The following is a 57671-nucleotide window of genomic DNA, read 5'->3' on the forward strand; positions in this document are numbered from 1 at the left end:
CCATTCTGTTTTATAGATTTTTACCTCAAGATTACGCACAGATTTTGGTCTTCCGTTTTCATCCACAGTGACAATATCAAATCGGTTTTGCTTACGAGTTTCGAGCATTCCGTATTTGGTAGGTTCTGGCGATTTTACTCCCACATAAGTATTATATGGAGAATAAGTTGTCGAGATAACATCGGTACTAAAATCTCCTCCCTCTTCATACACTTTGGTAATAAAAGCTGCTTTTAGCATTCCCGGTGCCTGACCTTGTAATTTAGGTTCAATATTTACAGATGCTCTCCCGTTAGCATCTAGTTTACCCGAAAAGATATTAATTTCTTCGGTACTGAATTGTCGTACCAAATCATCAAAAACATATTTCTCATAACCTTTAAAAGTGGTACTTTGTTGCGAGAATTTTGCCTGCATTTCTACATTCAAATTTTTAGCAATCGCACCATGAAGCCATGTAACTTCTAGGTTACTTGTATTTGGGTATGATGAAGATAATATCGCTCTTCTGAAAGTATTTTTAATTTTTAAACGATTTGGTTTAATCGTCTCGATTTTTATGCTCTTATAATATTTAGCACCTCCCACACTTACCATTGCTTCCCAATTTCCTGTAGGCGCTTCTTGATCTGTAGGAACTATAAACGCATAATGGTTTAAGTCATTCGATTTCTGAACGGTTTGATACGTAACTTTTCCGTTAGGATCTGTCAATCTAAATTTTATAGGATGTGCTTTTGGTAATTTATTTGCTGCATCGTTTAAGATAAATGATAAATACAAATTATCTCCCGGACGCCAAACACCACGCTCTCCGTAAATGAATCCTTTTAATCCTTTTTGCAAGGTTTCGCCAGCAACATCAAAATTACTTACTGACAATGAATTTCCGTCGTCTAGTTTTACATAAGTCGATTGTGTTCCTAAGGTAACTATGGCAAAATACGCAAACTTGTCTAACTGAAAAGATGCAATTCCTTCGCTGCTTGTTGTTCCTGTTGCTAGTTTTTGTTGTTGAAAACTGTATAAATCAACTCTTGCATTCGAAACTGGTTCTGTTGTGATTATATTATTTACTACAAATAAATAAGATTTATTTTCTCCTCGTTTGGCAATTACTCCCAAATCTGAAGCTAGAATATTTGTTCCTATTTTGGCATTATAATAATATGAACCCGTACAAGGGTCTTGACTTTCTCTCCAGTCATAATCATCATAGTAATAATCGTCGTACGAGTTACCACTGTAGTTTACATCATTTTCGTCTACATCTTCTTCCTCTTCTGTTTGATCTGAATCTTGATCGGTAGTTTCACATTTGTATAAAGAATACGCCCTTTTATACGAGAACTCTACTCTATAAATTGCTCCTGGTTCTGGCGTTATAATTTTGGATAAATCCAAAGCATAAGTATTCCATTTAGTCGGATTAATTAAGGTATTCTCTTTAAGATTAAGCCTTGTTTTTGCAACTGGTTGTGCTACACGTTTTAAGTTCTGAGCTCCGTTTAACTCATTGTTTTGAAGAAACTGTAATATATTATTTTTATAAATTTTGTACACTTTTACATCTACTGCACTAAGATTTACCGCTTCAAAATTCAGTTTTAAATTATTAGAACTTGGCAAAATTGTTCCGTTTTTTATAAAACGAATATTTGGTTTTATTTGGTCAAAAGAAATCTTCTCCGAATAATTTTCTGCCATTTTTCGACCGTACTGACTTTCTATTCCCTGAAAAACTTCTAACAATAATTCTCCTGTTACTGTTTCATCAGACACGGGTTCTGCCTCTGTTTCTTCTGCAACTTCTTGCACAGCTACCGCAGCACTATCTACCGCAACGCTTGCTGAATCTACAGCTACACTTGCCGAATCTACAACGGCAACAGCAACTTCATGTACAACTTCTTTAGCTGGTTTTTCGTTACTAAAATAAACTTTTAGCGTATTTCCTTGCGTAGAGAATTTTAAATTATTTGTGTTTTGTATCGCCACCAATCCTTTAAAATCTTGTCCTTTCTCTAATGGCTCTGAGAAATTAATAGATACGGATTGATTGTTTTCATCTGGAATCTCGACTTTAATAATTTTAAACTCGTTTATAGATGTAACTGGGAAATCCATTTTTCCCTTTTGGTCAATATCAAAATCATTTCCATCATAAGAAATTTCAAGATTACTTGCATCAGGTAAACGCTGGATACTATCTATGATAAACTTAAATTCTTTCCCAGAACTTGCCGCTTTATCAAATTTTATTTTTAGGTCTTTTCCGTTATGACTTGCTGAAACCAGTTTTTTTGCCGTTTCTAAATCAATAATGTCAGCCGTTTTTAATACACAATTCAGGTATTGATATTCTTTACTATACGATTGAACATCTAGCGTGTTTACAATAAAATCTTGTTTAACTGTTTTAACTGTAAAATTGAATTTAGACAAATCTTTATCATCGTCTCCTTTTTTAGGAAGCGTAATTAGTTTATCTAAATTTAGGGTTACCTGATATTCGGTTCCGGCTTTTAGTTTTTTTTCGGGGATAAAAGCAATCGTATTGCTAGAAAGCGCCACAACTTTACCATCGACACTTGGAGAAATATCGAATAAATCATTATCTAAAACCTCATTTATTTTCCATTCTTTTTTCTCAAAAGCCAAAACAACGCGTATATCCGATTGAGATGAAACGATCCCACCCGTAAAACTCGTTATATATTCTTTGAACAATGAAAAATCAGAATTGAAATCGGAAGCAGATTTCCTGCCACAACCCTGAAAAATAAAAAACACAAACAACGCGTAAACTAATCCTCTTGCTTTCAATTGAGTATATAATTAATGGTTACAAAATAATATAGTATATAAAGATCGTAGCATTTCACAATCAAAACCCTGATTCCTTAATTGCTCATTATATGTAATAAAAGTACTGTAAATTTTAATTACTTTCAAGAGGGAAGTAAGCATAAAAATGTATAAAAGAAAGCAACATCTGTTTTACACAATGATAACCAATAGTTTACATTTTTTGCACTAAAAATAAAAAATCTCAATATATTGTTTATTAGACTTATTTAGGCTAAAAATATCTTTTAAACTGTAATTTAAACATCTAATTTCCAATTGTTTTTAAGAATAATCCACTCCAATAATGATAATTAAATTTTATTTAAGGCTATGAAAAACCAATTATTAAATGTAGTATATTTCGCTTATTTTAATAATATTAAAAAACATCAAATAGCTTGAATAACTACTCCACAGAAAATGAATTTATTATAAAAAATAAATCAGTTATCGTATACCTCCTGATGGTAGTAACTTTTATTATTTTGTTGTGTTTTGCAGATTATTATGTTCTACCAGCCTCAAAAACAACAGATGTAATAACACACTATGCCGTGAGGACTACAGGAGGAGGAAATGGATCTAAACCACAAAAAGTTTCTGTTCATTATTATACGCAGAAGGGTTTTACTTTTTCGACTATCAGAGATGATATTGAGGAGAATGATATCGAACTTGAGTATTCTTTGTTATTTAAATCTGTAACTAAAGTAAGATCTAATAAGAATGATTACACCGATCTTCTTTGTAATGATTTAAGTAGTAACGGAATTCAGTTTTACTTTTGTGGCGTACTACTTATTTCTATAGCTATAAGTTTGAGAATACTTCTTTCTAAAAAGGGCTTTTCTGAAAACACATTTTACAACATAATTTGTTTTAATTCATTTATGATATTCGTATGTGTTTACATGACTTATCTGTATTAAACTCAGTATACGTTATCTTCGCTTTTTAGCAAAGAAACGTTTCATTAAATCCGAAGCTTCATTTGCCATAACACCACGAACAACAACAGTTTTAGGATGTAGTTGTGTTCCCATTTTTTCGTAACCACGATGTTCATCGCTTGCTCCAAAAACAATTTTAGAAATCTGACTCCAATATAAAGCTCCAGCACACATCTGGCAAGGTTCCAGCGTTACGAAAAGTGTACAGTCTTTTAAATATTTTCCACCTAAAAAATTAGCTGCAGCAGTTATTGCCTGCATTTCGGCATGAGCCGTAACATCATTTAGTAATTCGGTTAAATTATGACTTCTTGCAATGACTTTATTATCAATTACAATAATGGCTCCAACAGGAATTTCATCTTTATCAAATGCCATTTCTGCTTCTTGCAAAGCCTTTTTCATAAAATACTCGTCGGTAAAAATTTCTATCATAAAACAAAAATACATTTTTAAGAAGTAATTTTTATTACATTTATTTTTTGATTTATAAAATATGCCAACAAAACATAAAATAAGTATTCCTGAGCCTTGCCACGAAAACTGGGATAAAATGACACCTAAAGACAACGGTCGGTTTTGTCTTAGTTGTTCTAAAACCGTTGTTGATTTCACAAAGATGTTACCTGATGAAGTACAGCATTTCTTTATGGCAAATCAGAACAAAAGTGTTTGTGGCAGATTCAAAAACTCTCAATTAGAAAACATAATAATTCAAATTCCAACTGAAGTTTTATACAAGCAGACTCAATATCATAAAATGTTTTTATTAGCATTGTTTATTGCTATGGGAACTACATTGTTTAGTTGCCAAGATAAAAACGGAGACAAACAAAAAATTGACAAAATAGAAATTGTTAAGGATTCCTCAACTGGAGAAAACACTATAGCTGAAAATAAATCATCTTATCCACCTCCTCCAAAAACTAACTATGAAGAATCAAATTCAGAAAAACCGGTTATAATGATTACAAAAGGAATGGTAATTCCTGAGAGCATACCTTTTGAGTATAATATTGTTTATAATTCAGGTGATTTAGATATTTTACCAGTACCAAAAAATGGAATGAAAGAGTTTTATAAGTTTATAAATAAAAGCTATATCGCTTCAAATCAGGAAAAAATATCTATTTTGTTTGTAATAGAAAAAGATGGTAGTTTGAGTAATTTCAACATAATTAAAAACAACTCTAAAGGAAATGGAGAAGAAATTATTAAAATTTTAAAAACCGCTCCAAAATGGATTCCAGGAAAATTAAACAATCGTATTGTTCGATCTACCTACACTTTACCCATATAATTTATGAATATGCCAACAAAACATAAAATAAGTATTCCTGAGCCTTGCCACGAAAACTGGAATGAAATGACACCTAAAGATAATGGTCAGTTTTGTCTTAGTTGTTCTAAAACTGTTGTTGATTTCACAAAGATGCTACCTGATGAAATACAGCATTTTTTCATGGTAAATCAGAATAAGAGTGTTTGTGGCAGATTTAAAAACTCTCAACTAGAAAATATAATAGTTCAAATTCCGACTGAAGTTTTATACAAGCAGACTCAATATCATAAAATGTTTTTATTAGCATTGTTTATCGCTATGGGTACAACATTGTTTAGTTGCCAAGATAAAAATGGAGACAAGCAAAAAATTGACAAAATAGAAATTGTTAAGGATTCCTCAACTGATCAAAGAGTTAGAGTTGGAGATATTAAAGTTAGCGGAAATGAATCAACACAGATTCCGCCTCCACCGCCTCCAAAAACTAATCAGGTTAAATTTGTAAAACCAGATCCCATAAATTGCGCTAAAACCACTAAAGATAAACCACAAGCATCAAAGCAAAATAAAGAAGATGATTCTGTATTTACTACAGGTGCGGTAATGCATATAAATGCAGAATTCCCTGGAGGTATTGATCCATTTTATACCTTTTTTGCTAATGAATTTAAAGCACCCGAAAATACAGACACCAAAAATCTCAAAATTAGAATCTCCTTTGCAGTAGAAAAAAACGGAACTTTATCCTATCTTGAATCAGCACCTCCTATTGATAAAGCAATAGAGAACGAAATTATTAGAGTTTTAAGTTTATCACCAAAATGGGAACCCGGAGAATCTAGTGGAAAAAAAATAAGGATGCAATATTCCCTACCAATTGTATTGGAATGATATCTCGGATAAAATTTAAATTTAAAACCGTAAATTTGCTTTTTACCTTACAATGAAAAGCAATTTACTCTCCAACATATACAATCCTGCCGATTTACGCTTACTTCCCGAAGCGCAACTTCCTCAAGTGGCTCAGGAATTACGTGATTTTATTATTGATATTGTTTCTGTAAAAGAAGGTCATTTGGGCGCAAGCCTAGGTGTTACCGAACTTACTATTGCCTTGCATTACGTGTTTAACACGCCCGACGATTTATTGGTTTGGGATGTAGGTCATCAAGCTTACGGACATAAAATCCTGACCGAAAGAAGAGAAATTTTTCATACCAATCGCCAACTTAACGGAATTTCTGGTTTCCCAAAAAGAGCCGAAAGCAACTACGATACCTTTGGCGTAGGCCACTCTTCTACTTCTATTTCGGCAGCATTAGGAATGGCAATTGCATCTAATCTAAAAGGAGATTTCGATAAACATCATATTGCTGTAATTGGCGATGCTTCGATTGCATCGGGAATGGCTTTTGAAGGTTTAAATCATGCTGGTGTAACAGATGCTAATTTATTGGTAATCTTAAACGATAATGCCATCGGGATTGACCCTAGTGTAGGTGCGCTCAAGAAATATCTCACTGCGGTAAAAGAAGGAAAAAATCCGAAGAAGAATAACATGATCAAATCATTAAATTTTGATTATTCGGGTCCTATCGATGGGCATGATATTTTTGCTTTGATAAAAGAATTAAAACGTTTAAAAGACATAAAAGGTCCTAAATTCCTGCATATTGTTACGACCAAAGGAAAGGGATTACAACAAGCCGAAGAAAATCAGGTTCAATATCACGCTCCTGGAAAATTTAATGCTTCGACTGGAGAAATCATTCCTAAAATCGAAGATAATCTTCCGCCAAAATACCAAGATGTTTTTGGGTTAACCATTTTAGATTTAGCTCAAAAGAATGAAAAAATTGTTGGTATTACTCCTGCAATGCCATCAGGGAGTTCACTTAAATTTATGATGGATGCTTTTCCTAAACGCGCCTTTGATGTAGGTATTGCCGAACAACATGCTGTAACGCTTGCTGCCGGAATGGCAACTCAGGGCATGATCGTTTTTTGCAACATTTACTCAACTTTTTTGCAGCGTGCTTACGATCAGGTAATACACGATGTCGCTTTACAGGATTTGCCTGTTATCTTTTGTCTAGACAGAGCTGGTCTGGTTGGAGAAGATGGCGCAACACATCATGGCGTTTTTGATATTGCTTATTTACGCTGTATTCCTAACCTCATAATTTATGCTCCGTTAAACGAGATAGGATTACAAAACATTTTATATACGGCACAACTAGGATTAGATCATCCTATCGCGATTAGATATCCTAGAGGTCGCGGCGTTATTACAGATTGGCAAAAGAATTATTTTAAGAATTATGCTACAATCGAAATTGGAGCAGCATCTTGCCTAAAAGACGGAACTGAAACTGCAGTTTTATCTACTGGAACTATTGGAAACAACGTAATAACTGCACTAGCAAATATTGGTAACCCAAATACTATTGCGCATTACGACTTTCCATTCATTAAACCACTAGACAACAAACTATTACAAGCTATTTTTAGTAAATACCCAACTATAATTACTATAGAAGATGGTGCTATAAATGGTGGTTTTGGAACTGCAATTTTAGAATTTTCGGCATTACATAATTACAATACTAAAATACAAATACTAGGAATTCCTGACACTTTTATTGAGCATGGAACTGTTACCGAATTGCAACAATTATGCAATATTGACGTTAAAAGTTTAGAAAATCTTTTTTCTGTTGGTTAAAAATAATTATTTTGCGGACCCAAACAAAAAATGCCATAATGAAATTATTCCGTTTATCTATTTTAGTACTTCTTATATTTTGTTCTTCTAAAAATTTCGCTCAGAATTATAAAATTCAGACGCAATTGGTACCAGATATTCAAACTCAATTACAAGATACTACCTCTAATTGGACAAAAAAGAATAAATTAGGATTTGATCTTACTCAAATTGCATTTGTTAACTGGAGTGCCGGGGGTACTAGTTCTATCTCTGGGCTTTTTAAAGGAGAATTTTCAAGAGTATATACGCTTGGTAATCACAAATGGGCAAATGAGCTTCTTGTAAAATATGGTTTAAACAAACAAGACGGAATTGAATTACGAAAAACCGATGATGCTTTCCTGTTTAACTCTACTTATGGTTTCAGAAAAGATAGTCTCTCGAATTGGTATTATTCGGCAAAATTTAATTTAAATTCACAATTTACCAATGGATATTCTTACCCAAATACGGATAATCCTATTTCGAAACTTTTTGCTCCAGCTTATGTGTTCTTAGGAGCAGGAGCCGAAAACGCAAACAAAGCAAAGAATAGAACTTTTTATTTCTCTCCTGTTACGTTAAAGACCACTTTGGTATTAGATCAGACTTTAGCAAATCAAGGAGCCTTTGGTGTTAAAAAAGCAGTTTACGCACCAGATCCTCTAGATCCTAATACTCAAATTCTGATTGAAGAAGGACAGAAAATAAAAGCTGAATTTGGTATTTTATTAACCGCTTACACAAAAAACGAAATCTTCAAAAATATGTTTTTTGAAAACCGTCTTAGCCTTTATACCGATTACCTGAACCGATTTGGAAATATCGATGTTGATTATGCGACTCGTTTAGACTTAGTTGTAAACGAATATGTAAAAGCAAATGTTGGTGTACATTTCGTTTATGACGACGACATCAAATCTAAAAAGGAAGTTAATGGCGAGCAAATTACAGAAGGTCCAAAGGCACAACTAAAACAAGTCCTGGGAGTTGGTGTAGTATATGCCTTTTAGATAACTAAACTGTTAAGTTGTTTTTCTTCCGTTTATAGTATCATATAATTCCAATGCATTTCCATCGGTTAATAATGATACATAATGACAAATGTGTAACAATCTTTCATACAATCCTTCTTTTTCTAAATGGTGCTTTTCTGGCAACATTTTTAAAATCAAAGCATCATAGTTAGACGCTTTTCCGTCGTATTTATTATTAAAAGCTGTTATAAATTTATCTAATAATGTTTGGATAATCTGATATCCTACTATTTCTTTTTCGATTACTTCACGACTCTGATAGATATTCTGAACACTAAGATTTATAATATCATCCATTTGTGCTTTGTACTGGCTTTTATCCATTAATGCAAACGGAAATTTACCTGCAAGAATAGCTTCTTCATTATCAATAAAAACCTTAACGGCATCGTTTATCAAACTTCCTATTGCTAATGCACGCAAATAACTAATACGATCTTCTTTGGTAGTAAGCGTTTTATATTTGGCTACGCCAATATTATCTTTTACAAGTTTAATCAGATATTCCAGAGCATAATCTTCAGAAACAAGTCCAAGATTTATTCCGTCTTCAAAGTCGATAATTGTATAACAAATATCATCTGCCGCTTCAACTAAATAAGCCAGTGGATGTCTTTCGTAACCAATATCATTTCCTGATTTGTTTGGTAACATTCCCATATCTGTAGCAACTTTATTAAAAAAGTCTTTATCAGTCTGGAAGAAACCATATTTTTTGTCGGCTATATTCTTGGTTGGTTTTTTAGGCAAACTCTCTTTCGGATATTTCATAAAAGCTCCTAATGTAGCGTACGAAATACGAAGTCCTCCTTCTATTCCCGGACGACTTGCTGTAAGAACCGAAAATCCATTGGCATTACCTTCAAAATCGATTAAATCCTGCCATTCTTTATCCGATAAATGTTCTTTGTATTGTTGACCGTTTCCTATCGAGAAATATTCTCCAATAGCTTTTTCTCCTGAATGTCCAAATGGTGGATTCCCGATATCGTGCGCCAAAGATGCTGCTGCAACAATAGCCCCAAAATCGTTCATGTGGTATCCGTGAACTTCTTTTAAATAAGGATATTTTTCGATGATTTTTTTTCCTACCAAACGTCCTAACGAACGTCCTACTACCGAAACTTCTAAACTATGCGTTAATCGGGTATGAACAAAATCTGTTTTAGAAAGCGGAATTACCTGTGTTTTATCTTGTAAACTTCTAAAAGCCGCTGAAAATATAATTCGGTCATAATCTACTTCAAATCCTAATCGCGTATCATCTTGTTCTACACGTAATCTTTTGCTCGTATCGCCTTGGCGTTTTAGTGATAAAAGTTGTTCCCAGTTCATTTTAATTGTTGATTTCTGATTTTAGATTTTAGATTGGCATCTAAAACGCCAAAATTACATTTTATTTTAGGATAATGTTGAATAAAAACATACCACAGATTAATTTGATTTAAAAGATTAAATCTTTTGTTTGCCACGAATTTTACAAATTTTCACAAATTAATTTAAGCCCAATGATTTGTGTTAATTAGAGAAATTGCTTCGTCTGTTCGTTATTGCTCGGGTTGTGGCAAAAAATCTAAGCATTACTCTTAAACTAAGCTTATTTTTTGGGCGTGACCACAAGGGTCAGGCTTTCGGCTATATCTTTTATTCCGTTCCTCTTCATAAAAGGATGCCGCCTCTATCCCTCACGCAAAGTCGCCAAGCCGCCAAGCTTACGTCTAAAATCTTTGCGCTTTTGCATCTTTGCGAGAAAACAATTAACCATAATTAGCTCAAAAAGACCTAACTTAATGACATTGAGCTAAAGCAGGAGGCAATTCAGATTATCGATTTAATAAAAAAATCATTCTAATCTATGTAATCTGTGGCAAAAAAATATTAAAACTCCAGCGCTGTACTATGTTTAATTTCGCCCATTACAAAAATACTATTTGTATTCCCTATGTTTTCGATGGTAGATAATTTATTCATTACAAAATCCTGATAACTCGTCATATCCTGAACAAGGATTTTTAGCATAAAATCATAATCGCCAGCAATGTTATAACACTCTATAATTTCGGGAAGCGCAACAATATCTTTTACAAAATTGCTTCCTACGTTTTTTGCATGTTCTTTTAATCGAACGTTACAAAAAACGGTCATACCACAATTCATCTTTTTCTTGTCTAGCAAAGCAACATATTTGGTAATATATCCGTCTCGTTCTAATCTTTTTATACGCTCATAAACAGGCGTAACAGTCAGGAATAATTTGCTTGCCAGGTCTTTTGTATTGATATTTGAGTTTTCCTGAAGGTGTCTTAAGATCTCTAAATCGGTTTTATCTAAATTTTCCATAGTAATTTTTACGGCTAGAGTTCACTTAAGAAGATTAAATCAGTATTATAATCTTCAAAAATGAACTAATTAAAGTTTATTTACTCAAATAAAAGCCAAATATAAGTTTTAAAATCCAATGCAATAAATTTGTTCAGTAAAAAATACTGAAACAAAATGAAAACAAATAATTTAGGTTATCCACGAATTGGCAGCAACAGGGAGTTAAAAAAAGCTAGTGAATTATACTGGGCTGGACAACTTTCGGCAGAAGACCTTCTGGCTGTCGGAAAGAACATCCGTAAAGAAAACTGGCAATTACAAGCCGAATCTGGTATCGATTTAATTCCGTCGAATGATTTCTCATTTTACGATCAGGTTCTGGATTTAACATTGACTTTGGGAGCAATTCCTGAGCGTTACAATGATTTTGCAAGAACTAACTCTTCTATCGATTTGTATTTTGCAATGGCAAGAGGTTCGCAAAAAAACGGACAAGATGTTGTGGCAATGGAAATGACTAAATGGTTTGATACTAATTACCATTACATTGTTCCTGAATTTACAAAAAACCAAAAATTTACTCTGTTTTCAGAAAAGGTAATCAATGAGTTCAAAGAAGCAAATGATTTAGGTATTGCTACAAAACCTGTACTTATTGGACCAATCTCTTACTTACTTTTAGGAAAGGAAAAAGAAGAAGGTTTTCACCGAATTGACCTTATCGAAGCTTTACTTCCTGTATATTTTGAAATTTTTGAAAAGCTAGAAGCCGAAAAAGCAACTTATATTCAATTAGACGAACCTTTCCTGGCTTTGAATCTAACGGATAAGGAAAGAAACGTTTTCACGAAAGTGTATACCGAAATCAACAACCGTTTCCCGAATATTAAAATCATTCTTGCTAATTACTTTGATTGCTTTGGCGAAAACTTAGCTACAGCATTGGCTTTGCCAGTCGATACTTTACATTTAGATTTAGTTCGTTGTCCGTTACAATTAGATGATATTTTAGAATCTAATCAGTTATCACCAAACGTAAACCTTTCTCTAGGTTTAGTAGATGGAAGAAATATCTGGAAAAATGACTTTAAAAATTCATTGGCAATTATCGAAAAAGCAACTAAGGCTCTTGGCGAAAGTAGAATTTTAATCGCTCCTTCTTGTTCTTTAATTCATAGTCCTTGCGATTTAGAATTAGAAACGAACAACCAAACGCTTACTCCAGAAATTAAACAATGGTTGGCTTTTGCTAAACAAAAAATTCAAGAAGTTGTTTTATTAAAACAGTTTGCATCAAAAGAAATAGATACAGAAACCTCTATTCGCTTTGCAGAAAATGCTTTGGCTAACGAAAACAGAAAAACATCAAAATTAATCCATAACGAATCGGTTAAAAATCGTGTAGCGAGCATTACTTCTGGCGATGATCAGCGTAAAAACACTTTTGCTATCCGACGCAAAAAACAAATCGAGGCTTTAAATCTTCCTTTGTTCCCAACAACAACAATTGGCTCTTTCCCACAAACTCCCGAAGTAAGAAGCTGGAGAGCTAAGTTTAAAAAAGGTGAATTAACGCAACAACAATACGACGATTTAATTAAGAAAGAAACAGAAGATACGATTCGTTTTCAGGAAGAAACTGGTATCGATGTTCTTGTTCATGGAGAATTTGAGCGTAATGATATGGTGGAATATTTTGGCGAACAATTAGCTGGTTTTACTTTTACAAAAAATGGTTGGGTACAAAGTTATGGTAGCCGTTGTGTAAAGCCTCCTGTAATTTATGGTGATGTTTCGAGACCTAAACCTATGACTGTAAAATGGTCTGAATATGCGCAATCGCTAACTCCTAAATGGGTAAAAGGAATGCTAACTGGTCCTGTAACTATTTTGCAATGGTCATTTGTGCGTAACGATCAGCCACGTTCACAAACCTGTACTCAAATTGCATTGGCAATACGAGATGAGGTGGTAGATTTAGAAAATGCAGGAATTAAAATTATCCAAATTGATGAGCCTGCTATTCGCGAAGGATTACCATTGCGCAAAGAAGAATGGGCAACTTATCTTGATTGGGCTGTAAAAGCATTCCGTATTTCGGCAAGTGGCGTAAAAGATGATACTCAAATTCATACCCATATGTGCTATAGTGAGTTTAACGATATTATCCAGAATATTGCCGATATGGATGCCGACGTTATTACGATTGAATGTTCGCGTTCGCAAATGGAATTACTAGATGCTTTTGCCGATTTTAAATATCCTAACGAAATAGGACCTGGAGTTTATGATATTCACTCTCCTCGTGTTCCTTCTAGCCAGGAAATGGTTAAACTATTAGAAAAAGCTTCGGCTGTAATTCCTGTAGATCAGTTATGGGTAAATCCTGATTGTGGTTTAAAAACACGCCATTGGGATGAAACGAAAAAAGCTCTTATCGAAATGGTTGCCGCAGCTCAGGAAATGAGAGCGGCTGTAGAAAATCCCGTGAGTTAATAATTTTTATTTTAAATCTATTTTTTGTTATGTATGTCAACTAGTGGAGTCGAAATTCTTGTAGTTATGATTGTTTTCGATTTCACTTTAGTTGATGTTAAAATTGATTTATTTTAATTTTATATAGGTTTCAAAAACAAAAAACCATCCCGTTTAGGCGGGATGGTTTTTTAACTTTATAAAAACAATAATTAATACACTACTTTCTTAATCTCGACTTTGTTATTGTCTAAAACCACTTTTACAACCAAAACCTGATTACTAGATCTTAAGTTATTGATAACTAAATTAGGATTTGAGACTGCATCTTTATTATAGATTAAATTTCCTGATATATCATAAACCAATACCTGATTGATATTTCTATCCGAAGAATCTATATTCAATACCTTATTTATGCTATTTACGGAAACATTATTTTCTGCCGATTCTAAATTTGCTGTATCTGCTTGAATACCATTTTGAGAAAAAGATTCTTTTGAACTTGCTACTTGACGAGAAGTACACTCATTAGTAATTACAATTGACACAAGATCAAATCCCTCACAAGAAGGATCCCCAACAAGACGTATTTCCCCTCTATAAGTTCCTGCTGGAACATTTGCTGGTATTTCAATTGTCTCTATAAAACCACCAGTTCCTGTAAACACATAAGAGGTAATGCCTTGATCTGCTAATCCTGCAGTATTTGCTGCGGCATTCCAATTAATGTAATACCCTGTAGGGCTACCTGTCATTCCAGAATATTCTAATGTTGTATTTTGAGAATTAGAACTTGAACAAACTGATGTAATAGTAGTAACATCAATTGTAGGAGCTAAAGTTACAATCATAGTAAAAGTTGTACCAGAACTTACATTGCCACCTGCATCTTTTACGGTGACTGTTGCTGTGTAAGTTCCAGCAGCAATATTGAAAGGAACATCAATAAATATTTCATCTAATTGGTTATCGACTACATTATCAAAAATGCTTGAAGAAAAAGAATCCCAAACAATACTATACGTAGTAGGATTACCAGTAGTAGTATAACCCAATTCTATTATTTCGTCAATATTGGTATTAAAACAATAATTTGCCACGTTATTTTTTAATGTTATCGTTGGAGCCGTATTTACTGTAATAGTTATTGGTTCAGAATTGACTACATCACAGAAAGGTCCATTCTGAACAACTACTCTAAATTTAGTAGTCTGTGTTAAATTACCTGTATTATAGGTTGTATTTGCATTAGCAATATCTGTCCATGTAGTAAACGGACTTATTGCAGATTGCCATTTAAAAACTGAGCCCGTCTGTCCTGATAAATCTAAAGAAGCACTTGGGAAGCCCAGAATTTGTATGCTAGTTATTGTTCCTCCCACTGTTGCCGCAAATACAGTTACTGTAGCGGTATTATTTGCTGAAATAATAGACGAACAAGCCTCTGAAGTAAGTTTAGTAATGGTGATAGTACTAGAGCCTACAGTAGTAAGCCCTGTTGCAAAAAAATATCCTGTACCTGCTGTACTAACAGTTAAATTTGCTGTTAATCCTGTTGCGCTAGGACTGCTTCTGTTGTAAGTCACAACATAATTACCAACAGGCAAAGATGAAGTACTACCATTTACATATACTGTGGCTGTTGATCCGTAAGAAGAACAAATACCAGTAGTTGCAGCGCTTGATAAACTATAAGTAGGACAAGAGTAAGAAATAATCACTTGTCCAGCTGCACCAGCTCCGCCAATTTGTGGAGTTCCTAATGCAGAATTTATAGCACCACTACCACCACCTCCGGGAGATGAACCTGCGTTTCCGGGTGCATTACCCAAAATTAAACTTGAGAGACCTGCTCCGCCAGCACCACCAAAATTTGCTCCGGTACCACCAGCACCAGAAGATAGTAATAAGGATAAAAGTGCCGCTGAATTCCCGATAATTCCAGGAAAACCATCTAAACGAACAACTCCTGCAGAAGCAGCTGCACTACCGCCTGCTCCTCCTGCAGGTGTGCCTCCTGCATTATTTGCAGCTCCGCCTGAACCGCCTGCTGCCAGAATAGAAGTTTCATATCCTACTATGGTAGAATTCCCTCCCGCTGTGCCATTAGCCCCACCAGTTCCTAATGTCTGACCTGCAACAACAATATTTAGAGCTGCACTAGGCGCAACCGAAATAGTATTACTTGCATAAGCGCCACCCCCGCCGCCGGCACCCCCTCTACCAAAAAGTAATCCGGCACCACTGGCGCCACCACCAGATCCGCCGCCGCCCCAAGCTTGAACCGAAAGACTTGTAACACCTGCAGGAACAAAAAAGAGGTTACTACTATTAAATGTTTGGGTCGTAGATTGCGACCAAGAGTAAACGCTAATAAATCCGAACAAAAAAGATAATTTTAGTTTCATAATAATTAATTTAAAGATGAAAAAATCAGTTAACTCTTAAAAAAATATTGCACTAAAAAATATAGAAAGGAGAATAGTAAAACTAGATCAGCAGATAATTTCACTTAAGAAACAAAAAAAACAACTTACTGATTAACAGGTTTTTACGTGGTTGTAAATAAAATTAACAAATAAAAACTTAAAAACTATTATCATTAATACATATAATCATGTAGTATGACGAATAAAAAATCATTCTCATCAAGTATTTAACACATTATATACCAATAGCTTACATTTAAGACTTTCGCCAAAACAGAAATAATTGATTATCAGTTATTTAAATGAAAAATATTTATAAAATTCACCTATAATAGAAAAGATTCGTGTAATTTTATAGAAGCGAATCATAAGATGCTCCCTTCCTAATATCTAATCATCAGATATTTAAATACCACACATTTTACCTTTTACAATATTTTCATATTGAACTATTAATCAAGCTTAAGAAATGAGGGAAATACTCTCAAATCTATAAACGTATAACTCTATAAAAAATGAAAGAATTATTATTATTAAAAATAAATGAAGTGTTGACTGGAAAAAACCTACCTATTGTAACAAGTATTAATCATGATACAACATTGCGTGATGGTTTAGGATTAGATTCTATTGATTTAGCTGAGTTAACAGTACGTATTGAAGAAGAAACCGATATTGATATATTCTCAAATGGCATTATTACTACTGTAGGAGAAATTTTGGATGTACTCGAGAATAAATAAACCCAAATTGCTATGTTTTATATTAACGAAAAAGAGGCAATATTCTTTAGTTATGAGGATCTTGTCAGTCATTTAAACGAATTCAAAAGTGTTGTTACAAATCCTTACAAAACAACTACTTTGGATTTATTCCTGAATTTAATCAAAGCCTTGATTCATAACAAAGATGTAACCTTGCTGGATCAGGACTTTACAGATTCTGAGATAGTCTCACTTGTTGGTGAAAAATATACTGAGAATATCGCCCATGTAGAAGGCTTGGGACTAGATTATTTTAACTCCTATTTGAAGTTAATAACGGAATCGAAAAGTCTAATTACTATTTATACTTCTGGTACAACGGGGCTTCCTAAAAAAGTAGTCCATACTGTAAGTTCACTAAGTAGAGAAATTAAAACTGGGACAAAGTTCGACGCATCAATCTGGGGTTTGACTTTTAATCCTAGTCATATGGCAGGTTTACAAGTTTTTTTTCAGGCATTATTTAACGGCAACACTTTGGTTGACTTATCTAATATGAATAGCGCAACCATTAATCAATTGATTTTAAAACATGAAATATCTCATATTTCTGCAACACCTACATTTTATAGATTATTAAACAGCAAAGACATTGTTTTTAATAATGTAAAGTCTGTTACTTTAGGAGGCGAAAAATCGGATGATACGCTATATAACATCGTTAAAAGAATGTTTCCTTTTGCGAAAATTAAAAACATTTACGCTTCAACCGAAGCAGGAGCATTATTAAGTTCTGAAGATGATTTTTTTTATATTCCAGAGCGATTGAAAAGTAAAATTGTTGTTATCGAAAATGTACTCTACATTCATGAATCTTTATTAGGCCAAATGCCAAATCGCCTGATAGAAAATGGCTGGTATTGCAGTGGCGATGTTATTGAATGGAAATCTGATTCAGATTATTATTTTAAATTGATTGGTAAATCTAATGAAATGATAAATGTTGGTGGATACAAAGTAAATCCACACGAAGTAGAATCTGAACTAAGAAGTATCGACGGGATTGATAATGTTTTTGTGTTTGGGAAAGCTAATTCTGTAATAGGAAATCTTATCTGTGCAGAGATTGTTTTAGAAAAAGGTGCTGAAATAGAGGAAACAAAGATTAAAGATATTTTAAGGATGAAACTACAACAATTTAAAATTCCGCGTAGAATCTTTTTTGTCGATAAATTAAATTTAAACAGAACAGGAAAAATAAGCCGAGTAAATGCTACAAGATAAAAACGTTTTAATTACAGGATGTTCCAGAGGTCTTGGCTTAGAAATATCCAAAGAACTTCTGCTTTGTGGCGCAAATGTATATGGAGTTAGCAGAACCCTTACACCAGAGTTTAATGTGCTTCTGGAAGAATATAAGAGCAGCGCTTTTTTTAACCAATTTGACTTACATAATACGAATGAGGTAGAAGTTAAAATTTTTAAAGAATGGCTTAATAATAAAATTACCATTCATGGTTTTGTAAATAATGCCGCTGTTGCTTATGATGACATTATTACAAACATGAATGCAGATGCATTAGAATCGATGTATAAAGTAAATGTGTTCAGTCCACTATTGGCAGTTAAATGTGTATTGCGTAACATGATCTTTAATCGTACAAAAGGTAGTATTATTCATATTTCCTCTATAAGTGTTCATACCGGATATAAAGGTTTGTCGATGTATGCTAGTTCTAAAGGAGCTTTAGAAGCTTTTTCTAAAAACACAGCAAGAGAATGGGGCGAAAAGCAAATAAGAAGTAATTGTGTCGTAGCTGGATTTATGGAAACTGAAATGAGTAGTACGCTTTCTGACCAACAAAAAGATAGAATTTTTAAGAGAACGTCTTTAAAAATCCCGACTACCTTAAATTCAGTTGCTAAGACAGTCAGTTTTTTATTGTCTGATGGAGCCGAATCTATTACTGGGCAAAATATACATGTTGATTCTGGAACAATTTAAATTACAAACATTGCCAACGGTTTCAACCGTTGGAGCGCAATGCCTTTTCATAATTTGTACCGCACGGTTGAAACCGTGAGCTATGGTCTAAATAGGATAGTCTACAAAAAAAAAGCATCAGCTATGACTGATGCTTTTAAATTTTTAATCTATTTATGACTAGAAGTTTTTAGAAATTCCAATGTTAACTGTTTTACCAAAATTAAAGTAGAATTTACGAACATCGGTATCACTAGTATCAAAATTTAATGTTTCATAGCCTAAACCTCCGATACTAAAATTTAAACCAAAACCTTTTTTCATATTGATAAAAAGAGCTGGAGTTATTCCTGCATACATACCGTCTGCTTTACTTTTTGAAATAAGTGATCCATTTTCAGAATTTTCACTTTTTTGATTTTGAAGTCCTACTCCTAAATCAGCAAATACAGAAAAAGTCTCATTTAAAGGAACTGAGTAACGTACAAAAGCACCATAAGAATAAGCATTACGTTTATTTTCTACTCCTGCCCCATCTTGTTTTGAAGTCGACACCATAAATTCAGCTCCTACTGTCCAATTATCATGAAATTGATAACCTACTTTAGGAGAAAATCCGAATTCGTTTGTCTTTGTTTTGGCTAATGGATGATCGTAAGTCGTAGAATTGTACTCGATGTTTCCTCCAACTAAGATTGTTCCCTTTTGGGCATTTGCAAAGCTAAACGCAGCTAATGCAAGAATAAGTAGCATTTTTTTCATATTAATGTTTATTAAGTTATTACAACTACTCAACAACAAAAATACCATCATTTAACTCCAACCGTTTTATTAACTGTTTGTTAAAGAAACACATTAAACAAGGCTTCTGAAATCATATTTTGATAACATAAAAAGCGAAAACCTTACTTCTGAGCATAAAAAAAAGCATCAGCCGCAGCTGATGCTTTTATAAATTTTAATCTATTTAAGACTAGAAGTTTTTAGAAATTCCAATACCAACTTCTTTACCGAAATTAAAGAAGAATTTACTGTAATCAGCACCGTTGTTATCAAAACTTAATGTTTCATAACCTAAACCACCAATATTGAAGTTTAAACCAAAACCGTTTTTCATGTTAATGAAAAGAGCTGGAGTTACACCTACGTACATACCATCTGCTTTAGATTTTGAGTAAGCATTTCCAGGACCGTATTCTTTGTTTTTAACATTTTGAAAACCTGCACCCATATCAGCAAAAACAGAAAAAGTTTGGTTTAATGGCACAGAATAACGTACAAATGCTCCGATTTTGAAAGCATTGTTTTTTACTTCTTCAATTCCATTATCTTGATTAGATGATGCTACTGTTAATTCACCCCCAACTGTCCAGTTGTCGTTAAATTGGTAACCTACTTTTGGAGAAAAGCTAAAAGTATTTGTTTTTTCTTCACCAAATTTGAATTCTGATTTTTCAGAAGTGTAAGAGATGTTTCCACCAACTAAGATTGTTCCTTTTTGAGCATTTGCAAAGCTAACTACAGCTAATGCAATAACAACTAACATTTTTTTCATTTTGTAATATTTTAAATTTAATACTCCTTTAACAATAACAGTGCCGCTACTGCTGGTATTTAAGTTTTTTTTATGATTTCTTTAAAGAACAAAAATTTAGCAATCGAGCAGATTTCTGTTTACTTTTGCATCAAATAAAAAAGTCATGTCGATAGAAGTAAACAGCATATCAAAAAGTTACGGTACTCAAAAAGCATTAGATAAAATTTCATTTTCGATTGAAAAAGGTGAAATCGTTGGATTTCTTGGTCCAAACGGAGCAGGAAAATCTACTTTGATGAAAATCCTAACTACTTATTTGCTAGCCGATTCGGGCTCAGCCCTTGTAAACAGTCATGATGTCATGACTAATGCCAAGGCAGTACAGCTATCCATCGGGTATTTGCCAGAGCATAATCCGTTATATTTAGATTTGTACGTTCGTGAATATCTGGCTTTTAACGCTGATGTTTATAAGGTAGCAAAATCAAGAATTGAAGAGGTTATTAAACTGACAGGTCTGTCAGCCGAAAGTCATAAAAAAATAGGACAATTATCTAAAGGATATCGTCAGCGTGTAGGTTTGGCAAATGCATTATTACACAATCCTGATGTTTTAATTCTTGATGAACCAACAACTGGTCTGGATCCTAACCAGTTAATAGAAATCAGAAACGTAATTAAGAATGTAGGTAAAAATAAAACTGTTTTTTTATCGACACATATTATGCAAGAAGTGGAGGCAATTTGTGACAGAGTCATTATTATTAACAACGGAAAAATTGTAACTGACAAAAAACTTGACAAATTAATTGCCGAAAATAAAGAGCAAGTTATCGAGGTAGAATTTGATTATAGAATTGAAGAACAATTAATTGCAAAATTAGAAAACATTTCTTCGTATGTAAATACTCATGACATGACATGGGAACTGACATTTGTCACTGAAAAAGATATGCGCCCAGCTATTTTTGACTTTGCAACTGCCAACGGTTTAAAAACATTACAACTGAATCAAAAAAATAAAAATCTGGAAGCTGTGTTTAGAGAGATTACTAAATAAGTATTCAGTTCATTTATATAAAATCCAATTCATTCTATTTCATTATAGTTTGAATTGGATTTTTTTATGGAACATCATTACTATTCAACACCAAGTAAAATCAACACTTTCTTGCATATTTTGTCTTTTATAAATTTTAAATGTTTAGCCCTATAAACAAGTCATATCTTACATTCTAAATTTGTCTCATATCTCGTTAATAACTAACAACCAAGCAATTATCATTTTGATTTAAATTTAAAATTATTTTTATTTAGACTTGTTATAAATAGTTATATATTTGAGGTTTAAAAACTTCAAATAACATATAATCATGTTTTTATTTTACCCCACAAAAACGCTGTACTCCACGCTTATAAACAGTATATTTTATCTCCCACAAAAACATCCAAATAAATTGATTGTTTCACCTATTAAAGATTCAATCTAATTATTTAAAAGTCTATTTCTTAAAAATAAATTCTCATAGATAAACTATACCCTTAAGGCTTGATTAATTTATAAGCCGCTTTATTATTCTTCAAAAATTAAAACAAGTAATATGAAAAATATTATAACATCAATTATGCTTGTATTTTCTGTTTATGCCTATTCGCAAACTGAAAAAGAGAAAGACAGCATTATCGAAACATCCATAAATGCATTAGATGAAATTATTATCGTAAAAAAGAAAGTGCTATATACTCAAAAATCAGATAGAATGGTTTTTAATGTAGAAAATAGCATTGTATCTGAAGGCGGAACTGCACTAGACGTTTTAATGCGTGCTCCGGGCGTTGTAGTTTCTCAGGACGGGGAATTATCTATTAGAGGACAACAAGGTGTTGGCGTTATGATTAATGGCAAATTAACACAGCTTTCGCAAAAAGAACTTGCTAATTATTTAAAATCAACAACCTCATCTAATATCAAACAAATAGAGGTTATAACAAATCCTTCTTCTAAATATGATGCAACTGGTAAAGCCGGAATGATTAATATTATTTTAAAAAAACCAAGTAGTGCCGGAATAAAAGGAACTGTATTTTCTAGTTACGGAAGAGGTAGAAAAAACAGAACCAATACGGGAATGAATTTAAGTTACAACAAAGATAAGTTTGGCATTTTTGGTAATTACAGCTACACTTTTAGGGGTGAAGAGGAACGCAAGAATTTCGAGCAAATTCAATATACGGATATTACAAGACAAGAAATTGCTACAAAAAATTATCAAAACTCTACAACTAGTGAGCCACTTACATCTAACAACTTTAAAATAGGAACATCTTATGAGGTTTCTTCTAAAACAAATTTAGAGGTCTCGCTTGACGCAAAAATTGGTCGTTACGAAAATATTGCTAATGGAGGAAATACGCTATATAATAATTTGAATGTATTACAATTTGACGCTTTGACTTACAATGACAGTAAAGAAAAGTGGTATGATTATACGTATGCTTTTTCTGGCGTTCATAAATTTAATACTGAAGGAAAAAATATGTCTTTTGATTTTGAATATGAAACTTCAAAATTTAGATCTAATCAGTTTCAAAGTGCGCAAAACCAAATTCCTGGCACAACAATTAATGACAGAAGAGGTTATATTCCATCACAATTAAGAGTATTTACTGGAAAAGTTGATTTTACGAATCCGATTAAAGAGAAACAAACTCTAGAATGGGGTTTTAAAGGAAGCATCAAAAACAATGATAATCCATCGGTGTATGAATACAATGATAACAATCAGTGGATTGTTGATCTTAATTCTACCAATCATTTTGAATATGATGAACAAATTTATGCTGCTTATGCTAATTACAAATATCGTTTAGAGAAATTGAGTATTCAGGGTGGTTTAAGAACGGAATATACTGCCATTGATATTAACCAAAAGACATTAAACGAAAAACATAAAGATGATTATTTAAAATGGTTCCCAAGTCTTTCGCTAAAGTATGAATTAAGTAGTAATCATTCTATGCATGCTTCTTATAGTAAAAGAATAAACAGACCAAGTCAATTTGACTTGAATCCTTTCCGTTTTTATGATGACTCATTCAATTATTCTCAAGGAAATCCCAACCTTGTTCCAGAAATTACACATACATCTGAAATAGGATATTCTTGGAAAAGCGCTTTTATGGCTTCTGTATATTTTAACCAAACCAAAGATGTTTTTACCGAAATATACGTTTACAATCCCGATGATAACACAACGGTGACGTCGCAAATCAATGCCAATAAATCATACAATTATGGGGTGAATATTACCAACACTACCGATATTTATAAATGGTGGTCTGTAAACACGCTTTTGAATATTTTTGAGAATAAATTTGAAGGAAAGATTATCAATACCAATACAATCGACCCAATTGTTACCTTAAATTTAAGTGTCCAAAACTCATTTACAATTACTGATACTTGGAAAGCAGAAGCAAATGCTCAGTATCAATCAAAATCGAATGTTGGAATTTATGAGAGAGATAGTTTCTTTGATTTCAGCATCGGATTATCAAAACAGGTTCTTGCTAACAAAGGCAGCATTAAGTTTAATGTTACCGATATTTTTAATACCAATAAATACAATATCAATTCGGTTATCGGACAAACCAGTATTGATAAAAGATATAATCTTGATAGCCGTGTAGCAACAATTTCCTTTACTTACAGAATTTAATAAAAGCTACACTTTATAATAAGAAAGCCCATGAATATTCATGGGCTTTCTTTGTTTTATATGGGGTTCGGCTGTGTATTGAACGGAATGCAGATGATAATTTAGTCTATCTTATTACACAATCTTGTAATTTGTGGTGAAAAATTAACCGCAAAGTGCGCAAGGATTTACGCAAAGTTCACAAAGCTGTTCCTCAATATTTTCACTCTGAAGCAGAAAGACAAGTTTGTGGAAATTCGTGTAATTTGTGGCGAAATAATTTTAAAAAGTACTTTAGCATGCAATATAAAAAAGCCTTTTGAAGAATGGGAACTCTTACAAAAGGCTTTTACTAACTAAAAATACACAAAAAAAATCTTAAATCTTAACGGTAGGTTTTTGCTTTTTCTTTCTTCCCCACCAAATATAAAAACCTGTAACTGGCAGACTGGCGCATATTAAACTACCAGCGAAATATAAAATCTTAGTAGGTATTCCTCCAATCGCTCCAATATGCAAACTATAATTAGATCGCATAAGCCATTTTGAGAAACGTTCGTTATCAATGTATTCCTGCGAATTCGGCTTTAATTCCAACGTTTGTTGATCAAAGTATAGATTCCTCCAAACTCCTTTATTCATATCTGTACAAGCATAAAAATCATCTTCTGGCTCGTGTGGAAGATCTATGATAACTGCTTCTTTATTTTCTTTGGCAATTTCCTTGCGTACTTTGTTCCAGATAAAATCGGCTGAAGCGAGTTTGTCAATTTCCTTTTTAGATAAAGTATCTTTTTTAGCAACAACAACTTCTTCTTTTTTTTCTTTTTCATCAGCCCAGCCACCACTTATCCAATAAGTGCCTTCTCTTAGCCAATGAAAACTCATTAATAATCCCGTAAACGAAATTAGCAATGCCAATATGATGGTATAGAATCCTAATACATTATGCAAATCGTAATTTATACGTTTGAACTTGGCATTCCACTTTATCTTAAAACTACTATTTCTAGTTGTTTTATTCCATTTTTTTGGAAACCAAAGGATAAGTCCGCTAATAAGTAAAAAGAAAAAGATTAGCGTTCCCCAAGCCGTAACTTGCGAGCCAACATCTCTACCTAACCATAAATAACGATGCCCTTCATCCATGATATGAAAAAAATCTTCGTGATCTACAATTCCTGTAATCTTGCCATTATACGGATTTACATAAATTAAAGAGTCCGATTCGATATCTACTTTTATAGTTTTATCTAAACCGTTGTACCAAAAACCATGAATCTCTTTATTAGGCAAAGCTTTACTAACTGCATGATATATCTTAGAGGGCGGCAATACTTTGTCTGACTCTTGTGCTTCGACATTGAGCCAAGAGGATGTTGCATGTTTGATTTCTTCTTCAAAAACCAAAATACAACCTGTAATTCCCATTATAAATACAATGATTCCCGAAGCGAGTCCTAACCATAAATGCAACCAGGCATTAATTTTACTAAAACGTGATTTTCCTTTATTTGGTGGTTTATTCGAACGGCTTTTATTAGTACTCATTGGTATTATAATTTTAATAGGTAATAGTTTTTATGGGCAAAAAAGGTGTAGTTGTAAAATGGCTTGAGGAATGGTTGTAATTAAATAATTCCTCAAGTCGTTAAATTGTACAGGTTTAAAGTGTAAGCTTAGCAATTGCAGGTAAGTAAAGACCTTCTTTAATAAGTGCTCCAGCTTTAGTCTCGCCAGTTGCAATATCTATTTGGTACACACGAGCTTCAGCACCTGTAACAAAACTTTTGTATGCTTTTCCGTTTTCTACTAACAAGCTACCAAGTCCGAAGAATTCATCTCCTCCGTGATCAGGTAATCCAGTTATTGTGGTAATAGTTTTAGTAGCTAAATCAAGAATAGCCGACTTAAAGATTGTTTGTGTGCTTAAGAAACTGTAAACTGATTTATCAGGATCTACATCATTAGGAATATAAGTGATAAAAACTTTTTCTCCTACTAATGGGTATGCAGCAATCACTTTTCCTTTAAGTGTACTTTCCTGAATATTGAAGAAATAATTTGCGTCAAATTTATCTTCTCCTTTTTTGATACGTAATACTCCAGATGAAGCTGCTGTAACAGGGTAACCACCAGCACGAGCATTAGATGAGAATGTATAAATGTCTCCAGAACCTGTTTGTACAATTCCTGTATTTGTATAATAAACACCAATAGCAGTTGTTCTAGTATCTTTTATTGTAGTTACATACTCTAAAGATGGATATTTGTAAACCCTTACTGTAGCATCAGATGATAATACTTTATTCGAACCATCAGAAACATCTTTAGTATAAACTGGTACAAAAAGTCTGTTTCCTGAAACTGCAGCTCCTGTTGGCCAGTATAATACTTTTTTGTTCTCTGGTGTAACAGCAAAATCATTAAACTTACGACCATCAACAGCGATTGTTGCAGGATTAAAAATCATCAATTCATAATCAGAAGAACTACCATCCCAAGTAGCACCAATATTTATCATTCTTTTATCATCTGTGTAACCAACAGCGTATGCTGATTCTATAGCAACTTTTCCTCTGGCTTTTAATTTTCCAGCTTCGTTAAGAGAAAAAGATACGGCTCCTTCAGCTCCTTCATGTAAAGCAAAAAAAGTATTATAAGCTGGATAACAACTTCCGCCTTGTTCAATACCAACTCCTCTAGCACTAATTTCTCCCGTCATTAATCGATCTATAGAGTTAAATTCTAATATATACTGAGAGTAATCTGCTAACCAATATGATGCTACAAATTTAGAACCTGTAAAAGCTGTTTCGTCTTTTGGAGCAGAATCATCACTACTACAAGAGAAAATAGATAACGATAGCATTGCTACTGCAAAGCCTTTTTGAAATTTGTTTATAAACATGATTTATAAGTATTAAGGGTTATTATTAAAATTGATTTTATTATTGAAGAAAGTATCTGAACTTAACACTAAAAGATCTTCCTGGTTTTTGAATGTTATAGTAGTCATACACCTTTACATCGGTAATATTATTACACTCAAAAGCAAGGTTGTATTTACCATCTAAAAGAGAATAAGAAATCATGGCACTTTGGGTAAATTGTTCTGGAATAGTTTTTTTAGTTTCTAATTCTCCTAATACTGGCCAAGCCAAATAAAAATCATCAATATAATTTGCGCTAATATTTACCGAAAGTCTATCGTGTTTGTATTTAACATTCTTAAAATTTAATCCTAAATCAGCATTACCAAAAAGGATAGGTTCGTTTGGTACTTGCGCATCATATAAATTATCTGGAATAGTGGTTCCAACTATAAATTTATTTTTGTTCAATTTTTTTTGATACGTAGCATTTACTTCAAAAGACAGTAAATCACTATATCCATATCGTAAAACGCCATCAATACCTGTTATTTGTACATTTTGAATGTTTTCATAATGAGCTTTATCTCCCTCGACTCTTTCTCTAATAAAATCTCGGGCTTTTCTATAAATTACACTAGATTCCGCTCCAAAAAGATGTTTGTTTCTGTGAGTAACAAAACCAAGTCCGAAATTAAGATTATCACTATTTTCAGGTTTCAAATTCATATTTGGAGTTATATTGGCTCCATCCCCTAACATTTCTAGTGGAGTTGGTAATCGGTATGAATGCTCATAAGACGCTTTTACCTGAAATTGATCTGTTATATGATAGGCAGCTGTACTACCGTAACCGTAATTAGTAGATGATGAAGAAATTTTTTCTCCTTTTTGGTCAACCATTTGATTGCTGAACCCATACATTTTACCAAAAACTGAAATTGCCAACTTGTTTTCTAATCCACTGAAGTTATAGCCCAGTCCTAAAATGTTTTTATCAATATCTTGATCTCTGTGTTTTTTTGTTATTAAATAATCATCAGACTCTTTACGTTTATATCCTACATAAGAATAATTTGCAACTAGGGAATGTTGCTCATTAATCTGATATTTTAAATTTGCTATTGCTTGTAAATTTTCTTCATCATAAACAAATATTTGTTTATCACCCAGTTCTCCTTTATCATCTTTTCCTGCAAATTTTCTGTAGGTATAATTTCCAGCCCAATCATATATTCTCGATGAGGTATCTACCAAACGGTTGTTTACTAATGCATAAGTTGTATTAAAATCTACAGTTAATCCTTTAGTAAAAAGGTTGCTTTTTTTGTATTTTAAAGAAGAAATAAAACTTTGGCTATCTGAAAATGCCTGTCCAACTACTTTTAACATGGACCTACCTTGTTGAATTTCTTTATTATTACCAGCCATGGCAAAACCTACAAGTAAGTAATCGGCATATTTTTTATTCTTAAATCCTACTTCTCCCATTATCGTTCCCGATTTATAGGCATCGTGAAAATGTTTGAACTTTTGTTCTGGTAAAAAGCTTAAATTTTCTTTATTTACAAGGCTCACATCAACTTTATAATCATTATCAGAGTAATTTGCAAAAGCATTAATGTTTGCAATAAATCCATCTCTACCCGAAAATCTTGTGTTTATTGCCGCTCTGTGTGTATTAAATGAACCATAACTATAAGAGGCATCCACATAACGATCTACATTTTTATTGGTTATTACATTAACGGCACCTCCTAATGCATCTGTACCTAACTCTACAGGAACAACGCCTTTATACACATCGATTCTCTCTGCCATTGTTACTGGGATATTATTTAGTGTAAGAGCTCCACCATAATTATCCATAGGAACACCATCTAGAAAAAACTTAACCTGATTACCCGAAAATCCATTTAAAGTAAAATTGAAAGCAGATCCCATTCCTCCAAATTCACGGATTCGTACTCCGGTCGTTTTATTAAGAATCTGATTTAAATCGGCAGATGTATTGTAAACTTTTTTAAGATCTACGGAACTAATATTATACGCTTGTTCTCGTGCTCGTTGTACTTTAGACCTTCCTTTTACAGCTACTTCGTTTAAAGATGCCACATCCTCTTCCATCGTAATATTGGGAACTACTTTTCCGCCTTTCAATAAAGTAATCGAAGTATAGATTGTTTTATAACCTACATAAGTAACTGCCAGAACATAATCTCCTGGCTCGGCGCTAATCTTATATTCCCCCTTACTATTGGTAAGTGTAGCATAAGCTGTTCCTTTTAAAGCAACCGAAACCGCTTCACCTGGCTTTTGATTGTTTATAATAACAATTCCTGATATGGTTGATTTATTTTTTTGTGAAAAGACCTGAATTGTGGTCATTAAAATCAGTAATAGAATTCCTGTTTTATGTAGTCGCATTAACTTTAAATTAAAAATGAACAATTGATATGAAGATTAATTTATGACAAAATTAACTCTTAGACCTTCAAGAATCAAAACTATTTTTAATTATTCTAAATAAGTATAGTATTTAACTTTTAACCTACATTTATTTCAAGGAAAGGAATCTTTTTTAGAATTATTCTAAATTAGACAAGTTGAAAAATCGACAGAAAAGACCAAATTCTATTAAATCTGCAGAAATTTTCAATTGTATTTAACTTTTTATTCCATAAAAAAGTAGCCCGTTTAAAAAATTAAACGGGCTACTTTCTAAAAAATCTATGTATGTTTTACTTATATTTTCAATTCATCAATAATATTTTTCATTACTTCTATGATAATTTCAATGTCTTTTTCGCTTGTTCTCCAGTTTACAAATGAAGCACGGATTCCTTTACGGTTTTGATATACAGTAGGTGTCATAAATACTTTTCCAGTATCATTAAGATGTGTCAGGAATGAATTTACTTTTTCCTGATTAAGCTCTCCCGATAAGGTAAAACAAACATTATTTAGTCTCGTTGGTGCTAATAACTCAAAGCTTTCGTTCTCTGTAATAAAGGCATCAAATTGCAAAGCCAAGTCAACACTATTTTCGACTATATCCTGATATCCTTCCTTTCCGTAGGCCAATAAAGAAAACCAAACTGGTAAAGCTTTTAATCTTCTCGAGTTTTCAGGTAAAAAATTTAAGAAACTAAAATTCTCTAACGGATCTCCTAAATAGGGAGCATTAGAATTTTGAAATGTTTCTATCTGTAATATTTTATGTTCTTCTTTTATCAAATAAAAAGCACTTTCGTAAGGCACATTAAGCCATTTATGACAATCGATGGTAATACTATCGGCATTTTCCCAACCGTTAACCAAATGCTTGTATTTAGGAGAACAAGCAGCAAATCCTCCAAACGCAGCATCAATATGCCACCAGAATGTATATTTCTTCTTCAGTTCATTTATTGCCACAAAATCATCAAAATCGGCAGTATTTACCGTTGCTGCACTTGTTATTACAATAAATGGTTTTCCGCTTAAGGCTTCAATATTTCGTTCTAAATCGGCTACATCTATAGCTTCACGGTTTCCTTCGATTGTTTTTATTTTAGTGAAATTCTGACTCCCAATTCCTAACATCGACAAACATTTTATAGAAGAGGAATGTGGCGTAGCTGAAAAGATCGTAATAGGTTCAGAAACTCCGTTCTTAGCAAAATCCTTTCCTAACTGTTTTCCAAACCATTGTCTTGCAACTGCCAGAGAAGTAAAATTAGACATTGTTGCTCCAGTTACAAATCCGCCAAGAAATGATTTTGGCAAATCAAGCAATTGCAATAATAAATTAATTGTCTCAATTTCTATTAAAGCCGAAACGCCTCCTTGTGCTTTTACTGCTTGTGTATTTTGATCGTAAATTGTCGTTAACCAATCTCCAACTATCGACGCTGGAGTACTCCCACCTGTTACAAAACCTAAGTATCTTGGTCCTGGCGACGCAATCATCATTGGCGCTAATCGTTGATTAAATTCATCCAAAGCCGATAATGAGCCTAATCCTGTTTGATTAAGATTTCGGTCGGTTGTCATGCTATTTGAGCTAGATGTTGGAACTGAATCCAGTGAATTTAAAAACTCAATTCCTTGTTGTTTTACTTGCTCAAGGATATTTTCTATATTGTTTAAATCTTGTTGAAGTGTGTTATTCATTTTAGTTATTATAGTTTTAAATAAAATTAGCAGTTATACAGAAGTAATCCTTAACTATTAAAGGATAGCGTTATATCTTTAATATTGTGATAAAAAGTAACCATGTAAGTGATATAAGTAAATATAAGCGAAGCATCAGCGCAAAACTTAAATGAATTTATATCGCTTATATGGTTTAAATAAATTGAAGATTAATTTTTTACCATTTGGTTTTTTCCGAAAACCGGGAAACCATCATCGACGAAATCACATCGCCATTTGCATTTAGTAAAGTAGCTATCGGGTCTACAAGTGTTCCTAAAATCATGGCAACTGGTAATGCTTCTGCCATTGGCAAACCATAAACTGTTATCGCCAAGACTTCGCCGATATATCCACCGTTTGGAATTCCGCCTTCTACTATAGAAACGATCACGGTAATTCCTAATGCCAAAAGTATCGTACTGGGCTCCGTAAAATCTTTCCCGAACATGGTAAATAATACGGTGATTTTTAAGATTGATGACATACTCGAACCGTCTTTGTGCAATGGCGCTCCTAGCGGAATAACCACGTTGCGGACATGTGCAGGAACTTTCATTTTTTCGGCGGCCTCAAGATTAGCTGGTATTGTTGCAATACTGCTACAGGTCCCTATAGCTGTAAGTGCTGGTGCAACATTATTACTCCAGAACACAACAAAGGCTCTTTTTCCTCCAGCTATAAAAGCGTATAAACTAAAGAATACGAAGAAATAAAAGATACACGCTCCATAATAAATCCCTAAAGGTTTAGCGTAAACTCCAAACAATTGTGGCCCGTAAAAACTAACCTGATAGGCAAAATAAGCTCCCAAACCTATTGGAGCTAATTTCATGATCATATTTAAAAGCTGTTTCATCACTTCGTTTCCAGAATCTAAAAAACTCTTGAAACTATTTCCTTTTTCTCCTGATTGCAAAGTTGCAAAACCGATTAAAAATGAAAAAATAATAAGTGCCAACATACTTTTTCGTGACAATAATTCGTAGAAATCATTCGTCGTGAGTAATTGTGCTATTTGGTCGCCTACATTTCCTGTTGCGATATTCTCTAATGGAACTTTAGAAACTATAATGTTCTGATGGATAGGAAAAATATAAACAGCTATAATCATTACAATAGCCGAAATAAGAAGTGTTCCTAAAAAAACGGCAATCATAACAACAAATAATCTTCCGAGTTTTTCTGTTTTCTCTAAATTGGCAATAGAGGAAGTTATCGTAAAAAAGATTAACGGAATAATTGCTGTAAAAAGTAAATTCAGGAAGATATCTCCCAGTGGTTTTATAATCTCAATGTCTTTACCAAAAACTAATCCTAAAATACTCCCCGCAACTATACCTCCCAGAAGCAAAAGAATGCTACTATAATTTTTTATAAAATTGATTTTTTTAGTCTCCATAATTAAAAAGCATTAGTATTTTAAAAATCAATTAAATTACGCCAAAAAAGAGTTCTTGAATGCTACTCTAATTTTTATTCTTTTTGTAAAACAAGTGTTGTAAATTCTCTATCTACAAGGTCTCCTGTTTTACTTTTTATTTTCTCGGTTAACGTTTCTGAATCGATAATCCTAAAAGGTGTTTGGCTGATTAGCTTCTCTGCTTTTTGGGTATCATAAAGATTAAACTCAAATTCGGTAAACGGAAGTTTCTTCATAAAACTTTCCTGTGCAAATGTTAGGCTAAAGATTCCCTTAGTGTCTAATACTCTATATATTTCTAAAAGAAACTTTACTGGCTCTTGCCAAAAATATAGCGTGTTTACAGTAAATATTTTATTGAAATAGGCATCAGGAAATGGAATTGTATTTCCGTCATACAAAACAAATTCTGCTTTTTTGTTATCTACAAATTGCTTGTTTATTTTTTGTGCTTCGGTATACATAAGCTCAGACATTTCGAGCCCGTAATATTTTAAATCGGTACTCTGCTGCATTATATAATCTAAATGCATGGCACTACCATGACCGATTTCTAGTATCTTATCATCTTGGGAGATTGCAAGATTTCTGATTGAACTAAGCGTCATGCTGATATTCGTTTCATGCATATTATTAGCCATCGCAATTCCTTTTTCTCCTTGAGGTCTTTTTAATTGAGATGCGATTGCTTGTAATTCTTCTTTTTCCATAATCATTAAAATTTTTACAATTAAAAATTAAGTTCAAAGTCATTGCGAGGTACGAAGCAATCATACTAGTAATAAGCAACCTTATTAACTACAAAGACATACTAAAATAGGATTGCTTCGCACCTCACAATGACAAAGTGGTACTTTTTAAAGAAGTAAATTTAAAAAACTTTACTGGCTATTTGGCGAATATTTTCAGATTTCCCCATTGAGTAATAATGCAAAACAGGAACTCCTGCTGCTTTCAGCTCAAGTGATTGCTGAATTGCCCATTCGATCCCTACTTGTCGTATCTCGGCATTATTTTTACATTTATCTACCTCAATAATTAAATCTTCAGGTAAATCGATGCGGAAAATTTGTGGTAAAACCTGTAAATGCTTCTGAACTGCGATTGGCTTAATCCCTGGAATAATAGGAACTGTAATTCCCATTTCACGCGCTCTTTTTACAAACTCAAAGTATTTTGAGTTGTCAAAAAACATTTGGGTTACGACATAATCAGCACCGGCATCCACTTTTTCTTTTAATCTTTTTAAGTCAGAAGTTAGTGATGGAGATTCTAAATGTTTCTCTGGATATCCTGCAACACCAATACAAAAGTCTGGTCTGTTATCAATATCCATTACTTCGTGTAAGTACTTTCCTTTGTTTAGTTCGTAAATTTGCGCAACAAGATCGACTGCGTAACAATTTCCGCCAGCTTTAGGCATAAAATATTGTTCGTCTTTCATGGCATCACCACGCAAAGCCATCACATTATCGATTCCTAAGTAGTTACAATCTACTAACAGATATTCGGTTTCTTCTTTCGTAAAACCTCCACAAAGTACGTGCGGAACAGTATCTACATTGTATTTATGTTTTATCGAAGCACAAATCCCCAACGTTCCCGGACGCATTCTGGTTAATTTCTTATCCAATAATCCGTTGCCTTTATCAATATAAATATATTCTTCTCTAGATGTGGTCACATCTATAAACGGAGGATTATACTCCATTAACGGGTCGATATTATCGTATAATTCCTGAATATTTTTCCCCTTCTGCGGCGGAATAATTTCAAATGAAAACAATGTATTTCCGTTGGCGTTTTCTATATGTTTAGTTACTTTCATTATTAGAGTTATGAATTATGAATTATGTGTTTTGAGTTGTTTGTGTAAAAAATCTGAAATCAAAAAACGTAAATCAATTATCTTCTTTATTTTTTAAATTATGATAAAGAGCTGAAATCTAAAATCTGAACTCTAAAATCATAAAATCAATTAATCTGCTATATTAGGGTTTAACCACTTTGCTGCATAATCTGTTGGTACATTGCGTCGTTTGGCGTAATCTACCACTTGATCTTCTTTTATTTTTCCGAGTCCGAAATATTTACTTTTCGGATTCCCAAAATAATATCCTGAAACTGATGAAGCTGGCCACATTGCCATACTTTCTGTTAAGGTTACTCCTATTTCGTCGGCTACATTTAAGAGTTCCCAGATTGTTGGTTTCTCTAAGTGGTCCGGACAAGCAGGATATCCTGGTGCAGGACGAATTCCTTTGTAATTTTCTTCGATCAAATCTTCTGTCGAAAGCGATTCTTCGGCATCATAACCCCAGAAATCCTGACGTACTTTTTCGTGTAAATATTCAGCGAAAGCCTCAGCAAAACGATCGGCTAATGCTTTTACCATAATCGAATTATAGTCATCAAGATCTTTTTCAAATTCAGCTGCCCATTCGTCAACACCAAAACCGGTTGTAACACAAAATGCTCCTATATAATCTGTAATTCCTGAGTCTTTTGGTAATATAAAATCAGATAAAGCAATATTTGGTGCACCTTTTGTTTTTTGTGATTGCTGACGAAGTGTTAAGAATTTCTCTAGAACTTTTCCGTTTTCATCACGCAATTCGATATCATCATCATCAACCTGATTCGCAGGGAAAATACCGTAGATACCTTTTGCTGTTAGTTTTTTCTCTGCCAAAATTACTTTCAGCATCGCCTGAGCATCTGCAAAAACTGATGTTGCTTCTTTACCCACAACCTCATCGGTTAAGATTGCCGGATATTTCCCGAACAATTCCCAAGTTCTAAAAAATGGTGTCCAGTCGATATACGGAACCAAAACATCCAGTTCTACTTCGATAATCTGAGCTCCAATCACTTTTGGTTTAGTCGGAATATATTCTGCCCAATCCAATTGTAATTTATTTTTACGTGCTTGCTCAATCGTTAGGAAGTTTTTATCTCTCGAACGATTTAAAAACGTTTCTCTAAACGCATCATAATCTGCACGAATATCGCTTGCATATATCTTACGGTTATGATCTAATAAGTTTCCTGCCACGGTAACGGCTCTCGAAGCATCGTTTACGTGAATTACAGTTTCTCTGTATTGTGGAGCAATTTTCACGGCTGTATGTGCACGCGAAGTCGTTGCCCCACCAATCATAATCGGAATTTTAATTCCTTGTTTGTCTAGTTCTTTTGCTAAATACACCATTTCGTCAAGCGATGGTGTAATTAATCCGCTTAGTCCAATAATGTCAACATTATGTTCTATCGCAGCAGCAATAATTTTTTCTGGAGGCACCATAACACCAAGATCTACAATCTCGTAGTTATTACAAGCTAAAACCACCGAAACGATGTTTTTACCAATATCGTGAACGTCACCTTTTACGGTTGCCATCAATATTTTTCCATTTCCTTGTTTGTCCCCAGCTTGTTTACTTGCTTCAATATATGGCAATAAATATGCTACGGCTTTTTTCATCACACGTGCCGATTTTACTACCTGTGGCAAGAACATTTTTCCGCTTCCGAATAAATCTCCTACAACATTCATTCCCGTCATCAAATTGATTTCGATAACTTCAATTGGTTTTGTTGCTGCCAAACGTGCTTCTTCGACATCTATTTCTATAAAAGCATCAATACCTTTTACCAATGAATGCGTGATACGTTCCTGAACGGTTCCTAAACGCCATTCCTGAATTGCTTTTTCATCTGATTTTACTTCGCCTTTTACATTCTCAGCAAAATCCAAAAGTCTTTCCGTCGCATCATCACGTCGGTCAAGAATTACGTCTTCAACATGTTCTAATAAATCTTTAGGGATATCATCATAAATCGAAAGCATTTCTGGATTTACAATTCCCATTGTCATTCCGTTCTTAATCGCGTGGTATAAAAACACCGAGTGCATCGCTTCACGAACTGTATCGTTTCCTCTAAAAGAGAATGAAACGTTACTTACACCACCACTAATATGCGCATGTGGCAAGTTATCACGAACCCATTTTGTACCTCTAAAAAAGTCCAAAGCATTTAAGCGATGTTCTTCCATTCCGGTTGCAACTGGGAAAATATTTAAATCGAAAATAATATCCTGTGGAGGAAAACCAACTTTGTTAACCAAAATATCATATGAACGCTGGCAGATTTCGACTCTACGGTCAAAATTATCCGCCTGACCTACTTCGTCAAAAGCCATAATAATAGCTGCCGCTCCGTATCGTTTAATTAATTTGGCATGGTGAATAAAGGCTTCTTCACCTTCTTTCAAAGAGATTGAGTTTACAACGCTTTTTCCTTGTACTACTTTTAGACCAGCTTCGATGATTTCCCATTTCGAACTGTCAATCATAATTGGCACTCTCGAAATATCGGGTTCAGATGCTATTAAATTCAGGAATTTTGTCATAGCCTGAACTCCATCAAGCATTCCTTCATCCATATTAATATCGATAATCTGTGCTCCTCCTTCTACTTGTTGTCTTGCAATATCAAGTGCCTCGTCATACTTCTCTTCCTTGATTAGGCGAAGGAATTTTCTTGAACCCGTAACATTCGTACGTTCACCTATGTTTACAAAAACACTTGTTGGCGTAATAATTAATGGTTCTAATCCTGCTAATACAAGGTCTCTTCTATTTTCTGCCATTTTCTTTAAGTTACTAAGTCCCTAAGTTTTTTAGGTACTAAGTTTTTTTATTCTTTATTTATAATCCTCCAAGGTTTTAAAAACCCTGTAGGTCTCTCCTTTTTTTAATTTTATTTTGGCGTGTCCCAAGGGTCGGGCTATCCGCTATTAGTCCTCGCACTTCCTTCGTCAGGCTGTGGGCTAGCCGCTTCTATCCCTCACGCGAACTCGGTTTCATGAGTTCTTTTAAAAATTCATTTTTCATTACTCCGTAGATAGTGTAGATTTACCAAAATTTCCACCAAGGTTTTACACTTTCTACATCATTTGTTTTCTTTCCTATATTCCAAAAATTATCATCGAATTTTTCTGAAATATATCCCTTTGTTAATTCATAACCATAAAGATAAACACCATCCTCAAGTCCATTTTGTATTCTTTTAATTATTCTTTGACCAGGCCAACAAACCGTTCCATCAGGAAATTCAATAGAAAAATTAATTTCTCCACGCGGATCTTTATCGTTCGTAATCAATTTAGAACCTGAAACATTTTTAATTAAGGTTTCTGCAACATAAGAAGAAATCGAAAATATAATGCCACCATAGTTTTTCGACAATCTTCCTCTACGTTTTGGTCTTCCATCGACTAAATTTTTTTCAAAAAAAAGATCAATTTCCATTAAGCTTGCGATTGAAAAATCTAATTTGTATCCATCAACTTCAAAAGCCTTAATAATCCAGTCCGATTGTTTTCTTATGTCCTCCTTTAATGTTCCCATTTCTTTTTTAAGTTACCGAGTTACTTTAAAAACATCTATCTGTAATTTAGACAGCGTAGATTAAAATCCCATGCTATCGTAAACATTTACTCAAATACAGGCGCTACACGTGGCTTATAATCTTTCGCAACCTCAGCAATTAACCTGATATGATCCGGAGTTGTTCCGCAACATCCTCCGATGATATTGATTAAATTATCCTCTAAATATTCTTTGATAAATGCTTGTGTTTGTTCTGGTGTTTCGTCATATTGTCCGAATGCGTTTGGTAATCCTGCATTTGGGTGTGCCGAAACATTAAAGCTTGTATGTTGTGCTAATGTTTTAAGATATGGTTTCAATAAATCGGCTCCAAGAGCACAATTGAATCCTACACTTAATAACGGAATATGTGATACCGAAATCAAGAAAGCTTCTACCGTTTGCCCTGAAAGTGTTCTTCCTGAAGCATCGGTAATTGTTCCTGATACCATGATTGGAATATCGATATTTCGTTCTTCTTTTACCTCTTCGATTGCAAAAAGTGCTGCTTTAGCGTTTAATGTATCAAAGATGGTTTCTACCAATAATAAATCACAACCTCCATCCATTAAGGCTTCTACTTGTTGTTTGTAGGCAATTCGTAAATCATCAAACGTTACAGCTCTGTATCCCGGATCGTTTACATCTGGTGACATACTTGCTGTACGGTTTGTTGGCCCGATTGATCCAGCTACAAAACGTGGTTTATCTGGATTCTTGGCTGTAAACTCATCTGCTACTTCTCTCGCAAGTTTAGCCGACTCGTAGTTTAATTCGTAGACCAAATCTTCCAGAAAATAATCGGCCATACCAATTGTTGTTCCCGAGAATGTGTTGGTCTCTACGATGTCGGCACCCGCTTCATAGTAAGCGGCGTGGACATCGCGAATTGCTTGTGGTTGTGTTATGGATAGTAAATCGTTGTTTCCTTTTAAGGGATGTGGAAAATCTTTGAAACGTTCTCCACGAAAATCTTCTTCTGAGAAATTATAGCGTTGCAACATTGTTCCCATGGCTCCATCGAGCACGAGTATGTTTTTTTTAATTACTTCTTGAATTGTTGGCATGTTTTTTCTTTTCTTGCAATCACACTAAGGCGTAAAAGCTTTTATTTAATAATTCCAAAAATTCACTATCATAGCTTTTTAGCCCCGAGTGCAGCGGTATCCTTTTTTTCTGGAGTTCAGAAAAAAAGATATAGCGGAAAGCGGGAATGTTATGGGCAAAAATGCGCCAATAATTCGCTGCTGATACTGAAATTTTATTCAGTTAATGTCGATAAGTTTGTCAAGAAAAGTTTTGAGAAATACATTGCTGTATTATGTGTTATCTATCTTTAATACTGTAAATGTATAAAGTAGAATGTAGCACCTTCTTTATGATAAAGGGTTGCTAAGGTTTCAATGGGTCTATCCCTCCGCCTTTCGTGATAACTTTCAATAAAAATATGAACAGTGCAAAGTAAACACATAGCGCTAACAATTGCAAGTGTTTTTAAAAGTTTCTGAGAGACTAAGTTACTAAGGCTCTAAGTTTTCTTTAAAAGATGTTGAGAAGCTAAGATACTAAGGTGCTGAGTTTAGACTACTCAATATGTTTTTTATACTAAAAGCTCTAACGGTGTATAATAATTATAGCCGGAAAAGGGTATCATTCAACGAAAGCTCCAGCGGAGCGATATAGTAATTTTGATTATTAAATATCCATCCCGATGGAATTATATCTTATAAAAAAATCATATCGTATTAAGCTACTAAGTTTAAAACTCTAGGTATTTTTCTGTTTATATTTTTGGAAAATTTCCATAACATCTTCATGATTTACAAATTGGTTGTTTTCTGCCTGATAAAGCCCTATTTCGATTTCTTGTTTCTCTTCTTCTGATAATTCTTCAAACCAATCTCCCATAACTGTTTTACTTATAATAGTTCATTTCAAATTTCTGCACTTCGTTTAAATAGAAATAGTTTGTTATTAGTTTTTGCAAAATATCTATTTTTTCTTGAAGCCTTTTTGCTCTTTCTGCACTTTTTTGTTTGCCATCAGTTGAATTATCTTGATAGGGATCCTGACTTTCTTCGTCCGCAACATATTGAGTTAAGGATTGTATATATAGTTTTTTCTGTTTCTGAAAATCATACTTCTTATCATAATATTCTTTGTCAAGTGATAATCGATAAATAGAATATTCCGCATCTGCATGTAGCCTTTCAAATTGATGTCCAAAATATGTTCCTCCATAATTCAATCCCCCGTAAAGTTCGTTAACTGCTCGGTACATTTGAATTAGTTTTTCTCTTTCTACTCTAAATTTTTCTTCGCCATTTTTTTGCTTAAGATAATAGGTATAAATTAAACAAAAACGATCTCTATCTGATTCACTCCCAAATGTAATAGTTTCCTCTTTCCCATCCTGATTTATATAATTCCTCCATTCATTCCCTTTGTATGAATCATTTGGATTTAAGGGAAGTTCTGCTTTGAATACAGGAAAAAGCTGCTCAATTTTATTCAATTTATTTTTAGAAATAACAAAAGAATCATTACTATCTCCGGCATAAATAAGAATCTTTTCATTCTCAAGTTTCGGGTCATCGATAAGGCGAGGCAAGCTTTTTTTTGCACTTATTTCTTTTGGCTTTACTGTAATAATATCCTTTTTTGATTCTTTACAACTTACTAAGAAACTGCAGGAAACTAACAATATAATTATCTTGTTTTTCATTTATACCTTTTGCTATTTTAAATCTTTTTTACTCAATAAAGTTATGAATAACGCTTCTTGAATTTTAGTTTGCAAAAGTCTAATTAGTAATAAAAAAAGGTCGTTTTTTTAAGTTTATGAGACGCTAAGATACTGAGGTACTAAGATTAAAACTATAGGTAATGTTGTTCTTAAAAGCTCCAGCAGAGCGATATTTTAATTTTATCGTTATATTGATATGTCACCCCGATGGGGTTTCTGCCAACAAATATTTTTAATTCTATAAATATGATATCCCGCTGGGATTGATATATTGTAAACAAAAAAAAGCCCAAACCATTTATGGTTTGAGCTTTATATATAAAATCTTAGTTCCTTAGAAACTTAGTTTCTTAGCACCTTAAAAATTAAACAATCGCTTTAACAACTGCTTTTGGAGCTTCTTTACGAGTTCCGTCAAATCCGTCTACACCAGAAACGGTTGTATATTTAAGTACATATTTTTTACCTGGATTGATGATTTGGTATGCCGCCTGACACATAAGTGTTGCTTCGTGGAATCCGCAAAGAATCAATTTTAGTTTTCCTGGGTAAGTATTAACGTCTCCAATTGCAAAGATTCCTGGAATATTAGTTTGGTAATCTAATGCATTATTTACTTTAATGGCATTTTTCTCGATTTCTAATCCCCAGTCTCCGATTGGACCTAACTTTGGTGTTAATCCGAAAAGTGGAATGAAATAATCTGTTTCGATTTTACGGTGTGCTCCGTTTTCTTCGATATCTAATGACTCAATATGCTCTGCTCCATTAATTCCGATTACTTCTGCTGGTGTAATTAACTTAATTTTTCCAGCTGTTTTTAATTCTTGTACTTTTTCTACAGAATCAAGTGCTCCTCTAAATTCGTTTCTACGGTGAATTAAAGTTACTTCTGAAGCTACATTTGCAAGGAATATACTCCAGTCTAAAGCTGAGTCTCCTCCTCCGGCAATTACAACTCTTTTATCTCTGAATTTTTCTGGATTCTTGATGAAGTATTTTACACCTTTATTTTCATAAAACTCGATATCTTCAATAAGTGGCTTACGTGGCTCAAAACTTCCTAAACCTCCAGCAATAGCAATTACTGGTGCGTGAAATTTAGTTCCTTTATTTGAGGTTACAATAAAACTACCGTCTTCTTGTTTTTCGATTGTTTCTGCACGTTCTCCTAATGTATAACCTGGCTCAAATTGTCTAATTTGTTCTTGTAGGTTATCAATTAAATCTCCTGCTAAAACTTCTGGAAATCCAGGAATATCATAGATAGGTTTCTTTGGATATAATTCTGATAGTTGCCCACCTGCTTGAGGTAAAGCATCTAATATATGGCATTTTAATTTTAATAATCCTGCCTCAAAAACGGCAAATAAACCAGTTGGCCCAGCTCCTATTATAAGTATATCTGTTTTAATCATCTTATTATTGTTTATAATCATTCTTAATAAATACAAAGAAACAAATAATTTACACTATTTTCAATGATTTTTATCATTCATTTCTTCATTAGCTCAAAAAAAAATTAATGCGTATTTTTTAGTGAGGCGGTAATTTCATTCATTTTTTTGACCTTATCTTCAAAATTCCCTTTTAAGGTTTTTCGATACTCGTTAAGGTTTTCTACCATCTGATTTATATCATCTGGAATTATCTCTTCAAAAAACTCACGCAACCTTTTTGCAGTTGTTGGTGATTTTCCATTTGTCGAAATGGCAATCTTTACATTCCCTTTGGTTACGATTCCGCCTAAATAATAATCACATAATTCGGGCGTATCGGCAATATTACATATCAGATATCTTTCTGTAGATAAATCGTATATCCTTTTGTTAACCAATAAATCGTCTGTACAGGCAATAACCATATGCCTTCTTTTAAGCATTTTCTTTTTGAACTTTGCTTTTGTCAGGGTCAGATTATATTTCTCTGCCAAGATTTCTATCTCTGGCAAAAAAGTGGTTGCAACAACCTCAACATTGGCATTTGGACTTGATTTTAATAAAAAAGAAAGCTTCTCTAATCCCACATTTCCGCCGCCTACAATAAGTACATTAAGTTTATGTAGTTTTAAAAAAATGGGATACAATTCGTTTCTTTCCATTACAATCTTATTTTATTCGATACAAATTCTTCGTAAAATCCTTTTAGTTTGGTGCTTTCTCCAACTACTTCTCCAATTATAATAATAGCTGGCGAACCTAGTTTTTTTTCTGCAGCAATTTCCTGGATTGTATTTATCGTTCCTACTCCTACTTTTTCATCTGGAGTAGTTCCGTTTTGAATAATCGCTATTGGAGTTTCTCCTTTTGATTCTTTCTGGAATAAAGCAACTATTTGTGATAGTTTGCTCATTCCCATTAAGATTACTACTGTTGCAGAAGATTTTGCTGCAAGAGCAACATCTGATGATAATTTTCTATCAGAAGTTGTTCCTGTAATTGCCCAAAAACTCTCAGAAACTCCTCTTTTGGTTATCGAAATTCCCTGATAAGCCGGAACTGCAATTACCGATGAGATTCCTGGTACTACAAAAGTAGGGATTCCGAAACTCTCTACGTATTCTATCTCTTCGCCACCGCGACCAAACACAAATGAATCTCCTCCTTTTAGTCGCACTACATTCCCGTAAGTTAATGCGTTATCGACTATCAATTGATTTATCTGGTCTTGTGTGTATGCGTGATTTCCTATTCGCTTGCCAACAAAAATTCGGATTGCGTTTTTAGGCGCATATTCTAAAATTTCATCATTTGCCAAAGCATCGTACAAAACCACATTTGCTTCTGCAAGTGCTTTTACACCTTTTAATGTCATCAAATCTGGATCTCCCGGACCTGCTCCGACTAAAGTTACTTTGGGTTTTACTGTATTAAGCATTAGCTAAATCTTTGGCTCTATATTTTTCGATGGTATCAAAAAAAGCAATTCCTTCTTGGATGTATTGTTTTGCAAATGCTTCTGAAGGTTCTACTTTATTAATTTGGTAAACTAATTCTTTAAATGTTGTTGGCAATTCTATTTTAGAAGTTGCTACAAAAACAGTATCAAACAAATCAACAATTCCTGCGTGATTATTTGTTTTTTCATCTTCTGAAAGTAATAATGCTTTAGCACCATTTACAAATCCTGCGTAAGCATGGTAAATAGCATCTGACCATTTGTTTTCGTCGAATGATTCTTGTGCGAAGGTTAATTTATCTTTTGCTTCTAATAATAAAGTAGCAACTAGATCAATAACAACTCCGGCACATTCTCCTACTCCAACTGCTTTTACGTAATTGTCGGCATTACCCCAATCTACAAAATCAGCTTCGGTTAAATTGGTTACATCTGCGAATGGTTTTAAAATTTCATAGAAATATTTCTCTCCTTTTGCATCGTAATAATTAAGGAATTTTTGTCCGTTTGCATTAGCATCAAAATCATTTAAGATGGTGCGCAATGCATCTGGTCCTCTACGACTTGGAATTTTAATTACTTTATCTGCAAAACGACCTGAACCATTTCCTAATCTTCCTCCTCCTAATAAAACTTGTAACGCTGGCGCAACTAATTTTCCTGAGTTAATAGACATTCCCTGAAACCCGATTGCTGACATATTGTGTTGTCCACAAGCATTCATACAACCACTAATTTTTATTTCGATTTCTTGGTTATTGCTGTATTGTGGATATTCGGCATTTAGCACTTTTTCTAATTCTTCAGCAATTCCGGTACTACTTGCAATCCCAAGATTACAAGTATCTGTACCCGGACAAGCTGTAATATCGGCTGTAGAATTATATCCTAGATTTACAAAACCTAACTTCGCTAATTCCTGATAAAAGAAGGGCAGATTCTCTTCTTTTACGTGACGTATTACAATATTTTGACGCAATGAAAAACGTAATTCGTTTGCTGCATAATTCTTAATCAAGTCAGCTAATATTCTAGCTTTATCTGTATAAAAATCTCCTAATAATACTTTGATTCCGATAGCATAATATCCATCTTGTTTCTGAGCAATTACGTTAGATTTTTTCCAAGCTTCATAAGCAGCCTCATCTTCAATAGTAACCGATGGAACTGTTAATAATGGCTCTGGAATTGGCGCATCAAAAGCTGTTGTATCTATTTCGTATGTTTCAAAAGCAATTGCTTTTTTCTCTTGTTCAACCAAATCAAGGAATGTATCTCTTCCTATTTCTTTGATTAAAAATTTCATACGCGCTTTCATTCTTTTTGCACGTTCTCCGTATCTGTCAAAAATACGAATCACACCTTCAGCCGTTGGGATAATTTGGTTAGCTGGTACAAATTCCGAAAGTAATTCGGCATGTGCTGGTTGCGAACCTAATCCTCCACCTAACATGATTTTAAATCCACGAACGCCATCTACAATTTTTGGAATAAATCCTAAATCGTGCAAATAACTTAAAGCAGTATCTTCATCTGATGATGAGAACGAAATTTTAAATTTACGTCCCATTTCCTGACAAATAGGGTTTCTTAATAAATATTGGAACAAACCATGTGCGTAAGGCGAAACATCAAATGGTTCATTTACATCTACACCTGCTAATTCGCTTGCTGTAATATTACGAACAGTGTTACCACAAGCTTCACGCAAAGTAACATCGTCTTTGGCTAGATTAGCCCAAAGTTCTGGAGTTCTGTCTAAACTTACATAGTGTATCTGAATGTCCTGACGTGTTGTAATATGCAAACGTCCTGTAGAATATTCATCAGAAACTTTAGTAATACGTACTAATTGCTCGCTGGTAACCTTACCAAATGGCAATTTAATACGAATCATTTGAACGCCTTCCTGACGTTGTCCGTAGATTCCACGTGCTAAACGAAGACTACGAAAACGTTCATCATCAATTTTCCCTCCACGGAATAAATGAATCTTTTTTTCTAAATCGATAATCTCTTTCTGAACTATCGGATTTTCTATTTCTGTTCTAAAACTTTCCATTTGTTTTTTCGCTTTAAGCTATAAGCTTCTTTAAACTTTGTTCTTTTCTTTGGGTAATAAGCTTTATACTTACTAAACACCTTATATATTTTTTTGCTTAAAGCTTACAGCCTAAAGCATATTACAGGAAATTATCTAATGAATCCTACTCCTGCAGTTGTATTGGTTGCGGTATCAATCAGGATAAAAGCTCCATTTGATTTATTGTCGTTATAGGCATCAAAATATAAAGGTTTGCTTAATTTAATGCTTACTTCACCTATTTCGTTTATAGCTAATTGAGTTGCTGGTGTTGTACCTGAATAATCGGTTGCGATTGTATTCTTGATACTTTCTACTTTTGCCAAAACTCTGTTTGTATTATGCTGAACGATATATTTTGTTCCCGGAACTAACTTTTTAGAATCCATCCAACAAACTGTTGTCGTGATATCTTTTTCAATTTTAGGAAGTTCATTAGATTTTACAATCATATCTCCTCTGGTAACATTGATATCATTTTCTAATTCAATTGTGATTGATGATCCTGCAATTGCCTCATCAAATTGTTTATCAAAAAAGTGAATGTTCTTTACTTTAGATTCAGTCAAAGAGGGTAAAACTGTTACGGCATCTCCAACTTTAATTGAGTTTCCGTATAATTTACCTGCATATCCTCTAAAATCATGGTACTCTTCAGTCTTTGGGCGAATTACTGTTTGAACTGGAAAACGTGCTTCTCCTTTTTCAAAAACATCTGTTGGCTCTAAAGCTTCTAAATGTTCCAAAACAGTTTGTCCGTCGTACCATTTCATGTTTTCCGATTTATCAACTACGTTTCCTCCGTTGATTGCACTTAACGGAATATAACTTACGTTTTGTTCCTTAAAAGTACTTTTAGCATTTAATGCCTGAAAATCAGTTTTGATTTTATTGAAAACTTCTTCAGAATAATCCACTAAATCCATTTTGTTAATCGCTACAATTACCTCTTTTACTCTCAATAAATTATTGATAAAAAAGTGACGGTACGTTTGCTCGATTACTCCTTTTCGAGCATCAATCAATATGATAGAAACTTGCGAAGTCGAAGCTCCTGTAACCATGTTACGTGTATACTCAACGTGACCTGGAGTATCGGCAATAATGTAACTTTTTTTAGCTGTCGAAAAATATATATGCGCTACATCAATCGTGATTCCTTGTTCTCTTTCTGCTACTAATCCGTCAGTTGCCAATGAGAAATCTAAGTAATCGTATCCTTTTAATTTGCTGCTTTTTTCTATTGCTTCTATTTTATCTGTAGTCAATGACTTTGTATCGTACAATAATCTTCCGATCAAAGTACTCTTTCCATCATCTACACTTCCTGCTGTTGCTATTTTTAAAACTTCCATTTTGTATATTGTTTCAGGTTTAAATTTTTGTTTAAAGTTTAAAGTTGATTCTCTTTGAACTAAAGTTTAAATCTGTATGTTTTTGTTTTTTTTAATTATCAATTGTCAATTATTAATTATCAATTAAAAATATCCTTGTTGTTTTCTTTTCTCCATTGCCGCTTCAGAACGTTTGTCATCAATTCTGGCTCCTCTTTCTGAGATTGTCGATGTTCTAATCTCACCAACTACTTCTTTAATTGTCGCTGCATAAGATTCAACTGCTGCTGTACAACTCATATCTCCAACGGTTCTAAAACGAACGATTCTTTCTTCTATTTGTTCGTCTTCTTCCTGATATACATAAGGAGAATGTGACCAGATTAATCCGTCTCTCAAGAAAACTTTACGTTTGTGTGAAAAGTAAATCGATGGAATTTCAATTTTTTCTTGTTCGATATAACTCCATACATCTAATTCAGTCCAGTTAGAAATTGGAAAAACACGTACGTTTTGTCCATTTTCAATTTTTCCGTTTAGAATATCAAATAACTCTGGACGTTGATTTTTTTCATCCCATTGACCGAAATCATCACGAACTGAGAAAATACGTTCTTTTGCTCTTGCTTTTTCTTCATCTCTACGTGCTCCACCAATACAAGCATCAAACTTAAATTCTTCGATTGCATCTAAAAGTGTAGTTGTCTGTAAGCTGTTTCTACTAGAATATTTCCCAGTTTCTTCTACAACTTTTCCTTCATCAATAGCATCCTGAACATTTCTTACGATTAATTCTAATCCTAACTCTGCAACTAATTTATCTCTAAATTCTATTGTTTCAGGAAAGTTATGTCCTGTATCAACATGCAATAGTGGGAAAGGTATTTTTGCAGGAAAGAATGCTTTTTGCGCTAAACGCACTAAAGTAATCGAATCTTTACCTCCTGAAAAAAGTAAAACCGGTTTATCAAACTGAGAAATTACTTCTCTAAAAATGTATATCGCTTCGCTTTCTAAAGCATTTGTTTTTAATACTGAACTCATTATCTGTTTATTTGATTGTCTGTTTATTCGGTTAAACGAATAAACGATTTAACTTTTATTTTTTACTTCCGTGCAAACCACATTCTTTATGGCTTGACTCCCACCACCATCTTCCGGCTCTAATATCTTCGTCTGGCAAAATTGCTCTTGTACATGGTGCACAACCTATACTTACAAAACCTTTTTTATGTAATGCGTTTTGAGGTACACTATGCTCTTGCAAATAATCCTCTACTTCTTGTAATGACCATTTTAATAATGGGTTGAATTTTATTATTTCGAAGTTGGCATCGTATTCAAACAATTGTAAATCATTTCTGTTTTCCGATTGTTCGGCTCTTAAACCTGTTATCCAAACTGCATTTCCAGCCAAGGCTTTTCTTAACGGAACTACTTTACGGATAAAGCAGCATTCTTTTCTGTTCTCTACCGAATCATAAAAGCTATTCGGGCCTTTTGCTTTTAATAAACTCTCTACCGCAGTTGCTTCTGGAAAATAAACTTCGATTTGTTTTTTATACTTTTTTAATGTTCTATGAAAAACATCGTATGTTTCCTGAAACAATCTTCCTGTATCTAAAGTAAAAATGGTAATTGCGATATTATTTTTAGCAATAAAATCGGTAATAACCTGATCTTCCTGACCAAATGAAGTCGAGAAGACTACTTTGTCCTTGTATTCATTAGCCAAAAAAGTCAATGTTTCTTCTAAAGAGAAATCTTTTGTTTTAGCTAATAAAGATGTAATGTTTGTTGCACTCATATTCTTGATATTCCTAAATGATTATTACAATAATTTAGATAATGTTTTTAAACTCAAAAGGATAATTAATATTCCTACTGCCACCATCATTGGCTTTCTTTTAATTTTATTTACTAAAAAAGCAGCAAGAGGAGCAGCAATTACTCCACCCAAAATTAAACCTACTATAACTTGCCATCCGTGGATTCCTCCAAAAAGCATAAATGTTATTCCACTTGCAAACGAAACTGCAAACTCAGCTGCATTTACTGATCCAATTGTATACCGTGGATTTCTTCCTCTACCTAATAATGTCGAAGTTACGATTGGTCCCCAACCTCCGCCACCAACAGAATCCATAAAACCTCCAAAGGTTGCTAAGACTCCTAATCGTTTCGTTTTCTTTTTAACTATTGTTTTTGCTAATGCTTTTCTGATGATTATTATCGCCAATACAATCATGTAAACTGCAATAAATGGTTTTATAACATCTCCGTCGATTACATCTGATAGTAAATAAGCTCCTGTTATTGATCCTAAAACTCCCGGTATCAATAAATTCTTAACCAATTTTTTGTTAATATTCCCAAACTTATGGTGCGATATCGCCGATGCTCCCGTTGTAAACATTTCTGCTACGTGAACTCCTCCGCTACTAACTACCGGAGAAACTCCATAAGCTAACAAGAAAGAGGTTGATGTTGCTCCGTAACCCATTCCTAATGTTCCATCTACCAATTGTGCAAAAACACCAATGAAAAAAAATACTAAAAATTCCTGATTAAATCCGTCTAAAAAACCTTGCCAAGTAAAATCGGCATGATGATTATAAATCAATACCGAAATTAAACCCAATAATAATACAGCAGGAATTATAACCCATAATTTATTTGAGAATGATTCTCCTGACTTTATTGTTACAGTATTTAACTTCAGTTCTTTTTCCATACGCTTAATTATTCTTTTTTATCTTTAAAATCTATTACCCTATCGGCTTAGTAGATTACAATGCAAAATTAATACTTATTTCTAAATATCAAAATAATATTTGCTTTTTTTATATCACTAATTATCTATAAGTTACATCGCAAAACACCCTAAAGAATCCTAAAAACCGTCTAGACGTATTATAAATGGCGTTATGTTATATTTTTGTGATATTTTTCTTAAAGTCTACCATGTCTATAGGATTATCGTAAAATTGTTATTATTTTTACCCAAATTTTTTTTATGGATTTCCAAATAGGTCTTGTAGTTGCAGGTTTAGTCGTAGGTTTTATAGTGGGATTAACAGGTGTAGGTGGCGGTTCTTTAATGACCCCTATTTTATTATATTTTGGAATTCCTCCAACTACTGCAGTTGGTACCGATTTATTATATGCAGCATTTACAAAAATGGGAGGTGTATTTGTACATCATAAAAAAGGAAATATCAATTGGAAAATTACAGGTTGGCTTACTCTAGGAAGTGTCCCTGCTTCTTTGCTTACCTTATGGATATTAAACAGTATAAAAACAGATATTTCTACCATCAATGCGGTTATAAAATATAGTTTAGGCTGGGCATTGCTTTTTACTTCGATTGCAATTTTATTCAAAAAGAAACTATTAATATACTCTCAAAAACACGCTGGCGATAAATTTCATAGTGAAAGCCATACACAAAATATGCTTACCATTGGTATTGGTGTATTACTTGGAGCAACCGTGACACTTACATCTATAGGAGCTGGAGCGTTAGGTACGGTTACTTTATTTTTTCTTTACCCTCTTTTGCCAACGCCTCGTTTGGTAGGAACTGAGATTGCACATGCTGTTCCTTTAACTCTTGTTGCAGGAATAGGTCATGCTTCAATGGGAAATTTAGATTTAATTTTACTAGGTCAGTTATTATTAGGATCGCTTCCTGGGATTTTTATGGGAAGTATGTTAAGCGGAAAAGTTCCTGATTTGTTTCTTAGAAATGCTATTGCAGTAATGCTTTTTCTAGCTGGATATAAATTGATTTTCTAAACTATACAACCTCTTTTAAGAAAACAAAAAAGACCATTTCGGACATAACTGAAATGGTCTTTTTTTTATATTTTAAAAACGTGATTGACTAAAATGCGATATCTGCTAGTGAGTTATTCTCTAAAACTTTTAAGGTATTATCTCTTACTTCTGTCATTAAACGTCTTGCTGCACAAGTAGTTTCATCGTCGCAATCGTCACATTTTTCGTAAAAGTTATGACTCGCACACGGCAACAATGCTATAGGACCTTCTAGAATACGGTAAACTTTGGCCATGCTGATATCTTTTGGGTCTTTTATCAGGTAATACCCTCCGCCTTTTCCTTTTTTAGCACCAAGGAAACCCGAATTTCTAAGTAGCAATAAAATACTTTCCAAAAATTTAATCGAAATATGTTCGCTCTTAGCGATTTCGGCAATTTGTACAGGCTCGTTATTTTCTCGCCTAGCCAAATATGTTAAAGCCTTGATTCCGTATTTAGTTTTCTTTGAAAGCATTTCTTATTTTAGATTTTAGAATGTAGATTTTAGATTTGTGCCTAAAATGGACTACATATTTTTCTACAACAAAAATATACTTTTTGTGTGAACAATTACAAAAGAATGAGAAATGATACCAAATCGTGCTTTTTTTAAAATTAAATCGCTAAGATTTCATTACAAATTAAAGAAGCATTATTTTTTTCTAAATATAATTGATGATTTTGGTTTTGAAGAATTTTATTAGGAATTTTTAAATCCAAAAACCATTGTGAATTAGGTTTGTTTGAATCTTTTTCTCCAAAATATAACTTTAATTCGCAATTTGGAGATTCTGTTTCGTATCGCAATCTAGTTGATGAAACTGCAAAAAAACGAATTGTGTTCAATCCTTTTAAAGAGGCTTTCCATGCAATAGTTCCTCCTATACTCATTCCTAAAATAATGACTTTTCCCTTTTCTAGCTGTAATAAAGTATCAACTGCTTTGTCAATTCCACCGCTTAAGAATTGATTATGAAGATTACTTTCTTCAAAATTACTTATATCAATACCTCCTAGTTCTAGAACATCATAATACTGAATATCAAATTTAGACTCTAATAAATCGGAGTACATTTTAATCCATTCAGGATTTTTCCCTCCAAATAAGTCCGACAAAATGAGTAATCTTGGTTTCATATCTAAAAAAAATATCAGGCTGACGTATTCGAAGACGAGTATGTAACTTCGAATACGTCAGCCTGACAAATATATCATTAAACTTTTAAGAAAGTGCTTGCTCTAAATCGGCAATTACATCTTTTACTGTTTCTAAACCTACAGATACACGTACTAATCCTTGTGTAATACCAACTGCTAATTGATCTTCTTCAGACAGTTTACTGTGTGTTGTCGATGCAGGATGCGTAACAATTGTTCTTGTATCTCCAATATTAGCAGATAGTGAACATAATTTTATTTTATCCAAAAACTTTCTACCAGCTTCTATTCCGCCTTTTATTTCAAATGCAATAATATTACCACCTAAAAGCATTTGCTTTTTGGCAATTTCATATTGTGGATGCGATTTTAAGAATGGGTATTTAATACTGTTCACATTAGGATGTGCTTCTAGAAACTCAGCTACTTTAAGTGCATTCTCGCAATGTTTCTCTACACGTACAACTAATGTTTCTAAGCTTTTTGATAAAATCCAGGCATTAAATGGTGATAAAGCTGGTCCTGTATTTCTTGAAAACAAATAAATCTGTCTGATTAAATCTTCATTACCAACCGTTACTCCACCTAAAACACGTCCTTGACCATCGATTAATTTAGTAGCAGAATGCACTACCAAATGCGCTCCGTGTTTTATAGGTTGCTGAATATATGGTGTTGCAAAACAGTTATCGATAATTAAAATCAAATTGTGTTTTTTAGCAATAGTTCCAAGCAATTCCAAATCGATTACATCTACACCAGGATTTGTAGGCGACTCTGCATACAATATTTTTGTATTAGGCTTGATAAAGCTTTCAATAGTCTCCGGTTTATTGATATCAAAATAAGAAGTTTCGATATTCCATTTTGGAAAATAGGTCACAAACAAGGCATGAGTTGAACCAAAAACACTGCTTGCCGACACAATATGATCTCCTGCGTTTAATAAAGCTGCAAAAGTAGAATACACCGCTGCCATTCCTGTTGCAAAAGCATAACCTGCTTCGGCACCTTCCATTTTGCAAATCTTATCTACAAATTCAGTTGTATTAGGATTGCTAAAACGGCTATAAATATTTCTGTCTTTCTCTTCTGTAAAAGAAGCGCGCATATCTTCGGCATCCTCAAATACAAAACTTGATGATAGGTACAATGGTACCGAATGCTCTAAATACTGAGATCTTTCTAATTGTGTTCTTATGGCTTGGGTTTCAAAACCAAATTCTTGTTCGTTCATTTTCTTGTTTTTTTGTTTTTCGTAAAGAGCTATTACACAAAGATTCTCAAAGACACGCTAAGGCACTTGATGTAATCTTTTATTAAACAGTTCTTTTACTATTTTAATAGCAAAGTCTTAGATTTTTCTAATAGACTATTTTCCTAATTCTTCATTGTTCAAAACCACTTTGTACTTTATTGTGGCTGTAGGCTCGACAGTTTTTCCAACGGAACAATATTTCTCGAAAGAAAGTTGTGCGGCACGTTGTGCTTTTTCTGGATTAATATCTCCTTCCAGATAAAAAACCACAAAAATTTCTTTAAAAGGTTTTGCTTCGTCTATTTGTACACGAACTCCTTCGACCTCGGCACTAAATGAAGTGATTTCCTGACGTTGTTTCTTCAAAATCGAAATCATATCAATGGCGCTACATCCTGCAACTCCCATCAATACTAATTCCATTGGACTTGCACCTAAATCACTTCCGCCAAATTCGGCTCTGCTATCTACATCAACTACATGACCACGTTCGTTTTTGAGCTTAAAATGAAACGCGTCATTTACTCTGTTTAAGGTTACTTTCATGTTTTTTTGTTTTTTTATTCTATATCTGAATCAAAATTTCTCACTTCTTCTATAACATTGATTTTATTCTCTATATCAATATGTAAACATTTACTAAGTAAAATTATAATACCTATGGCCCAAATAATAACAATAATCCAAGTTGCTTCTTTAGATGTATATCTTGGTTTATTATTTTCATCAACACCTTTTATAAAATATGGCAATACTCCTAAAGCTACAATAAATGAGTTCCATAATATTGAAAAAATTAAAAGTCCTGTAATCGAATCATTCATCCCAGGAACTATTACACATTCCTGTTTATCATTTGGATTTACGTAAACAATAATTTTTTTACTCCTTTCTAACCTAGAAAACAATCCATCGTGATCATCAATATTATTCATACCATAACCAAAAGCGATTCTATTTCCTAAATATTTCTTTCCTTCAATAGTATAAGAGTACTTAGTAATAACTTCGTATGACATTGTTCCTTTATTTGAACGTGAATCAATATCAATTTTTTCAACATTGGCAGAAACTGGAATCCAACTCTTAGCTTGTTCAGTTTTAAAGATACTGTACAAACTAAATATCAAAGTTCCCAGACCTATTAAAACGAAAGGAGCGATGAATAACAATCCGCATCCCCAACCTTTTATAAAATTTTTAATCTTATTTTTTATTTAATAATGATACTTATTTAACGTAACAGTTTTATTTATCTTTTTTGTCTAATTTATTCCAATACTCCAGGATTTTAGCCTTATAGATTTCACTCAAAGAATCAAAATTAGAGGAGAATTTATTAGTTCCAAAATTATCCGACACACTTGATTCTATAGTATAAAGCTGGTCTTTTTGTGAAAAGATTAAATGAACTGATTGTTGTTTAAAATCAGCATCATAAAGCCCGTAAATAAAAAGAGCATCGATACTTTTATCTTTATCAAAATCCCAAAATGCTTTTCTACTTCCCCAAGCCGAAATGATTCCGTTATGATTTACTTCAATAATAGATTTTACTATCCATTTATCATTAACTTTTGTAAACCGTTGAAAATACATTTTATCAGGATTTTCATTTTTTTCTATCTTCGAAAAGATAAATACATTATCCTCATTTCCTGGAGAGTTTACCTCATCTATTTGAATTGCTCTAACTCCTTTGTATGGAAAAACTTCTTGTGTATAACTGTCTTTGTTTCTAACAATACTCGAAACTTGTGCAGTAATAACGTTTGTAAATAATAACAGTAAAAAAAGTTTTTTTATTTTTATAATATGCAATTTGTATACTTCTTTAAATTATTCTTTATCCGACAATCTCAAGACATCTCCAAAAACTCCTCTCGCAGTTACTGCAGATCCCGCTCCGGCACCTTGTATTACGATTGGTCTGTCTCCGTAAGATTCTGTATAAATCTCGAAGAAAGAATCTGAACCTTTTAATCCGCCTAAAGCTGTATCTGAAGGTACCGAAACTAATTTTACTTCTAGAACTCCTTTATCGTTTTGCAAATCACCAGATAACTCTCCAATGTATCTTAAAACGTGATTTGGTTTTTGTTCGTTTTTAATCTTGTCATAAATTGGATCAAACTCTTTTAATTTAGTCAGGAAATCAGAAACATTTCCTTCACGTAAGTGTTCTGGAATTAAATTCTGAATAGAGATTTCTTCAAATTCATTTTGTAAATCTAACTCTCTAGCTAAAATTAATAATTTTCTACCAACATCATTTCCGCATAAATCCTCACGCGGATCTGGTTCTGTATATCCGTTATCTATAGCTTCTTGCAAAATTTGGCTAAACGGAACATCTTTTGCAGAGAAATTATTAAATAAATAACTCAATGTTCCTGAGAAAACTCCTTTTATCTTAGTGATATTTTCACCCGAAAGGTGTAATAATTTTATGGTATCGATTAATGGTAATCCTGCACCAACATTGGTTTCATACAAATAATTCTTTTGATTGTCTGCCAATGCTTTTCTGATTTCTTTATAAAAACCATAACTAAGCGTATTAGCTACTTTATTAGACGAAATCAAATCAAAACTACTTTCTATTAATGAGATATAATTTTCGACGAAAGTCGCGCTTGCCGTGTTGTCAATCGCAATTAAATTCTCTAAATGATTCTCATTTGCGTAAGCGATAACATCCTTAATTGTATAAGCAACTCCGTCGTTATCGATATCTTTTTTCCAATCGGCAGAAACTCCTTTTTTATTTAAAAGCACTTTTTTAGAATTAGCAATAGCAAAAACATTCAGCTTAATATGTTTACGTTTTTCGATGCTTGCTGCCGAAGCTAAGATTTGATTTATCAAAGTTCCACCAACTAATCCGTGACCAAAAATGGCAATATTAATTTTCTTTGAAACTCCAAAAATCTCTCCGTGAATTACATTTAAAGCTTTGTTTAGTTCTGATTTTTTAACTACCAAACTCACGTTTTTACCCGTAACGGTATTGTTAAACAAAATCGGAACAATTTTATTCTTGATTAAAGCAGTGTATGGTTTGTGGAATGTGCTTAAATCTTGTCCTATTATCGAAATTACCGAAACATTATCGGTTACTGTTATCTGATTTACATCTTTAGAATAAAAGTCGTTTTCAAACTCTTTTTCTAATTCTATCATTGCCGTTGTTGCTTTATCTGTTGCAACTACAAGTCCGATTCCTCTTTCTGACGATCCTTGAGAAATGATGCTTACGCTAATATCATTATCTCCCATTACTTTAAAAATACGAGCATCTACACCCGCTTTACCAAGTAATCCACGTCCCTCAAGATTTACCAATGATAAATTCTCTAATACCGAAAGTGTTTTAATTCCTTCTTTGGCCGAATCTGATGTGATTAATGTTCCGCGATTTTCGTGGTTGAATGTGTTTAAAATACGAAGCGGAATGCTTTTTTCGATTAATGGAATTATCGTTTTTGCATGCAAAATTGTAGCTCCAAAATTAGCCAACTCATTTGCTTCGTTAAATGATAAGTATTCAATCTTTTTAGCATCGCTTACTAAATCTGGATTTGCAGTATAAATTCCGTCAACGTGCGTAAAATTCTGAAGTTCTTCAGCATCAAGGTAATTTGCTAATAATGAAGCTGTATAATTACTTCCGTTTCTTCCTAATGTGGTTGTATCGTTGTTGTTGTTTGAACCGATGAATCCTGTAACAATATTTACAGTTGAACCGTTATATTGTTTAAAATAGTTAATTACATTTTTCTTTGATAATTGCTCCAGAAGTTGTGCATCACCAAATTTAGAATCTGTTTTAAGCAGTTCTCTAGAATCGGCAAAGTTTGCAGGAACACCTTTTTCTTGCAAAATTGAAGTCAATAATTTAGCAGAAAGCAATTCTCCTTTAGAAAGAACCTGATCTTTTATCTTCTTGCTGTAATCGCCTATTAAACTAACTCCTTCAAAAAGTTTATCTAAAACACCAAACTCTTCTGAGAAATCAACGTTTGAATACTCTGATATCTGGTATGTTTTAAAACTCTCTAATAACGGTTTGTAATTTCCGTTTTTAGAAGCAATTGTTAATATATCTTCTAGTTCATCTGTTGCGTTACCACGAGCAGAAACTACTACGGCGATTTTCTCACCTTGATTTATTTTATCAATAATTATAGAAACTACTTTATTAAGTCCTTCTCCGTTTGATAAAGATTTACCTCCAAATTTTAATATTTTCATTTTCTTTGTGTTGTATTTATATGTTGCTCTAAAAAATAGATGCAAGCAAATTATCTAATTGTTTGTACTCGATTAAAAAAGCATCATGTCCGTGAACAGAATCTATTTCATTATAAGAAACATTTTCCTTGAACTTTTTTAATTCCTGATAGGTTTCCTGATTTTCTCTTGCACTAAAAAACAAGTCCGAATT

47 protein-coding genes and 1 riboswitch (2 of these 48 cut by a window edge) are annotated in these 57671 nt (G+C 33.3%); of the genes, 12 read left to right on the forward strand and 35 right to left on the reverse strand.

Annotated features, from left to right (window positions below):
- Positions 1-2826, reverse strand: the 5' portion of a protein-coding gene (locus IW20_RS05815; RefSeq protein ID WP_035619776.1) for an alpha-2-macroglobulin family protein. The gene continues 2853 nt to the left of window position 1, outside the view; the window shows 2826 of its 5679 coding nt (coding positions 1-2826); its start codon is at positions 2824-2826; the stop codon falls past the left edge of the window.
- Between the two features lie 422 nt (positions 2827-3248).
- On the opposite strand from IW20_RS05815, the gene IW20_RS05820 reads away from it, so the two are divergent.
- Positions 3249-3779 (forward strand): hypothetical protein, encoded by a 531-nt coding sequence (locus IW20_RS05820; protein ID WP_123869440.1) that lies wholly within the window; start codon positions 3249-3251, stop codon positions 3777-3779.
- 12 nt (positions 3780-3791) lie between these two features.
- Here IW20_RS05820 and IW20_RS05825 read toward each other — a convergent pair whose 3' ends face one another.
- A complete protein-coding gene (locus IW20_RS05825; protein ID WP_035619778.1) occupies positions 3792-4235 on the reverse strand; it encodes a nucleoside deaminase in 444 nt (147 codons plus the stop codon).
- Between the two features lie 61 nt (positions 4236-4296).
- On the opposite strand from IW20_RS05825, the gene IW20_RS25295 reads away from it, so the two are divergent.
- From IW20_RS25295 to IW20_RS05845, 4 genes are read left to right on the forward strand one after another with little or no spacing between them, the layout of a single operon-like run.
- Positions 4297-5100 carry an energy transducer TonB gene (locus tag IW20_RS25295; protein ID WP_051885583.1) on the forward strand — a complete coding sequence of 268 codons (804 nt, stop codon included), beginning with the start codon at positions 4297-4299 and terminating at the stop codon, positions 5098-5100.
- A gap of 9 nt (positions 5101-5109) precedes the next feature.
- The gene (locus IW20_RS05835; RefSeq protein WP_051885585.1) at positions 5110-5973 is read left to right on the forward strand and encodes a hypothetical protein; all 864 of its coding nucleotides are present in this window, start codon (positions 5110-5112) and stop codon (positions 5971-5973) included.
- A 52-nt stretch (positions 5974-6025) separates the two neighbouring features.
- Positions 6026-7807, forward strand: a complete 1782-nt coding sequence (locus IW20_RS05840) for a 1-deoxy-D-xylulose-5-phosphate synthase (RefSeq protein ID WP_035619779.1) — start codon at positions 6026-6028, stop codon at positions 7805-7807.
- A 38-nt stretch (positions 7808-7845) separates the two neighbouring features.
- Entirely contained in the window at positions 7846-8841 is a 996-nt protein-coding gene (locus IW20_RS05845; RefSeq protein WP_035619780.1) for a DUF3078 domain-containing protein, read from the forward strand.
- 12 nt (positions 8842-8853) lie between these two features.
- Here IW20_RS05845 and IW20_RS05850 read toward each other — a convergent pair whose 3' ends face one another.
- Both IW20_RS05850 and IW20_RS05855 read right to left on the reverse strand, forming a co-directional pair.
- A complete protein-coding gene (locus IW20_RS05850; protein ID WP_035619781.1) occupies positions 8854-10200 on the reverse strand; it encodes a deoxyguanosinetriphosphate triphosphohydrolase in 1347 nt (448 codons plus the stop codon).
- 543 nt (positions 10201-10743) lie between these two features.
- Positions 10744-11205 (reverse strand): Lrp/AsnC family transcriptional regulator, encoded by a 462-nt coding sequence (locus IW20_RS05855; protein ID WP_035619782.1) that lies wholly within the window; start codon positions 11203-11205, stop codon positions 10744-10746.
- A 156-nt stretch (positions 11206-11361) separates the two neighbouring features.
- On the opposite strand from IW20_RS05855, the gene metE reads away from it, so the two are divergent.
- Positions 11362-13683 carry a 5-methyltetrahydropteroyltriglutamate--homocysteine S-methyltransferase gene (gene metE, locus IW20_RS05860; RefSeq protein WP_035619783.1) on the forward strand — a complete coding sequence of 774 codons (2322 nt, stop codon included), beginning with the start codon at positions 11362-11364 and terminating at the stop codon, positions 13681-13683.
- 191 nt (positions 13684-13874) lie between these two features.
- Here metE and IW20_RS26855 read toward each other — a convergent pair whose 3' ends face one another.
- Positions 13875-16073: a T9SS sorting signal type C domain-containing protein gene (locus IW20_RS26855; protein ID WP_035619784.1), complete on the reverse strand. Its 2199-nt coding sequence runs from the start codon at positions 16071-16073 to the stop codon at positions 13875-13877.
- A 536-nt stretch (positions 16074-16609) separates the two neighbouring features.
- On the opposite strand from IW20_RS26855, the gene IW20_RS05870 reads away from it, so the two are divergent.
- From IW20_RS05870 to IW20_RS05880, 3 genes are read left to right on the forward strand one after another with little or no spacing between them, the layout of a single operon-like run.
- Complete coding sequence (locus IW20_RS05870) at positions 16610-16837, forward strand: acyl carrier protein (protein WP_035619785.1); 228 nt, start codon at positions 16610-16612, stop codon at positions 16835-16837.
- A gap of 12 nt (positions 16838-16849) precedes the next feature.
- On the forward strand, positions 16850-18082 hold the full coding sequence (locus IW20_RS05875; protein ID WP_051885588.1) for an ANL family adenylate-forming protein: 1233 nt from the start codon (positions 16850-16852) through the stop codon (positions 18080-18082).
- Entirely contained in the window at positions 18069-18803 is a 735-nt protein-coding gene (locus IW20_RS05880; protein WP_035619787.1) for an SDR family NAD(P)-dependent oxidoreductase, read from the forward strand. The genes IW20_RS05875 and IW20_RS05880 overlap by 14 nt, the downstream gene beginning before the upstream one ends.
- A 159-nt stretch (positions 18804-18962) precedes the next feature.
- Here the strand turns inward: IW20_RS05880 and IW20_RS05885 are convergent, their stop codons facing one another.
- Both IW20_RS05885 and IW20_RS05890 read right to left on the reverse strand, forming a co-directional pair.
- Complete coding sequence (locus IW20_RS05885) at positions 18963-19544, reverse strand: outer membrane beta-barrel protein (RefSeq protein ID WP_035619788.1); 582 nt, start codon at positions 19542-19544, stop codon at positions 18963-18965.
- A gap of 211 nt (positions 19545-19755) precedes the next feature.
- On the reverse strand, positions 19756-20337 hold the full coding sequence (locus IW20_RS05890) for an outer membrane beta-barrel protein (RefSeq protein ID WP_035619789.1): 582 nt from the start codon (positions 20335-20337) through the stop codon (positions 19756-19758).
- 145 nt (positions 20338-20482) lie between these two features.
- On the opposite strand from IW20_RS05890, the gene gldA reads away from it, so the two are divergent.
- On the forward strand, positions 20483-21379 hold the full coding sequence (gene gldA, locus IW20_RS05895; RefSeq protein WP_035619791.1) for a gliding motility-associated ABC transporter ATP-binding subunit GldA: 897 nt from the start codon (positions 20483-20485) through the stop codon (positions 21377-21379).
- A 541-nt stretch (positions 21380-21920) separates the two neighbouring features.
- Positions 21921-24038, forward strand: a complete 2118-nt coding sequence (locus IW20_RS05900; protein ID WP_035619792.1) for an outer membrane beta-barrel family protein — start codon at positions 21921-21923, stop codon at positions 24036-24038.
- A gap of 357 nt (positions 24039-24395) precedes the next feature.
- Here IW20_RS05900 and IW20_RS05905 read toward each other — a convergent pair whose 3' ends face one another.
- The 20 genes from IW20_RS05905 to IW20_RS05995 form a co-directional block, all read right to left on the reverse strand.
- The gene (locus IW20_RS05905; RefSeq protein WP_051885590.1) at positions 24396-25568 is read right to left on the reverse strand and encodes a PepSY-associated TM helix domain-containing protein; all 1173 of its coding nucleotides are present in this window, start codon (positions 25566-25568) and stop codon (positions 24396-24398) included.
- Positions 25569-25683: 115 nt separating this feature from the next.
- Positions 25684-26928, reverse strand: a complete 1245-nt coding sequence (locus IW20_RS05910) for a DUF4374 domain-containing protein (RefSeq protein ID WP_035619793.1) — start codon at positions 26926-26928, stop codon at positions 25684-25686.
- A gap of 40 nt (positions 26929-26968) precedes the next feature.
- On the reverse strand, positions 26969-29317 hold the full coding sequence (locus IW20_RS05915) for a TonB-dependent receptor (protein WP_035619794.1): 2349 nt from the start codon (positions 29315-29317) through the stop codon (positions 26969-26971).
- A 318-nt stretch (positions 29318-29635) separates the two neighbouring features.
- A complete protein-coding gene (locus IW20_RS05920; protein WP_035619796.1) occupies positions 29636-31045 on the reverse strand; it encodes a pyridoxal phosphate-dependent decarboxylase family protein in 1410 nt (469 codons plus the stop codon).
- Between the two features lie 199 nt (positions 31046-31244).
- Positions 31245-32468: a dicarboxylate/amino acid:cation symporter gene (locus IW20_RS05925; RefSeq protein WP_035619797.1), complete on the reverse strand. Its 1224-nt coding sequence runs from the start codon at positions 32466-32468 to the stop codon at positions 31245-31247.
- Positions 32469-32542: 74 nt separating this feature from the next.
- Complete coding sequence (locus IW20_RS05930) at positions 32543-33199, reverse strand: class I SAM-dependent methyltransferase (RefSeq protein ID WP_035619948.1); 657 nt, start codon at positions 33197-33199, stop codon at positions 32543-32545.
- Positions 33200-33360: 161 nt separating this feature from the next.
- Entirely contained in the window at positions 33361-34317 is a 957-nt protein-coding gene (metF, locus tag IW20_RS05935) for a methylenetetrahydrofolate reductase [NAD(P)H] (RefSeq protein ID WP_035619798.1), read from the reverse strand.
- Positions 34318-34467: 150 nt separating this feature from the next.
- Positions 34468-37143: a methionine synthase gene (metH, locus tag IW20_RS05940; protein ID WP_051885592.1), complete on the reverse strand. Its 2676-nt coding sequence runs from the start codon at positions 37141-37143 to the stop codon at positions 34468-34470.
- A gap of 265 nt (positions 37144-37408) precedes the next feature.
- Positions 37409-37903, reverse strand: a complete 495-nt coding sequence (locus tag IW20_RS05945) for a hypothetical protein (RefSeq protein WP_051885593.1) — start codon at positions 37901-37903, stop codon at positions 37409-37411.
- 86 nt (positions 37904-37989) lie between these two features.
- Positions 37990-38991: a homocysteine S-methyltransferase family protein gene (locus tag IW20_RS05950; RefSeq protein ID WP_035619800.1), complete on the reverse strand. Its 1002-nt coding sequence runs from the start codon at positions 38989-38991 to the stop codon at positions 37990-37992.
- Between the two features lie 256 nt (positions 38992-39247).
- A riboswitch (SAM riboswitch) is annotated at positions 39248-39360 on the reverse strand.
- A gap of 331 nt (positions 39361-39691) precedes the next feature.
- Entirely contained in the window at positions 39692-39832 is a 141-nt protein-coding gene (locus IW20_RS26185; RefSeq protein ID WP_165571406.1) for a hypothetical protein, read from the reverse strand.
- A 7-nt stretch (positions 39833-39839) separates the two neighbouring features.
- On the reverse strand, positions 39840-40649 hold the full coding sequence (locus tag IW20_RS05955; protein WP_035619801.1) for a hypothetical protein: 810 nt from the start codon (positions 40647-40649) through the stop codon (positions 39840-39842).
- 386 nt (positions 40650-41035) lie between these two features.
- Positions 41036-42088 (reverse strand): NAD(P)/FAD-dependent oxidoreductase, encoded by a 1053-nt coding sequence (locus IW20_RS05960; protein ID WP_035619802.1) that lies wholly within the window; start codon positions 42086-42088, stop codon positions 41036-41038.
- 104 nt (positions 42089-42192) lie between these two features.
- Positions 42193-42771 (reverse strand): precorrin-2 dehydrogenase/sirohydrochlorin ferrochelatase family protein, encoded by a 579-nt coding sequence (locus IW20_RS05965; protein ID WP_035619804.1) that lies wholly within the window; start codon positions 42769-42771, stop codon positions 42193-42195.
- Positions 42771-43547 (reverse strand): uroporphyrinogen-III C-methyltransferase, encoded by a 777-nt coding sequence (gene cobA / locus IW20_RS05970; protein WP_035619807.1) that lies wholly within the window; start codon positions 43545-43547, stop codon positions 42771-42773. The genes IW20_RS05965 and cobA overlap by 1 nt, the downstream gene beginning before the upstream one ends.
- Complete coding sequence (locus tag IW20_RS05975) at positions 43540-45630, reverse strand: HEPN domain-containing protein (RefSeq protein ID WP_035619809.1); 2091 nt, start codon at positions 45628-45630, stop codon at positions 43540-43542. The genes cobA and IW20_RS05975 overlap by 8 nt, the downstream gene beginning before the upstream one ends.
- A 131-nt stretch (positions 45631-45761) precedes the next feature.
- Positions 45762-47006, reverse strand: a complete 1245-nt coding sequence (locus tag IW20_RS05980) for a sulfate adenylyltransferase subunit 1 (protein ID WP_035619810.1) — start codon at positions 47004-47006, stop codon at positions 45762-45764.
- A 123-nt stretch (positions 47007-47129) separates the two neighbouring features.
- Positions 47130-48029: a sulfate adenylyltransferase subunit CysD gene (cysD, locus tag IW20_RS05985; RefSeq protein ID WP_035619812.1), complete on the reverse strand. Its 900-nt coding sequence runs from the start codon at positions 48027-48029 to the stop codon at positions 47130-47132.
- Positions 48030-48084: 55 nt separating this feature from the next.
- Positions 48085-48792, reverse strand: a complete 708-nt coding sequence (locus IW20_RS05990) for a phosphoadenylyl-sulfate reductase (RefSeq protein WP_035619814.1) — start codon at positions 48790-48792, stop codon at positions 48085-48087.
- Positions 48793-48816: 24 nt separating this feature from the next.
- The gene (locus IW20_RS05995) at positions 48817-49719 is read right to left on the reverse strand and encodes a sulfite exporter TauE/SafE family protein (RefSeq protein WP_035619815.1); all 903 of its coding nucleotides are present in this window, start codon (positions 49717-49719) and stop codon (positions 48817-48819) included.
- A 282-nt stretch (positions 49720-50001) separates the two neighbouring features.
- Here IW20_RS05995 and IW20_RS06000 point away from each other — a divergent pair, with 282 nt between their 5' ends.
- Entirely contained in the window at positions 50002-50784 is a 783-nt protein-coding gene (locus tag IW20_RS06000; RefSeq protein WP_035619817.1) for a sulfite exporter TauE/SafE family protein, read from the forward strand.
- Positions 50785-50872: 88 nt separating this feature from the next.
- Here IW20_RS06000 and IW20_RS06005 read toward each other — a convergent pair whose 3' ends face one another.
- The 8 genes from IW20_RS06005 to IW20_RS06040 all read right to left on the reverse strand — a co-directional run.
- On the reverse strand, positions 50873-51283 hold the full coding sequence (locus IW20_RS06005) for an RrF2 family transcriptional regulator (RefSeq protein ID WP_035619819.1): 411 nt from the start codon (positions 51281-51283) through the stop codon (positions 50873-50875).
- Positions 51284-51423: 140 nt separating this feature from the next.
- Entirely contained in the window at positions 51424-51945 is a 522-nt protein-coding gene (locus tag IW20_RS06010; protein ID WP_035619821.1) for a hypothetical protein, read from the reverse strand.
- Between the two features lie 85 nt (positions 51946-52030).
- Positions 52031-53203, reverse strand: a complete 1173-nt coding sequence (locus tag IW20_RS06015; RefSeq protein ID WP_035619823.1) for a trans-sulfuration enzyme family protein — start codon at positions 53201-53203, stop codon at positions 52031-52033.
- A gap of 135 nt (positions 53204-53338) precedes the next feature.
- A complete protein-coding gene (locus tag IW20_RS06020; RefSeq protein WP_035619825.1) occupies positions 53339-53770 on the reverse strand; it encodes an OsmC family protein in 432 nt (143 codons plus the stop codon).
- Between the two features lie 14 nt (positions 53771-53784).
- On the reverse strand, positions 53785-54354 hold the full coding sequence (locus IW20_RS06025; protein WP_240478458.1) for a DUF3592 domain-containing protein: 570 nt from the start codon (positions 54352-54354) through the stop codon (positions 53785-53787).
- A gap of 118 nt (positions 54355-54472) precedes the next feature.
- Positions 54473-55045, reverse strand: coding sequence for a hypothetical protein (locus IW20_RS06030; protein ID WP_051885595.1), 573 nt, complete (start codon positions 55043-55045; stop codon positions 54473-54475).
- An 18-nt stretch (positions 55046-55063) separates the two neighbouring features.
- Positions 55064-57478 (reverse strand): bifunctional aspartate kinase/homoserine dehydrogenase I, encoded by a 2415-nt coding sequence (gene thrA, locus IW20_RS06035; protein ID WP_035619828.1) that lies wholly within the window; start codon positions 57476-57478, stop codon positions 55064-55066.
- Between the two features lie 28 nt (positions 57479-57506).
- Positions 57507-57671, reverse strand: partial view of an alpha/beta fold hydrolase gene (locus tag IW20_RS06040; RefSeq protein ID WP_240478459.1) — the final stretch only. It continues 798 nt past the right edge of the window; only the last 165 of its 963 coding nucleotides appear in the window; the start codon falls outside the window, past its right edge; the stop codon is at positions 57507-57509.

Source organism: Flavobacterium hydatis (assembly GCF_000737695.1).
Taxonomy (GTDB): domain Bacteria; phylum Bacteroidota; class Bacteroidia; order Flavobacteriales; family Flavobacteriaceae; genus Flavobacterium; species Flavobacterium hydatis.

Bases quoted from the DNA above. Each gene is read 5' to 3' on its own strand.
- IW20_RS26185 (WP_165571406.1), bottom strand. From the start codon at position 39,832: ATGGGAGATTGGTTTGAAGAATTATCAGAAGAAGAGAAACAAGAAATC.
- metE (WP_035619783.1), top strand. From the start codon at position 11,362: ATGAAAACAAATAATTTAGGTTATCCACGAATTGGCAGCAACAGGGAG.
- IW20_RS05920 (WP_035619796.1), bottom strand. From the start codon at position 31,045: ATGAATAACACACTTCAACAAGATTTAAACAATATAGAAAATATCCTT.
- IW20_RS05955 (WP_035619801.1), bottom strand. From the start codon at position 40,649: ATGAAAAACAAGATAATTATATTGTTAGTTTCCTGCAGTTTCTTAGTA.
- metF (WP_035619798.1), bottom strand. From the start codon at position 34,317: ATGAAAGTAACTAAACATATAGAAAACGCCAACGGAAATACATTGTTT.
- IW20_RS05875 (WP_051885588.1), top strand. From the start codon at position 16,850: ATGTTTTATATTAACGAAAAAGAGGCAATATTCTTTAGTTATGAGGAT.
- gldA (WP_035619791.1), top strand. From the start codon at position 20,483: ATGTCGATAGAAGTAAACAGCATATCAAAAAGTTACGGTACTCAAAAA.
- IW20_RS05980 (WP_035619810.1), bottom strand. From the start codon at position 47,006: ATGGAAGTTTTAAAAATAGCAACAGCAGGAAGTGTAGATGATGGAAAG.
- IW20_RS05945 (WP_051885593.1), bottom strand. From the start codon at position 37,903: ATGGGAACATTAAAGGAGGACATAAGAAAACAATCGGACTGGATTATT.
- IW20_RS05930 (WP_035619948.1), bottom strand. From the start codon at position 33,199: ATGGAAAAAGAAGAATTACAAGCAATCGCATCTCAATTAAAAAGACCT.
- IW20_RS05855 (WP_035619782.1), bottom strand. From the start codon at position 11,205: ATGGAAAATTTAGATAAAACCGATTTAGAGATCTTAAGACACCTTCAG.
- IW20_RS05995 (WP_035619815.1), bottom strand. From the start codon at position 49,719: ATGGAAAAAGAACTGAAGTTAAATACTGTAACAATAAAGTCAGGAGAA.
- IW20_RS05840 (WP_035619779.1), top strand. From the start codon at position 6,026: ATGAAAAGCAATTTACTCTCCAACATATACAATCCTGCCGATTTACGC.
- IW20_RS25295 (WP_051885583.1), top strand. From the start codon at position 4,297: ATGCCAACAAAACATAAAATAAGTATTCCTGAGCCTTGCCACGAAAAC.
- IW20_RS05825 (WP_035619778.1), bottom strand. From the start codon at position 4,235: ATGATAGAAATTTTTACCGACGAGTATTTTATGAAAAAGGCTTTGCAA.
- IW20_RS05900 (WP_035619792.1), top strand. From the start codon at position 21,921: ATGAAAAATATTATAACATCAATTATGCTTGTATTTTCTGTTTATGCC.
- IW20_RS05960 (WP_035619802.1), bottom strand. From the start codon at position 42,088: ATGATTAAAACAGATATACTTATAATAGGAGCTGGGCCAACTGGTTTA.
- IW20_RS05965 (WP_035619804.1), bottom strand. From the start codon at position 42,771: ATGGAAAGAAACGAATTGTATCCCATTTTTTTAAAACTACATAAACTT.
- IW20_RS06020 (WP_035619825.1), bottom strand. From the start codon at position 53,770: ATGAAAGTAACCTTAAACAGAGTAAATGACGCGTTTCATTTTAAGCTC.
- IW20_RS06015 (WP_035619823.1), bottom strand. From the start codon at position 53,203: ATGAACGAACAAGAATTTGGTTTTGAAACCCAAGCCATAAGAACACAA.
- IW20_RS05915 (WP_035619794.1), bottom strand. From the start codon at position 29,317: ATGCGACTACATAAAACAGGAATTCTATTACTGATTTTAATGACCACA.
- IW20_RS05890 (WP_035619789.1), bottom strand. From the start codon at position 20,337: ATGAAAAAAATGTTAGTTGTTATTGCATTAGCTGTAGTTAGCTTTGCA.
- IW20_RS05950 (WP_035619800.1), bottom strand. From the start codon at position 38,991: ATGCCAACAATTCAAGAAGTAATTAAAAAAAACATACTCGTGCTCGAT.
- IW20_RS05870 (WP_035619785.1), top strand. From the start codon at position 16,610: ATGAAAGAATTATTATTATTAAAAATAAATGAAGTGTTGACTGGAAAA.
- IW20_RS05905 (WP_051885590.1), bottom strand. From the start codon at position 25,568: ATGAGTACTAATAAAAGCCGTTCGAATAAACCACCAAATAAAGGAAAA.
- IW20_RS06005 (WP_035619819.1), bottom strand. From the start codon at position 51,283: ATGCTTTCAAAGAAAACTAAATACGGAATCAAGGCTTTAACATATTTG.
- metH (WP_051885592.1), bottom strand. From the start codon at position 37,143: ATGGCAGAAAATAGAAGAGACCTTGTATTAGCAGGATTAGAACCATTA.
- IW20_RS05925 (WP_035619797.1), bottom strand. From the start codon at position 32,468: ATGGAGACTAAAAAAATCAATTTTATAAAAAATTATAGTAGCATTCTT.
- IW20_RS05880 (WP_035619787.1), top strand. From the start codon at position 18,069: ATGCTACAAGATAAAAACGTTTTAATTACAGGATGTTCCAGAGGTCTT.
- IW20_RS05835 (WP_051885585.1), top strand. From the start codon at position 5,110: ATGCCAACAAAACATAAAATAAGTATTCCTGAGCCTTGCCACGAAAAC.
- IW20_RS05850 (WP_035619781.1), bottom strand. From the start codon at position 10,200: ATGAACTGGGAACAACTTTTATCACTAAAACGCCAAGGCGATACGAGC.
- thrA (WP_035619828.1), bottom strand. From the start codon at position 57,478: ATGAAAATATTAAAATTTGGAGGTAAATCTTTATCAAACGGAGAAGGA.
- IW20_RS05910 (WP_035619793.1), bottom strand. From the start codon at position 26,928: ATGTTTATAAACAAATTTCAAAAAGGCTTTGCAGTAGCAATGCTATCG.
- cobA (WP_035619807.1), bottom strand. From the start codon at position 43,547: ATGCTTAATACAGTAAAACCCAAAGTAACTTTAGTCGGAGCAGGTCCG.
- IW20_RS05975 (WP_035619809.1), bottom strand. From the start codon at position 45,630: ATGGAAAGTTTTAGAACAGAAATAGAAAATCCGATAGTTCAGAAAGAG.
- IW20_RS26855 (WP_035619784.1), bottom strand. From the start codon at position 16,073: ATGAAACTAAAATTATCTTTTTTGTTCGGATTTATTAGCGTTTACTCT.
- IW20_RS05845 (WP_035619780.1), top strand. From the start codon at position 7,846: ATGAAATTATTCCGTTTATCTATTTTAGTACTTCTTATATTTTGTTCT.
- IW20_RS06010 (WP_035619821.1), bottom strand. From the start codon at position 51,945: ATGAAACCAAGATTACTCATTTTGTCGGACTTATTTGGAGGGAAAAAT.
- cysD (WP_035619812.1), bottom strand. From the start codon at position 48,029: ATGAGTTCAGTATTAAAAACAAATGCTTTAGAAAGCGAAGCGATATAC.
- IW20_RS06000 (WP_035619817.1), top strand. From the start codon at position 50,002: ATGGATTTCCAAATAGGTCTTGTAGTTGCAGGTTTAGTCGTAGGTTTT.
- IW20_RS05990 (WP_035619814.1), bottom strand. From the start codon at position 48,792: ATGAGTGCAACAAACATTACATCTTTATTAGCTAAAACAAAAGATTTC.
- IW20_RS05885 (WP_035619788.1), bottom strand. From the start codon at position 19,544: ATGAAAAAAATGCTACTTATTCTTGCATTAGCTGCGTTTAGCTTTGCA.